The following is a 55573-nucleotide window of genomic DNA, read 5'->3' on the forward strand; positions in this document are numbered from 1 at the left end:
TATGGAGGATACAGGGTTCGAACCTGTGACCTCCTGCTTGTAAGGCAGATGCTCTCCCAGCTGAGCTAATCCTCCAAAGTGTGACCCGTACGGGATTTGAACCCATGTTACCGCCGTGAAAGGGCGGTGTCTTAACCACTTGACCAACGGGTCATATTTGATTTATCCTTAACACATTTATTTATAATACAGATTACTAAAGAAAAATGCAAGCTTTTTTTACAAAAAATCAAATTTATTTTTTTAACTCCTTTTTTAGTTTATTTATTCTTCTTACTGCACTAAATGAATATTTAATTTCATCCCCATTATTAAGCAAAATTACTCGGCTTTTAGAATTAATTTCTTTTATATTTACCGGGTTCACTAAATAAGACTGTGACGCTTTTATGAATCCGTCCAGTCTAGCTTCAATATTTTTTATATCCCCCGTAAATTCTGCAATTTCACCAGCAGAAACTATCTTTAAACGATGAGGAAAAAGAGTTGTAGAAAAGTAATAAATACTACTTTTGGGAATACGATAAAAACTACTACCGACCTGGTAAGTGAACATTCTTTCTTCCGTTGTCTCTAATTCCCTAATTTTTTGACTTGCTCTTCTCAAATCATTTGTAATTCTCTTTTGAAGACTTTCTTCAGAGTCCATCTTCATAATGTAGTCTAGTGCTCCAATTTGGCGTTCAAATGTTGTCACCGCCATTTCACTATGACTAGTTATAAATATTATTTGAGCAGCCAAATCACGCTGCTTTACCTCATCTGCTAAATCTATGCCATTGGATTTATCTCCCAATTCAATATCTAAAAAATATATACCTCTAGTAATATCATTATTTTGAATATGATTCATCATTTCAGTGTAAGAATTACTCGTAAATACAAGTTTATAAGTGTTCTGCTCATCGCTTTCGATAATTGATGCTGTTTTAATCAGTCTTTCTATATAAGTTGCTTGAGCTTTATCGTCTTCACATAGATAAATATTATTAATCTTCAATATTTTCCAATTCCACTTTAAAAACAAAATAATCTTCTTTTATCTCATACCTGATAAACATCTCAGGATACTTTTTACTTATTTTTTCAATATTTGATAAACCATATCCTCTATGATTATGTTTGCTTGTATAACCCCTTTTAGTAATTTTATTTAAATCAACTTTTCCTGAAATATGATTGGCTATCAAAAAACTTAATTCTTTTTTATCTTTATATAGAAAAACCTTTATCTGTGGTGAAGAATCATTCTGGCTAGCCTCAATTGCATTATCAAATACTATCCCAATAATTCTACTTAAATCAAAAATATTTATGTTATTTACCTTTTCTATTACTCTTACACATTCAAAAGTACAAGGTATATTTAAACTATCAGCTTTATTTATCTTATTGATCAAAATACTCTTTAGAACTGGATCATTTACTCTTGCTAAATCATGAAATTTCCATAAAGAATTAGTATTAAACTCATTTTGTGAGTACATATCTAACTTTGCTAGCAGTTCCTTACTATTTTCTTCACTAGCTGAAATTTTCAAACTATTAAGCATGTTTTTATAGTCATGCTCAAATCTTCTTAATTTCTCTTCGTTATACTCTAAGTTTTTAATATAGTTAGTTAAATACGCCTGTTTTTCTTTAAGCAGCTTAGCTTGTTGTATTTTATTTTGAAATATTAATAGATACAGCATAAACAAAAGCTGCCCAAATAATAAAATTCCCACAAATAAGATGTTCACTTTACCATCTACAGGATTAATATATAGCAAGCCAATTAAATGCAATGCAATTTCTGAATAGAGTATTGTTCCTAAAAGAGCTTGATTAGATTCGGAATTAAGCAAGTATTTTATATTTAGCTTCTTTAGTAAAAAGTAAAATATTACAAAATATAATAAAGTCAATGGAACATAAAATAAAATTAAATTTGGGATAAAATGTCCTATTATTCCCCATAATAAATCCAAGAAATAAGTAACTAAATCTGCTAATAAAATCGTACACAAACTATTACTATATCCCTCTTTTTTACCGTAAAAACATACTACTGCTCCTACCATAAAAAGCATACTTAATGCAGTACTTAAGTTAACTCTGATTAATCTAATTAAACACGTTAGTATAATTAATGCTGCATTAAAGAATATATTCTTTTTAGCGAAAAAATTTATATCATTGAACATAGAAAACAATATCAGTCTATAGATTATAGCTATTACAAACAATCCTGCATCAAATATATTGATCATTTTCATAATACTCCCACACATTAAGTATCCCTAGGCTACCATATTTTAAAAACAAGCAAAATAGACAGAAATACCTTCCCGTCTCTTTTATTCAATTATTCATCTTTTTAATTTCAATCTATAAATCCCAAACAAAATTAGTCCTGTAATCAAAGGAATAATTACGCCTGCATACATAGCTAAATCCCAATATTCACGGGTTACTATCAACCGTATTAAATTAAGTACAGTAATCAACCCCAAAATATAACTTCCATATTTAGATACATTTCTACTAATTTTATTATTTAAAATTAGCAATACTATCACCACTAACAGTGAAATAATTGAAATATAAACCATAATTTCATTTCCTCCAATCACTTGACTACAAATATCATAAACTCAATAGAAATTAATAAATGAGAACTTCAAATTCGTATACTTTTACTTCAAATCCATCAAAATAAAGCACAAAAAAAATGTAGTTACATTGTAATTTAGAGTTACAACATAACTACATTTTTATAAATTTTATTCCAAGCCACACTTCTTAAAGATATCATCGACATGTTTCAAGTGATAATGATAATCAAAAGCATCATCGATATCTTCTTGAGAAAGATAATCCATAATTTCACTATTTTCGACAAGTGGCTTAAATTGTTTTTGTTCGTTCCAAGATTTTGCCGTTAATTTTTGTACCATATCATAAGCTTTTTCACGTGAAAGGCCTGCTTCATCGATCAAATTCAAAAGCACTCTTTGTGAATAAATTAAGCCATAAGTCCGGTCCATATTCTTGAGCATTGTCTCTGGGAAAACATCTAAATTCTTCAAAATACGATTGAAGCGATTGAGCATATAGTCAATTGCAATGGTTGTATCTGGCAAAATCACCCGCTCTGCACTTGAATGAGAGATGTCACGTTCATGCCACAAAGCTACATTCTCATAGGCAGTTACTACATGACCACGTACCACACGAGCCATACCACATAAGTTCTCTGAACCAATTGGATTGCGCTTGTGCGGCATTGCAGAAGAACCTTTTTGACCAGCCCGGAAGTGTTCTTCAACTTCATGGATTTCACTACGTTGAAGCGAACGAATTTCAGTTGCCCAGTTTTCAATACTAGTCGCAATTAAGGCAAGCATCGCGATATATTCTGCATGTAGGTCTCTTGGTAACACTTGTGATGTGATTGGTTGTTGCGTTAAGCCCAGTTGCTTTAAAACACTAGTTTCAACTTCAGGGGGCACATTGGCAAAAGTTCCTACTGCACCGGAAATCTTACCAGACTCAACACCTTTAGCTGCATGTTCAAATCTTTCAATATCACGATTGATTTCAGCATACCAACGAGCTAGCTTAAGACCAAAAGTAGTTGGTTCAGCTTGAACACCATGAGTGCGACCCATCATAACCGTATTTTTGTATTTTAAAGCTTTTTCAGCAATGGTCTTTTTAAGTTCAGCCAAATCTTTTCTGATGATATCATCAGCCTGTTTAAGTAACACACCTTGCGCAGTATCAACCACGTCAGTCGAAGTTAAGCCAAAGTGTACCCACTTCTTTTCATCACCTAAACTTTCAGAAACTGTCCGCGTAAAAGCAACCACATCGTGGTGGGTAATTGCTTCAAGCTCGGCAACTCTCTCAGCAGTAAAAGAAGCATTTTTAGCGATTTTTTTAGCATCTTCGACTGGGACTTCACCTAATTCTGCCCAAGCATTGGTCGCAGCAATTTCAACCTGGAGCCAAGCTTCGTATCTATTCTCATCTGTCCAAACTTTGCCCATTTCTGGACGAGTATAGCGTTCTAACATAAATTTACATTTCCCATGGATTCTTTAATACAATAGTTTGTTCACGATCTGGACCTACGGAGACAGTTACCAATGGTAAACCAGTAACTTCTTCAATTCTCTTCAAGAACTTCTTGGCATTTTCAGGAAGATCTTCATAATTTCTGATATTAGTAATATCTTCTTCCCAAGCTGGTAGTTCTTCATAAACAGGTTCACATCTGTCTAATTCCTTTAAACTTGCTGGGTAGTAATCAATTTCTTTACTGTCAAGTTTATAAGCTGTCGCAATTTTCACTGTGTCAAAACCAGAAAAAATATCAAGTAAGTTCAAACTTAAACCCGTCATCCCTGAGACACGCTTAGCGTGACGAAGAGCAACTGAATCAAACCAACCAACTCTTCTTGGACGTCCCGTTACAGTACCATATTCATGAGCAGTTTCACGAATGCGATCACCAATTTCATCATTTAATTCTGTTGGAAATGGTCCTGCACCAACACGAGTAGTATAAGCTTTGCAGACACCGATAACAGTATTTAAACGATTAGCTCCTATACCAATACCCGAAGCGATTCCACCCGAGATAGTATTTGATGAGGTAACGAATGGGTATGTTCCTTCATCAATATCAAGCATTGTACCTTGAGCACCTTCAAAGAGAACCTTTTCTCCATCATCTAAAGCATCATTAACTAAAACTGAAGTATCAGTTACATACTTTTTCATCTTTTGACCATATTCATAATACTTGTCAAAAATATCTTCAAATTTAAGAGCAGGTTTGCCATAAACTTCAGTAAATAACTTATTTTTTACTTCTAAGTTAGCACGAAGCTTTTCTTCAAACGTATCTTTCTCTAATAAATCACAAACTCTAATACCAATTCTTGAAGCTTTATCCATATAAGTTGGTCCGATACCATTCTTAGTTGTCCCAATCTTATTAGCTACCTTAGATTCTTCCTGGTATTCATCTTGCTTGATATCATAAGGCATAATGACATGTGCACGGTTAGAAATTCTTAACTTACTAATATCAATATTATTCTTTTCAAGATTATCAAGTTCTTCAAACATAACTTCTGGATTGATAACAACACCATTACCAATTACAGCACCCTTACTTGCTGCAAAAATTCCAGATGGAATTAAGCGCATCTTGAAGTCTTTACCATCAATTTCAATTGTATGGCCTGCGTTGTTCCCACCATTAGAACGAACGGCCATTGTCGCATCCTTACTTAAGAAGTCTGTAATTTTGCCTTTACCTTCGTCGCCCCATTGGCTACCTACAACTGCAACTGCTGTCATTTAAGTTCACCTCATAAAAAATTATTCAATATCTTAAAACCGACATTTAGTTTAACAATAGTTTTTCTGATAGTCAATATTTTTCCGAACATTTTTAAATATCGTTTTTCATATTATTCTGATTTTAGCTTGACATTTCCCAAAAAGTCCGTATATTAGTAGCTGTCAATAAGAAATAGCGAGGTAAGATTTGTGAGTAACTATTTTAGTATGGAAGCCTTTGATTATGATGATATCCAATTAGTTCCTAATAAATGTATTATCAAGAGCCGTAAGGAAGCTGATACTAGTGTTAAGTTTGGAAACCGAACATTCAAGATACCAGTTGTTCCTGCCAATATGGACAGTGTTATCGATGACAAACTGGCTGTTTGGTTAGCAGAAAATGATTACTACTATGTAATGCATCGTTTTCAACCAGAAAAAAGAGCTGATTTTGTCAGAATGATGCATGAAAAAGGATTATTCGCATCAATTTCCGTTGGTATTAAGGACGAAGAATATGACTTCATCGATTCTTTAGTTAAAGAAAACTTAGTTCCCGAATACATCACAATCGATGTTGCCCATGGTCATTCTGACTATGTAATCAAGATGATCCGCTACATCAAAGATAAATTACCAGACTCCTTTGTTACTGCTGGTAATATCGCTACTCCTGAGGCCGTTCGTGAATTAGAAAATGCTGGCGCTGATGCAACTAAAGTCGGCGTCGGCCCAGGACGTGCATGTATCACTAAATTAAAAACCGGTTTTGGTACTGGTGGTTGGCAATTAGCCGCCTTAAGAATGTGTTCCAAGGCAGCAAGCAAACCTTTAATTGCAGATGGTGGTATCCGTCATAACGGTGATATTGCTAAATCCGTTCGTTTTGGCGCTTCCATGGTCATGATTGGCTCACTTCTTGCTGGTCACGAAGAATCACCTGGTCACGTAATTGATATTGATGGTAAGAGTTATAAGCAATATTGGGGATCAGCTTCTGAAGTTCAAAAAGGTGCTTACAAGAACGTTGAAGGTAAGCAAATGCTGGTACCATTCCGTGGCTCTATCAAAGATACCCTGCGTGAAATGCAAGAAGATTTACAATCTTCAATCTCCTATGCTGGTGGTCGCGACCTCAACTCAATTCGCTTAGTTGACTATGTCATCGTAAAATCTTCAATTTTAGATGGTGATAAATAATAATCGATGAAATAAAAAATCTCTAGAATTTCCTTTTAATTGGATCTTCTAGAGATTTTTTTGTCTGTATTTAAAATTATTTTTAATTTAACATTCTATCTGCATATGGCAGTTCTAATGATGGATCAGCATTCAAATGTTCATCACTAAACTTACCGGCATTATATAAATTATAAGCAGCAGCACCAATCATTGCAGCATTATCACCACAAAGTTTTAAATCTGGCAAAATCACTTTAGGCTTAACATCTGCTGGTAATTTTTCAATTTCTTCATTTAATCGTTCACGTAAACCATGGTTAGCTGCAACACCACCACCTAAAATGAACGTTTTCGGCTTATATTCCTTAATAGCTCGAATCGTCTTATATGATAGGACATCAACTACAGAAGCTTGAAAACTTGCAGCTAAATCATACTTATCTAATTTTTCATGAATTTGATCGGCATGGTGACAAGTATTAATAAATGCACTCTTTAATCCAGAAAATGAAAAATCGTAATCATCATCTTCCATCATAGCACGTGGAAAATGGAACGTGTCTTTCCCCTTATGAGCCCATTCATCAATAGTTTTTCCTGCTGGATAATTTACACCTAATACTCGACCAATTTTATCATATGCTTCGCCAGCTGCATCATCACGAGTATCACCAATAATTTCAAAATGAATTGGATCCTTCATTAAAACAATTTCAGTATGACCTCCAGAAACCTGAAGTGCCATTGCAGGATATTCAATTTCATCCTTTAATTGAGCCGCCATAATATGCCCCATAATATGATCAACGCCAATCAAAGGAATTCCAGTTGCCATGGAAGCCGCTTTAGCAGCACTGACACCGATTAAAAGTGCCCCAACAAGACCCGGACCATAAGTTACCGCAATAGCATCAATATCATCCCAAGTAGCATGTGCTTCAGCCAAAGCTTCTTTAGTAATTTGAGTGATTACTTCAATATGGTGACGACTAGCAACTTCTGGTACAACTCCTCCAAAACGTTGATGACTTTTAATTTGAGTCGCAACTATTAAGCTTTCAATTTCACGACCATTTTTAATTACGGCAGTTGAAGTTTCATCACATGAACTTTCAAAAGCTAAGATACGTACATCCTTTTTTGTCAATTTACTTCTTCCTGTTCTTCATCTGTTATTCTTTTTATCATACTTAAAGCATCAGCATGTTCAGAAATATAATAATTTTTTCTTATAAAATTAGGTGTAAAGCCGAACCTGCGATAAACACTCTGCGCTTGATAATTATCAGTTTTAACTTCTAATGTCATTTGAACCGCGCGATTCTTATACGCCAAATCGGTCAATATTTTTAATAAATAGGTTCCTATACCTAATCGTTGAAAAGTAGGCTTTACTGCAATATTTGTAATATGACCTTCTTGAGCTTGCATCCGCATCCCTGCAAATGCTACTAATCCAGCCCCATTATAAACTACTAAATAAATCGTATTCTGCTTACTTAATTCTGACTGAAAAGTCTTTGCATCCCAGGGTATCTTGCCATAATAGACTTCTTTTTCTAAGGCAAGTAAGTCACTAATATGAGCTTCATTAGCTTGCATTACCTTTAACACATAATTATTAACTGTAAAGGTAAAATCTTTAAAACTTAAATCTAACTCTACCGGATGCAAAAAATTATTAAACTTCTTCCACATAGTCACTATCCGGACCATACGCTTTACCTGTCTTCTTATGCCAATCTAATTCTGCCTGTGTACGACGTAAATACTTTGGCACCATTTTATCTGGATCAACTACGCTTGCATCAAGTGCTAATAAGCCAATATTTGCTGCATGTACTTGATTTACATCTCCTAAGGCTTGTGTATATTGAATATCGGGCCAAATTTCTTTAATTTGATCTTGATACTTACTCATATCACTACCAACAAAGATAATTTTTTTATTATCAGCGACTTTTTTTACTTTATTAAGCAAATCATCAATGTGATAGTGGCCATCTGCTACAATATTTTCTACCCCAATATCATTTTTTACATAGGCACCAGCAAAGAAATTATTATTTCTAGCATCGATTTCCGCAATAATTACACTGTCTTTATCTTCTACTCCTTCAGCTAAAGCAGCAAGAGTAGAAATACCCACCAATTCTTTATTTAAAATTGAAGAAAACATCTTGGCAGTAGTGATTCCAATTCTTAACCCAGTATATGATCCAGGTCCTTGCGCTACTGCAAAACGGTCAATATCATTTAAAGTTACATTATTCTCCTTTAAAATTTCACTAATTAAGGGATCTAAATGTTCACTATGATTACGTTGATCTACTTCATTCTTTTCTGCAATAATATTTTTATCATCACTTAAAGCAACACTTAAATGATTAGTTGCAGTTGTTATACTCAATATTTTCAAGTGAGTCTCCTCATTTATCAATTAAACCATTAATTTAAATTACTTTCTTATTTTAACACGCTGTAAAGCATTTAAAACTGCATAGCCAACGATTATTTGAATCCAAGGTACTATCAATTCTTTTAAAATTCTTTGGGTAAAAGCAGCTTTCAAGTTAACGCCATATAAAATATGTAACCAATAAGTATTCATAACAATATTTACAATTATAGTTACCAAAATAGTAGCTACTGCAATACGCCATAATTTAACGGGCTTTTGATATAAGAAAAAGCCATAAATTACTACTCCAACAATCGCCGATAAAGTAAAGCCTGGGAAAAATCCTCCCTGGAAACCAAAAAGAGCAGATGTTAACAAATCAGTTAACAGACCACCAATTCCTCCCCAAAAAGGACCAAAATAATATCCCAACATAATATTACCGATAAATCCAAGGCCAACATTTACCATTGCTGGTCCAAATGAAATTTTTTGTAAAATAATGTTTATTGCTACTAATAAGCCTAATAATACTAATTCTTTTAATGTTTTTTGTTTAGTATTCACCTTCAAAGTCATCCCTCCCAAAAAAGCATGACTTATTGGGTCATGCTTATTTCTTGCGCCAAACAATTTTGGCTAAAGCAGCTACATCATCACCATTTTTTATTTCATGATTAGTAGTTAGCTCTTCTATATCTATTTTTACTAAAGATTGTGCTTCTTGTCTATATTTTACTTCTTTTTTAAAAGTAATATTTAAAGAAAACGGTTCATGTGTGTTTAAAAAATCTCTAGGTAATACATCAATCATCCAGTCAAAATAACGACTATTAGTCAAATGATGATTCGTATCTAAGTCATAATATCTCACGCGATAAGGTTGACCGTTATCCCATTCTTTTAATGGTCGCGCTTTTTTAAATCGCGGCAGTTTATTTAATTCAGGATTATTAAATCGCTTCATTAACTCAGGATCGGGTACTGTCACTTTTCTAGTAGTGAGATTTAAAATAACCCATTGACTCTTAACTTCGATAATTTTATGACCACTTTCATCTTCAACCGCAAAATCACGATAAACAAAGAAGCGGTTATATCCACTCGCTTTAGTAGTGAAGTAAACTTTTTCTCGCGCTTTAGGCAAACGCTCAATAGTAAAGTTATAGTCCAATACTACCCAACCTAAATTATTCTTCATTAAGTCATTAATTCCAGCATGACCTTTAGACAGTTGTATATTAGAAACTTCCATCATGTATTCAATCAAAAATGGTAACTCTAACCGTCCCTGTTCATCACAATCACCGTAATCAATTACTTGTTCTTGTTTAAAAACTTCCATCTTTTATCCTTGATGATACTTATCATATAGTTCATTCTTAGAAACACTGTTTTCTTTAGCTACTTGCTTAATGGCATCCTTTTTTGATTTACCTTCATCCACTAGCTGAGAAACTTTATTAACTAATTCTTCCCAAGAAAGCTGCGCTTCTTCTGTTGTATTTGGTGATACTAATACCACAAATTCCCCACGAGGCTCATTGTCCGTAAAATATTCATTAATTTCACTAATACTTCCTCGAATATATTCTTCATGAATTTTAGTTAACTCTCTAGCCAAAGTAATCTGACGATCTGGTTCTAAAATAGTTGCTAAATTTTTTAAAGTCTTCTTTAAACGATGAGGAGCTTCATAAAAAATTGAAGTACCACGAAAAGCATTCATTTTTTCAAAATATGGAAGTTGTTCACTAGCTTTTCTAGGAACAAAGCCCCAATAAGTAAAAGGTTGCGCATCAAAACCTGAAGCAATTAACGCAGTCGCAAAAGCTGAAGGTCCTGGTAATGAAACAACTGGGATATCATTCTTGATACATTCTTGAACTAAAACGTAACCTGGATCAGAAATTACTGGCATACCTGCATCAGAGATTTCCGCAATTGTCTTTCCTTCTTTAAGTAATTTAATTAATTCTGGTGCTCGTTCTTTAGAATTATACTTATGAAAAGAAATCATCCGATTGTGAACACCAATCTTTTCTAATAGAATCCCACTAGTTCTCGTATCCTCTGCCGCAATATAGTCAGCTTCGGTCAAAATTCTTTTAGCTCTTAATGTAATATCTTCTAAATTACCAATTGGTGTTGGCACTAAATAAAGTGTACCAACATCATTATTTTTAAAACTACTTTGTCTACGCATCTTTTTTTCCTTTATGAGGTTTGGGAACTGGATTTACAAAGTTATCTAAGATATCTAAACAAAACATACAATCTTCGCCAGCTTCTCTATGTGACCCATAATATGGATTACAAATATGGAAGCCAGTATTATAAATGTCTTTTAATGACTTTAAACCAGATTGAGATTTTCCCTCTACTGGTGTTTTAGTCTTGTCCATCTTACTTAACTTGTCACGTAGCAGTTGATTTTCAACTTTTAATTCTGTATTTTCTTTTAAAACATCAAGCATATCATTTTCCAAACCAGCAACAGTTTGGGCCATTTCTTCTAAGCTTTGATGCAACTGCGATAACTGTGAAAAAGGATCCAATTTTAGCACCTCTACCATTCAAACTTCAACACTAAATAATCTAGGCAATTATGAAAATTAACATTATTTGCCCGCATTTTGTCACAATCCATCAATAATTGTAACAGTTGTGCATTTTTTTCAAAATCAATGTATTTATTTATATTATCTAACGCAAATTGTTTTAATTGATAAAAGACAAACTTTTGACTATTTGGTTTATTAGTTAAGCCTGCTAGCTTATGAGCTCGTACAATTGCTAAATCGTTATTTTCAAATAACTCTTGATACAGATACTTACACTCTTGTTCTAAATTACTGGTATCGCCTAAATCTTCAATTTCCTCTGTACTTAAACCGAATTCTAATAATTGACCTCGCCGACTACTTTCTTCTTCATCGTAAAAATTAATTATTTGAGTTCGAGAACGAACTGTTGGCAAAATTTGATTAGCATTATTTGTAATTAAAATCGTTACCACTGGGGCGACAGGTTCTTCCAATAAATTTAAAAGTGCATTATTAGCTGCTAAAGTTAACTTTTCTGCATTTTCAATAAAGAAAAAACGTCGTGTACCTTCTACAGGACTTTTAGATAACTCTTCTTTTAACGGACGGACCTGATCAATAGATAAAGTTTGCTTTCCTTCTAATTTTACCAAAAAAACATCAGGATGATTACCGGTAAGAATACGCTGGCATTGATTACAGGTTCCATCTGGTTTATTTTCACCAGTACAGTTAAATAAACATGCTAACCAATATGCTGTCGCCAGCCCTTTTTCTTGCATAGGATCAACAAAAAGATAAGAATGAGCAATTTTATCATTATTATATGCGTCTTTTAAAATGTTAGTTTGTTTTTTACCAATATTTTCTAAATTAATCATTAAAAGTGCTTAAATTCCTCAACCGGTAATACGAATACTGTTGCCCCACCAACTGTAACTTTAACTGGTTTTGAAAGCATAGAAGAACCATTGGAAGAAACATTCGGTGAGACAAATTGTTCACGAGTATGTGAACTTTCTTTGATAACATCCATCACTTCACTAACGCGATTATCCTCAACCCCAATAATAAAAGTGGTATTTCCAGCTTTTAAAAAGCCACCACTAGTCGCAAGTTTGGTAGCACGAATATCCTTTTCAATGAATTTTCTGGATAAAGTAGCTGCATCTTTATCTTGAACTACGGCAAGTATTAATTTCATAATTTCAAGTCCTTACTTAAATATTTCTGGTAACTGCCTTTTTATCATTTTAACACTTTGTGCTACTACTTCTGATAATGAGACACTTGCATCAATATTTTTTACTCTCTCAGGATACATCTTTTCAATTTCTTTGTATCCCTCATAAACCTTTTGATGAAATTCTAGTTTCTCTTGCTCTAAACGGTCCTCTTGGTCAGGTCTAAGCCTCTTAATTCTAGTTAAACCTTCTGCCGGATCAATATCTAAAAATAACGTTAAATCAGGCTCTAAATAGCTTGTTGCAAAATCATTTATTTTTTTAACTTCGTCAATGCCTAATCCACGCCCTTTTCCTTGGTAAGCAAGTGAGCTATCGACAAAACGATCTGAAAAAATAATTTTTCCTTCTTTCAAAGCTGGCTCCATAATCTCACTTATATGTTGACTTCGAGAAGCAGCATAAAGAAGCGCTTCAGTCTTGTCATCCATTTCTTTATTTATAGGATTAAGAATAATCTGTCTAATATTTTCAGAAATTTTAGAACCACCCGGTTCACGCGTAATAATGTATGGTTGTTTTAATTGTGAACCAATTTTTTTAATAACTTCGTGTAAAACAGTAGTTTTCCCTGCGCCATCTGGTCCCTCAAAAGTAATTAAATATCCTTTCATAATTTCCTCCCTACTCTGAATTTTACTTTAACTAACAAAAAAGGTCCATGATAACATGGACCACAACTTATTTTGTAATTACACTATATGGATTGTTAGATTTAGCATGGCGCCGTCTAGCTTCTTCATATAAAAAATTATATTTCGCATGTAAAATTTGATCTGCAATTCGATTTTCATTGGATAAATCTAAAGTAGTTGATGCAAAAGTTTTTTGAACTACTAGTTGATGTTGAAGATTTGAAATTACTTTTAATAATTTCTCGTCGCCTTCTTCTTTTACATGATGCTTTTTTCCAATCATAGACTTGTTCTCCCTTGAACAGCACGTTTCAATGTAATTGAGTTGGCATATTCAATATCACTACCAACTGCTAAACCAGCTGCTAACCGTGTTACTTTGATACCAGCTGGTTTAATCAATTTGCCAATATACATCGCAGTTGCTTCACCCTCAGAAGTTGAATTAAGTGCTAAAATTACTTCTTTAATATCATCATTTTTTTGAAGACGAGTAATCAAACTTTTGATATTTACTTCTTCTGGTCCCACGCCATCCATAGGTGACAATACACCATGTAAAACGTGATATAAACCGTTATATTCACCCATTTCTTCAAATGCCATGACATCTTTAGCCTGTTCAACTACCATAATTGTTGATTGATCACGATTAGGATCACGACAAATTACACACGGATCACTTTCAGTAATATTTCCGCAAATAGAACAATAATGAATATCTTCTTTAATTTGCAGTAAGGACTTAGAAAAGTCTTCTACATCAGCTTTAGGCATATCCAAAGTATAAAAAGCTAAACGAGTTGCAGTTTTTTCACCAATACCTGGTAATTTCATGTAACTTTCAATCAAACGTGCAATTGGTAATGGATATTGCATTGTTACATCAAGCCCTTAGTATATTTACCCATTGATGCTTGAGTTGCATCTTCAACTTCTTTAATCCCTTTATTAACTGCATCAATAACTAAATCTTGAAGCATATCTGGATCATCTGGATCAATAGCTTCAGCAGCGATTTTAATATCTTTTAACTTACGATCACCACTAAAAGTAGCTACAACCAAATCATCAACTGATTTACCCACAAATTCCTTAGTAGATAAATTAGCTTGTTCTTCAGCCATTTGTTTTTGCATTTTTTTAGCTTGCTTGATTAAATTTTGCATGTTTCCCATGTTACCCATGCCACCAAAATTAGGTCTTTTACCCATAATAATATCTCCTTTATTTTTACTTATAGTTTCTATTCTAATCTTTGATATGTGCTAAATCACCAAAAAGTTCTTGAGCTTTACCAATTATTTCTTTTTTATTTTCTTCGTTTACCTTAGAAGCATCAGATTCTTGTTGAGTTTCTTGACTCAATTTTTTAATCTTCTTAGCAAGTAATTCTTGTTTATGACTTTGTACAAAATCACTTCTTACTTGTTGCCAAGAATCAGCCGGTACTAAAACAATACCATAATTATGCTTAGTCATCTTAGCAATTTGAGCTTCTAATGTTTCCAAGAACTGATTATTAGTAGTAGCTTTTTCAAACCATAATTCATACTTACAGCTTAACACTACCTGATCAGCACTAGCTGCTACTGGCGTCAAAATATCAAGTAAAGCCTTTTGAGATACACTAAACGTAGATACAACGTCGCCCCAAGTATCTTTAATCACAGAAATATCAGCACTAGTAGCATTTTCCAAAACATGATAAACCTGACGTCGATTATTCTCTTTGGCTACATTATTTTTTATTTTAGCCTTAGGTGTTTTTGGTTTTTGACTACTCTTAGCAACAGATACTGGCTTTTGAGAAACAGTAGTCTGTTCAATTTTACCAGAAAAATTCTCGCTCGAAGCAACCGACTTAGATGAATTTATTACTAACTTAGCTATTTTCTCTTCAAGTAAAGCAAGTTTATTTTTTAAACTATCTATTTCAGCCTTATGTGGCGTAGTAACTTGCTGGTTAGACGATAACTGGTTTGGTGCAATTTCTTTAGTCATTTGCACTACAAATACATCAAGCGGAATCTCTTGCTGATTAGTGAAACGTAAATCATTAATTGCTTGGTTAGCTAACTTAACTAATCTCAAAAAATTATCACTAGGCAATTTTTTTAATTCTTCAACATAATTTTCAAGTAAAAATGTATTTTGCTTATTGCCCTTAATTGCAAGCATCGCTTGAACACTTAGTCGAATCAATTCATCTAAGATATTCTTACTACTAGCGCCATTGTTAAGTAGGTCTTTAACTTGAGATAAAGAACTTTCCGTGGCTTGTTGATTTAAGCTTAAAAATAACTTTTCTATTTTTTCTTGGTCAGCAAAACTAGTAATTTCTAAAGCATCTTTATACTTTACACTGTCTTGATCATATGACAAAATTTGATCCAAAATGCTTAAGCTATCCCGCATTCCGCCATCTGCAACCTGTGCAATCACCTTTAAAGCCTTGGAATCATAATTAATTTTTTCTTGATTTAAAATATATTCCATTCTGGCAATTAAGTCTTGTTGATCAATTCGCTTAAAATTATAACGTTGTGTTCTCGAAATAATTGTTGCTGGAACTTTTTGGAGTTCAGTAGTTGCCAAAATAAATACCACATGCTCAGGCGGCTCCTCTAATGTTTTAAGCAACGCATTAAAGGCTCCCATGGAAAGCATATGAACTTCGTCAATGATATAAACCTTATATTTTCCTTGAGTTGGTGCATATTTAACTTTATCGCGAATTTCTCGAATTTCATCAACTCCATTATTTGAAGCAGCGTCAATTTCAATAATATCGCTCATAGCACCCTTATCAGCAGCAAGACAATTTTCACACTCATTGCATGGTTCACCATCTTGCAAATTAGTACAATTAAGAGCCTTGGCAAAAATTTTAGCACATGAAGTCTTTCCAGTACCTCTTGGTCCGGCAAACAAGAAAGCATGCGAAATTTTACCTCGCTTGATGGCATTTTTTAATGTATCAGTTATCGCAGTCTGTCCAACCACTGAATCAAACGAACGTGGTCGCCATTTGCGATACAGCGCTTGATAAGCCATTTGTACTCCTTACTTTCTTTCTGAATAAAAAAGCTCCTAACTCTTTAAAAGAGTTAAGAGCATGTTAAATGTCTCAAAAAAAGGCACATGCCCAAACAACCTTAGTGCTGCTACCTTCCGGTCCTGACACAATTCAGCAGTTGAACATTGCCCATAAACTATAATAACGTATTTTTTTAAAATTTTCCACCATTAATTACGATTAGTTTCCTTTTGTTTTTTTCTAATCTGTCGAAAAAAATCTTTAAGCATTTGAGCAGCTTGAGGTTGATATAATCCACCAAAAACTTGGGGATGATGATTAAATTTTTCAACTTTAAACAAATCAACTACACTTCCCGCTGCACCCGCTTTAGGATCAAAGGCTCCATAGTAAATGTCTTTAATTCGTGAATTAATAATCGCACCTGCACACATAGGACAAGGTTCAAGCGTCACAAATAAACTACAATCAATCAAACGCCAGGATCCTAAATTTTGACAAGCTTGTCGAATAGCAATCATTTCAGCATGTTGAGTACTATCCTCATCAAGTTCTCTTCTATTATAACCCTCTCCAATTACTTCACCATTGGAATTTACCACGATAGCACCGATAGGGACTTCTCCTTGTTTTTCTGCTTTTTTAGCTTGCGAAAATGCAAGCTTCATAAACTTTTCTTTATCTTCTTTTGAAAGCAAGATCTCTCTCCCTTAATCTTTTATACTTCTTAAAATATAGTAACCCTTATCACGAGCTAAAATTTCACAATTTCCATACGTTTCTTCCATTAGCTTACGTGCGCTTGGTGCTCCTTGCTTTTTCTGAATTACGGCTAAAATACTTCCTCCAGTAACTAAATGATCAAACGCACCAGTCAAAATTTCATCTACTACCTTTTTACCAGCTCGAATTGGTGGATTAGTTAAAATTAAACCATATTTTTTATCTTTGGGAATATTTTCATAAACATTAGAAGAATAAATATTTACATTCTCAATCTGATTGAAGTCGGCATTTCTTTTAGCTAAATTTAATGCTCTTTCGTTCACATCAATCATATCTACTTCCTGATTTGGCCAAAATTTTGCAGCAAATAATCCAATAGGACCATAGCCCGTTCCTACATCTAAAATGTTATCATCTGGAAAACTTATTTTCTCCATCGTCTTAATTAATACTCCAGATCCATAATCAATTCTTAATTTTGAAAAAACTCCTGCATCTGTTGTAAATTTTAAATCTATTCCATCAACATGATAATCCACTAAACGTTCGTCATGCTTAGCATTTGGATCTACGGCAAAATACATTTGATTTTTTTCTTGGTTCATTTTTATTATCCTTTATTCTGCTAAATATAGTTTACTAATTTTTCTACAAGATTTCTTGATTGACATTTACTTATATTAATGTAAAATTTAAATTAAAATAATTTAATATTAGTTTAAGAGGGAGAGACATGAATACCTTAATTACTAGTCTATTATTTCCTTCCTTAAAATGGTTCTTGACCAATAGCGGAGGTATCCTAGGTATTAGCGCATTCCTAAGTTTAGGTTTATTAGCAATTACTATTTTTATATTATTTCACCTTCAAGATTATAAAAAATTTACTGCTATCACTTTTATTTTTTTGAGTTCTATTTCACTTAGTTTCTCATTATTTATGTGTCTAACCTTATATAAATATATGCTAGCATTAGTAATCTAATCTTGTACAACTTCCTTTCCGAATTATATAATTAAAAGAAGACCTTCAAATCAGAAAGGATTTAATTTATGGATATTTCAATTCCAATTTTTATTATTTTAATTGTAATCGGATTAATAGCTATAGGTATAGGTTTTAAGATTAAGGGTAAAGAAAAAGTTTTCGGTCGTCAACTTGATACGAGTAAACAAACCTGGGCAAGATTTTGGCTTACTTGTGGTTGGGTAATTTTAGCTTTATCAATACTTTATTTAGTATTTGGTATTATTTTACACCTATATCTTAAATTATATTAGACAGACTTACTACATGTTTTATTTAAAATAAAAAAAGAGCAGATGCATTTGCAATCTGCTCTTTTCTTTTAATGAACCGTTAATTACTTAACAGTTACAGTAGCACCAACTTCTTCAAGTTTAGCCTTGATATCGTTAGCTTCGTCTTCGGAAACAGCTTCCTTAACGTTCTTAGGTGCACCATCAACAAGATCCTTAGAATCCTTAAGGCCAAGACCAGTGATGTCACGTACAACCTTGATAACCTTAACTTTTTCTTGACCAACGTCAGTTAATTCAACATCAAATTCAGTCTTTTCAGCAGCACCTGCGCCTGCACCTGCAGCAGCAACTGGAGCAGCAGCTGAAACGCCAAATTCATCTTCGATAGCTTTTACTAAGTCGTTCAATTCAAGGATTGATGCGTCTTTTAAAGCTTCAATAATCTTATCAGTATCTAAAGCCATTATAAGTTTCCTCCAAAATAATATTTTTTAAATTTACGAAATTATTCGTCTTTAGAATCAGCAACAGCCTTAACAGCATATGCCACGTTGCGAACAGGTGCTTGCAATACAGAAAGAAGCATTGAAAGTAAACCTTCGCGACCTGGAATAGCAGCAAGTTTCTTGATTTCTTCTTGGCTGGCAACCTTACCTTCGAGCATACCACCCTTAATAGATAATGCTTCAACATTATCTTCGTATTTAGAAACAATACGAGCTGGTTCAGTAATATCATCTGCGTTATCAGTATAAACAACAGCAGTTGGACCTACGAAAGTATCTTCTAAACCTTCGATACCAGCCTTTTCAGCAGCACGTCTTAAGTAAGTATTCTTGATGACTTTCATCTTAACATCAGAATCACGTAATTCTTGACGTAAGTTAGTAACTTCTTCAACAGTTAAACCTAAGTAATCAACTATTAAAATAGCTTTAGCATTCTTAAGTTCTTCTGCAAAAGCGTCAACAAGTTTTTCTTTAGCAGCAATAGCAGCTTTACTCAATGAATTCACCTCCAAAAATACTTTAAGATAAATTCTATCAGCCGAAATTAAAACTCCATGCCAAAAAGACATGGAGTAGTTTAATACTCTTTGTTTTTCTGGCCTCGGCGGGATATTAAGGCATCTTGCCACCCGAGTCTTAGGTAGAATTTACTTCGACTAATACTTTACTAGGTATCAGAGTTAATGTCAACAATTAATCTAAAAAATATCTAAATTATTCTTTCTTTTTTAGCCATTGCTTAAATTTATGCCATTCAGTACCATTAGTTTTTGACTTCAATGCTTCGATTTCAGATTTTAATTCATTATTTTGAACCACCAGTTGCTTATTTTGCTCTGTTAGCTTATCTAATTTTTCCAAAATTAATTGTAAATTATCATTACTGCTAACTGCATATTTATTAGAATGTCTCATGACATGCGTAGTTAATGATGATGTCAATACACCAATAATTCCGATTCCAAGCAACATCATGATTAAAGCTACCGTTTTCCCCATAATACTATGGGGAACTAAAGTTTTATCAGCGATATCACCATATCCAACAGTTGAAGCTGTTGAAATTGCCCACCAAAAAGCATCATCAAGTGATACATGTTCAGTTAAAGATATAACTACAGATCCCAATAATAAAAATGTAATAGCAAAGTAAATAACATATAGTAATCCATGAGTATGGAAAGTTTTGCGCAGTCGTCCAACTACACCCGCTAATCTTACTAAACGTAATAATTTAATCGGTATTTGAAGATTAACACTAATTATTCTAGTCCAAGCAAATAAAATACTAATTGGAATAATAGAAAGTAATTCAAATATATTATTTTTAAAAAATTTTTGTTTATCTTTAGCCTGCGACAGCCTTACAAAATAATCAATAGCAAAAATACACAAAATTATATTATTAACCCAAAACCATTTACTAGTTGGATCATCCAAACGTACCAAAGCCGCATAATCCAATACAATTAAAATAATTGTAATAATTGCTAAACCAGCCATCCCCCATTTATATATACTTTTCTTAGACAGCTGTAGTTGTTTCATAACTTCACCTTCTCCTTTTTATGAACATGTAATAATTGTATCTTATACTTATATATCTATTCAAATTCATTATTAAGACAAAAAACCACCCTTCTTAATTGAAAGGTGGTTTTTATTAATTTTAAATAATAATTAGTCTAAGTTCAATGGATCCAAGTGGATACCAGGGCCAAAGGTTGCAGAAACAGCAACACTCTTAATGTATTGACCCTTAGCTGATGCAGGACGTGCACGAACAATAACGTCACGTAATGCATTAAAGTTTTCTGCTAACTTATCAGCTTCAAATGAAACCTTACCAATTGGTGCGTGAATCAAGCCTTGCTTGTCAACACGGTATTCTACTTGACCAGCCTTAACGTTTTGAACAGCTTTAGCAACGTCCATAGTTACAGTACCAGTCTTAGGGTTTGGCATTAAGCCCTTAGGTCCCAATACACGACCTAAACGACCAACTTTAGCCATCATCATTGGAGTAGCAACAACAACGTCAAAGTCTAAGTAACCATCTTGAATCTTAGCTACTAAATCATCGCTACCAACTTCATCAGCGCCTGCTTCTTTAGCAGCTTCTGCTTGTGGACCTTCAGCAAATACAACAACCTTTTGGGTCTTACCAGTACCGTTAGGTAAAACGATAGAACCACGAATTTGTTGATCAGCTTGTTTTGGATCTACAGATAAGTTGTAAGCAACTTCAATAGTTGCATCAAAGTTTGCGTATGAAGTTTCTTTAGCTAACTCCATAGCTTCGTTTACTGTATAAAATTTATTTGAATCAACTTTCTTAGCTGCTTCTAAATATTTCTTACCATGCTTTGCCATGTAAAAATTCCTCCTGAAAATGTGGTCAAACGAGTCTTCTCAAACTCTCCCACCTTGATTCGTTAATTTTGATTAACGATCCGACATTACTAGAAACGAAGATTAGTCTTCAACTTCGAAGCCCATGCTTCTAGCAGTACCTTCAATCATGCGCATAGCAGCTTCAACATCTGCAGCGTTTAGATCTTTCATCTTGGTTTCGGCAATTTCCTTAACTTGATCCTTAGTTACCTTAGCAACCTTCTTGGTGTTAGGTTCACCAGAACCCTTATCAACCTTAGCTGCCTTCTTCAAAAGAACAGCTGCTGGTGGGGTCTTAGTAATGAATTCGAATGAACGATCTTCATATACAGTAATAACTACAGGGATAATCATACCCTTTTGATCAGCAGTACGAGCGTTGAAGTCCTTAGTGAAACCAACGATGTTGATTCCAGCTTGACCCAATGCAGGACCAACTGGAGGTGCAGGAGTTGCTGCACCAGCAGGAATTTGCAGTTTAACTACGTTAATAACTTTCTTTGCCACGGTCAATACCTCCTTGATTCCGTGATGCGGTTATAATGGAGAAATTTCCTGTTTCCCCTCCCACAGTAATACAGATACTGTGTTATTCTATCATCATTTCTTTATCTTGACAATACTTTAGTTTAATCGTCTAACTTTTTAACTTGATCATACTCTAATTCTGCATTAGTTTGACGACCAAACATATCAATCACGGCAGTTAATTTTGCCTTTTCTGGATCAAGTTCAGTAATCTTACCTGTTAATCCGTTAAAGGCTCCCCCAGTAATAGTAACAGTTTCACCAATTTCATAGTCAACATCTGGCATTTGCTTAGCCGGTTGACCTTGCGCCTTCAAAATTCTTTCTACTTCATCATCATAAAGTGGAGAAGGCTTAGAACCACCACCGTGACTACCAATAAAACCAGTTACGTTTGGAGTGTTTCTGACAACAAACCAACTTTCGTCAGTCATTACCATTTCTACTAAAACGTAACCAGGAAAAACTTTTTCGTCCACTTCTTGCTTTTTACCACGAACAACTTCAGTTTTTTGCTCTTCTGGAATAACTACACGAAAAATGTAGTCTTGCATCCCCATAGATTGAGCACGTGAAAGCAAATCCTTTTTAACTTTATCTTCGTAGCCAGAGTAAGTGTGGACTACATACCATTGTTTCTTGCTGGTTTCAACCATGTTTTTGCTCCTTATTAAAACTAATGCAAACAAAAAAACCTCACATGGAGGTTTTCAATTAGCTGTATTATATCATAGATTTGGACTTATAAGAATAATTGTGTCATATAGCTGAACAATAAATCCAATAAACCCAGGTAAGCGGCAAAAAGAATTGAGCTACCTACAACCACACTAGTATCACGTCTATTTTGTTTCCAACTTGGCCATGATACTTTTTTCATTGTCTGGCCTACACTTTTGAAAAACTTAATCATGCCTCTTACCTCGTTTCCTTGTGGAGAGTTTGAGTTCCACAATGTTTACAAAACTTTTTTAGTTCAAGTCTTTGAGTCCGATTCTTGCTTGCAGTAATGGAATAATTACGTGATCCACATACTGTACAAGCAAGGGATGCTTTCTTTACTGCCATAAAATCACTCCTAAACTGCAACTATATTAGCAAAAATTACTTCTTAAAGCAATATCGAGTTATTTTATTAATCTTTCTCCGAGTAAACAATATTATCAACATGGATAAAGCGAGCGTTATTATTTTGGGCAGCATTTAATAATTGACCTACATAGGCAATGAACTCATTAGAAGCTTGAACTGCGCCAGGTACAACTTTGACATCATCGATATCATAATCTTCATCTTTAAATTCTTGCATCAATTTAGTCATGTACTTCTTCGGAGTAGCTGAATTTACCCCATCATTCTTAGTGTAGTTAGTACTTGTCTTAATAGACTTGCCATCTTTATCTATTTGATCATATGTTAAACTACTTACTTTACCATTTTTAATTACTAACACATAAGTTTGACGATAACCATTTTTATTAGGATTTTTTTCTGTCAACTTATAAGTACCATCATGGTATTTATCCGTATTTTTAATATGAATAGTTGAAGTCTTACCCTTTTGAGCGGCACTAAATAACTGAACAGCATAATTTTGTAATCTGTGAGCACCATCAACATCTTTTTTAACAGAATCAATCCATCGTGGATCATTAGCATTAGCAGCCCAATCTTTATTTAACTGCTTAGTCTCTTTAGTAATCAGAGTCTTACCGTTCTTATCCAGTTCCTTATAGGTAGTCTTAATTACTTTCCCACCTTTAACAATCATTGACATTTCAACACGGTAGCCATCTTCAACATCGTTTTCTAATAATCGATACTTACCATCTTTTAAATCTGCCCCAGCGACTTTTTTAGAGGTAGTCTTTTTAGTTGAACTTGAAGACTTTTCTACCTTACTGCTTTTTGCAGAAGATGAATCACTAGATTTGCTTGAACTATTTGAACATGCTGAAAGCATTACAGCTGATAATGCAACTGCACTTACACTATAAATAATTTTTCTTAATTTCATTTTTCATACCATTTCTAAAAAGTAATATATATACTTCTTTTACACCATTAATGTAATTTTAATGCACTAAATGAATAGGTGCAAGAGATGCTCTTTAGAAAAATTTAAACTAATTTTGACTAACTATAAATAAGAATCACTATACATTTATAGGCAACTAACAAAAAAAGTAAAAAAATGCAACTTTTTTGCCTCGTATGTCTATCCAAATTAGCTTATTTTAGGTATAATCATCTCTTGGATTATATTTTTCGATTATTTTTTCAGGGGGAAAAAGTATAAATGCAACATACTTGGATGATAAAGTACTTTGCGGAATTTATAGGAACCGCTATTTTAGTACTTTTGGGAAACGGTGCAGTAGCTAACGCAATGCTAAAAGGTACCGCTGGTAATAATCAAGATGATAAGGCTAATGGTGGTTGGCTCTTAATCGCTTGGGGATTCGGATTTGGGGTTATGATTCCTGCGTTTCTTTTTGGATCAATTTCAGGAAATCATTTAAACCCAGCCGTAACACTTGCCCAAGCAGCCGCTGGTGCCTTTCCTTGGTCACATGTGTTACCTTATATCATTGCTCAAATGCTTGGTGCAATGGTAGGGCAACTATTAGTAGTAGCTCTTTACTACCCATATATTAAGGAAACTGATGACGTAGATGCTATTTTTGGTAGTTTCTCAACATCTGATTATGCAAATAGTAAACTTAATGGTTTTATTACAGAATTTATTGATACTGCTATTTTGCTTTTCTGTGCAGTTGGACTTTACCGTGGAATGTTCTACCACCAATCAATCGATATTGCTAATATCGGAGTAGGGTTCTTAATTACTGCTCTTGTTATGTCAGGTGGTGGTCCAGCTGGTCCTGCTCTTAACCCAGCTCGTGACTTAGGACCTCGTTTAGTTTACACATTCTTACCATTACCACATAAAGGTTCATCTCACTGGGAATACGGTTGGGTACCTGTACTTGCTCCTATCTTAGGAGGAACTTGTGGTGCTTTACTTTACAAAGTGATTTTTGGAATTTAATATTACTATTTAAACTGCTAAGATTAGTCTTAGCAGTTTTTTTGTACAAAAATTAGAAAGAAGATTTTTATGAAAATTATAATTGCACCAGATTCCTTTAAAGGCTCATTATCCGCAAAGCAGGCAGCCTATTGCATCAAAAATGGACTTAAAGTTTCATTTCCAAACGCTACCTTTGAGTTAATCCCAATGGCTGATGGTGGAGAAGGAACAATGCAAGCATTAGTCGATGCGACAAATGGTGAAATATTTTCCAAAGAAGTTAAAAATCCACTTGGATTAACTACTCAAGCAAAATTTGGAATTTTAGGTGATCAAAAAACTGCAGTTATTGAAATGGCAGAAGCTAGTGGCCTCCAATATGTAGATTCTGCCACTGCTAATCCCCTGCTTACTAGTACCTATGGGACCGGTGAATTAATCAAAGCTGCACTAGATAAGCATGTAAAAAAGATTATCATTGGCCTTGGTGGCAGTGCTACAAATGACGGTGGTGCCGGTATGGCTCAAGCACTTGGAATCAAATTACTTGATTCTAATGGGAATGAATTAGAACCAGGTGGGGGAAATTTAAATAATCTAATGCAGATTGATATGCAAAATTTAGACCCTCGATTACAAAATATTGAAATTATTTTAGCTAGTGATGTAACTAACCCTTTAACTGGAGCTAACGGAGCATCAAAAATATTCGGTCCCCAAAAAGGCGCTACAACTCAAATGATTGAAGTTTTAGATAGTAATTTGCATCATTTTGCCAGTGTAGTTAAGCGTGACTTAGGTACAGACTTTGAAAACTATCCTGGTTCTGGAGCTGCTGGTGGGTTAGGTTTTGGCCTTCTTAGTTTCACCAAAGCAAGCTTACACGCTGGCGTGGAAGTCGTTTTATCACTCAATAAATTTAGAGATAAAGTTAAAGATGCTGATATTATCTTTACAGGTGAAGGTGCTACAGATTATCAAACCCAATTTGGTAAAACTCCATTTGGTGTCGCCAAAGCCGCAAAAGATATTGTTCCTAATGCACCCGTAATTATCTTGACAGGTAATATTGGTAAAAACGTAGATTCTCTCTATAAATCAGGTAAAATAGATGCAATTTTTTCTACGGAAAGTGGGGCAAAAGATTTAACTACAGCAATCAAAGACAGCCATCATGATCTTACCCAAACTGCAGAAAATATTGGCAGATTAATAAAAACTCTAAAATTCAATTAAAAAAGACAATCCAAAGGATTGTCTTTTTTGGTGGTCAAACTAATGCGTGACCACTGTTCGTAGAATTTTAGGAAATTACTATTACTTTTTAAGATTTTCGTTTATAAAGACTTCGATTTTATCATCAGAGTCTTTCAAAAATGGAAGCATAGCTTCTTCTGTCTTCATGGTATCATGACCATTGCTTTCCATGAAGTAGTCCCAAAGGGCATCTCTTACTGGAAGCTCTGAATCACTCCAATCAAAGACCTCATTCATGCGACGATCTAATAAATCTGTCTTAATAATTTCTGCCATCTTAAATACCTCCTAAATAACTTCTACAATTCTTATTATAGTCCCTTTTCTTAAAAGTGACACAATTTTAACTTGATTTCTAATCGATCGAATCTAAGAATTTTTTCTTACATCTATGTTTAGCCTGTTGAATTTGTTTTTTAGTAAAACCCATCTTATTCAATTTTTTCTGACTTATGTATCCAACATGATGTAAAAAAATCATAATTTCAACATGAGAAAGAGATTTTAAATACTTCTCCAAAATTTCACTATCAATGGGTATTTGCATTTCTACAGTCTGTTCTTCAACACCTCCAACACTCATCAATCCTTCATATGAAATTGCATGGCGATAAGGTTCACGTCGCTGTGCTAAATCATGGCGAAGTAATGAACAAGCATGATTGCTAAGGTATGTTTTAAAAAATGAGCCAAAATTCTTTCCTTTTTCAACATCAAACATACAACAGGCTTCATAACAAAGTACCAATGCATCTTGTTTCCAATCATCATTATCATAGTCTCGTAAATAATATTTATTTTTAATATTGTAAACAATTCCCATATAGCGTTCTAGCAACTTTACTAATGCATCACTATCTTTTTGTTTAACCAATAATATTAAATCTAAATCATTCACCTTAGTCCTCCTTAATAATTTAGCTTATGATCAACATCTATACAATACTTTAGCGAACATAACAAACAATTTAAGGAGAACATAAGTTTAAGCGCTCATCTACTTAAAAAAGACGCAAAAAAGTGGCACACTTTCTTAAAAATGTACCACTTATTTTTTAACTTAGAGGATAACGACTATTAAACATTTGATAAAGTAACACTCCCGTGGCTACACTAGCGTTTAAGGACTGAACATGCCCAATCATTGGGATAGTAAGCGTTTGATCCATTTGCTTTAAAAGTAACGGGGATATTCCTTTTCCTTCATTACCAATTACTAATACAGTCTTTCCCTTAGCATCCCATCTACGATAATCAGTTCCCTCCATCGCTGTACCAAAGAACCAATATCCACGTTTCTTTAATAACTTAGTAGTTTGTACTAAGTTATTCACTCTAGCTACAGGTACGTGATCAATTGCACCAGTTGAAGTTTTAGCAACTACAGAAGTCAAGCCACTTGCACGTCGTTTTGGAATAATAACGGCACTTACTCCCGTTGCATCACACGTTCTTAAAATAGAGCCTAAATTATGTGGATCTTCAATAGAATCCAGCATTAACAAAAAAGGTTCCTTGCCTTCAGCATCAAACTTATCTAGTAAGTTATCTAAGTCAGCGTATTCAAATGACGCAACAGCCAAAACTAGCCCTTGATGATTACCTTGATCGGTTAATTGATCAAGTTTATTTTTAGGGGCATTTTGAACAATTAAATGTTTTTTTCTAGCTAATTGATAAACTTGATTAGCAAAATCTTCTTGTATTCCTCTTTGTAAGAAAATTTTATTAATTTTATCAGCATCTTGCGTTTTTAAATAATCAATTCCTGCATGTCTACCAAAAACAAAATCTTCACTACTTGAACTCATATTCTGCATCCCCTCCATGTTCTACTTGATCAATACACCATTCACAAATCTCTGTTACCCGATCATGCTTTCCTAATAAGTCTAAGTAACCAATTAAAGCTTCAAAACCAGTAGACAGACGATACGTAGCTAACGAAGTATTTTTAGCATGGGTGTGACTTTTAGCATTACGCCCACGGTGAAAAATATCTAATTCATCTTCGCTAAGCATCCCCTCAGCTTCCATCTTAGTAATTAACCAAGCTTGGGCTTTAGCCGAAACATAATGAGTTGCATTTCGCTGCAACATTTGAGGCTTAACAATACCACCTTTAACTAGGTGACGGCGTATGTAAACTTCATATACACCATCTCCCAAATAAGCTAATGTTAAAGCTCCCATAGCATAAGGGTTACGATCTTTTTCAGTTAATACTTTAGGCTTAAGCACGATGCCACCTCGTTCCTTGAGGAGTATCTTCTAGAATAATACCCATTTTATTTAATTCATCCCGCAAGCGATCACTCGTTGCCCAATCTTTATTTTTACGAGCGTTATCACGTTCAGCAACCATTTGATCTATTTTTACATCATCACTATTAGTTTTTCTTTTGAAAGTTACACCAAAAATTAATAACCATTGTTTAAAAACACTTATAAATTCAGTTATAGCTTCTTTATCCACTTGTTGTTCATTTAAATGAGCATTAATCTTGGATACTAAATTATACATTACACTTAAAGTGTTTTGGACATTAAAGTCATCATCCATCGCATCAATAAAGTCACTTTGAGCCTTTTTTAAATTATTTCTTAATTCATCAGAAATTATACTTTCATTCTCATCTTCTAATCGTCTTTCACTGTTACGTAAAACATTTTTATAACGATCAAGTACTGTCTCTGCTTGTTTTAGACCATCTTCAGAATAATTTATTGGACGGCGATACTGGACGCTAGACATATAAAAACGCAAAACTTGTGGATCAATTTTCTTTAAAATATCATGAACCGTCACAAAATTATGCAATGACTTAGACATTTTTTCCTGCTTTTTACCTACAGTTACAAAGCCATTATGAAGCCAATAATTAACAAATTTTTTACCAGTTCTAGCCTCACTTTGAGCAATTTCATTTTCATGATGAGGAAATTCCAAATCTTGGCCTCCACCATGAATATCAATACTATCACCCAAGTATTTAGTACTCATTACAGAACATTCAATATGCCATCCTGGTCGTCCTTTACCCCAAGGAGAATCCCATGCAATTTCAGTTGGTTCCTTTTGAGATTTCCAAAGGGCAAAATCTATTGGATCTTCTTTTTTATCTTGTTCGGAAGAATTAATATGTTCAGAAGCACCTTCTTCTAATTCTGCAATATTTTGATCACTTAATTGACCATAATTCACAAATTTTCGAGCGCGATAATATACATCCCCATCGACTTCATAAGCATATCCTTTATCAATTAAATCTTGAACAAAAGCAATAATATCTTTAATTTCATGAGTAGCTCTTGGATGAAGGTTGGCTGGTTTAATATTTAAAGCTTGAGTATCTTCTAAATAAGCATTGATATATCTTTCCGCCAATTCTGGAACAGTTATATTTTCTTTCTTGGCTTCATTGATCATTTTATCGTCAACATCAGTAAAGTTAGAAACATAATTTACATCATAACCACGATATTCCAGATAACGTCTAATAGTGTCAAAAGCAATTACACTTCTAGCATTCCCAATATGAATATAGTTATAAACCGTTGGCCCACAGACATACATACTGACTTTTCCGGCGACTAATGGTTTAAATATTTCTTTTTTGCGCGTTAAAGTATTAAAAACTTTCACGGTTTACACTATCCTTTCTTAAAATCTACTCTCATTTTACCAGAAAGAAAAAGAAGCTGCGTTCTTTTGCAGCTTCTTATTTCTCTTTACAAATTAAAGACCATTTTCTGCCATTTGCTTCAAAGTAAGATCTAAGTGTTCAATCACTCTTTCTTTACCTAGAAGTTCCATAGCTTCACCAATACCAGGTCCAACCATAGAACGAGTACCAGCAATACGGATTGGCATAAATAATTTTCTACCTTTAACACCAGTGCTCTTACGCGTAGCTTGGATAGCATTCATAATTTGAACTGATGTAAAACGAGGGATCAAGTCTAATTGCTTCTTGAATTCTTCAATTACACCACGACCGTCATCTTTCTTAATTTCTTCAATTTCTTCTTCAGATAAATCTTTAGGATCTTCAAAGAAAATCTTAGCCATCTCAACAATTTGTTGAGTATAAGACATTTGTACAGAGTAAATGTTAACTAATTGACGAATCCATTCCATCTTTTCAGGTGAAACTTCTTTTTCAACCAATCCAGCTTCTTGCAAGTTATTCAAAGCTAAATCAAGTAATGTATCACGATCTGCCTTCTTAACATATTGGTTGTTAATCCATTCAAGTTTCTTTTGGTCAAAAGCAGCTGGGGATTTAGATAAACGTGCTGGATCAAATGACTTAATCAATTCACGTTGAGAGAAGATTTCATTTTCACCAACTGGTGACCACCCTAAGAGAGTAATAAAGTTAAACATTGCTTCTGGTAAATAGCCAAGTTCACGATATTGTTCAATAAATTGAAGAACTGACTCATCACGTTTGGAAAGCTTCTTACCAGTTTCTGAATTTATAATCAAAGTCATGTGGCCAAACTTAGGTGGTTCCCAACCTAAAGCTTCATAAACAACTAATTGCTTAGGTGTGTTAGCAACATGATCATCACCACGTAAAACATGAGTAATCTTCATCAAATAATCATCGATTACAACTGCAAAGTTGTAAGTTGGCATACCATCACGTTTTTGAATAACAAAATCGCCACCGATAGTATCAGACTCAAATGATACTTTACCCTTAACAATATCATCCCAAGCATAAGTTCTATTTTCAGGAATATGAATTCTAACAACTGGCTTTAAGCCTTTAGCTTCGGCTGCTTCTTGAGCTTGTTTAATTTCATCAGCAGTCATGCCTTCATATTCATAAGTATAGTGAGGAGCAATACCCATTGCACGTTGTTCTTCACGTTGGGCTTCAAGCTCTTCTTCTGTCTTGTAGGAGTAGTAAGCTTTACCTTCATCAATCAATTGTTTGATATATTTATTGTAAATATCTTTTCTTTCTGATTGACGGTATGGGCCATATTCGCCACCCTTATCAGGACCTTCATCCCAGTCGATACCTAACCAGTGAAGGTTTTCCATTTGAGATTTTGAACCACCTTCAACATTACGTTTTTGGTCAGTATCTTCAATACGAAGAACCATAGTACCTTTGTTATGACGTGCAAATAAGTAATTAAATAATGCAGTACGTGCATTACCAATGTGCAAGTGACCAGTAGGACTTGGAGCATAACGCACACGGATTTTTTGTTTAGCCAAAATAAAGCGCCTCTTTCATTCATTTATGTTTAAAATGCATCTCTTTAAGTTTAACTTTTCTAGTAAAAAAGTTCAATCTTTCATTAACCAAATACTAGCTTTAATGTTTGTGGCAAACTAGCAACCCCTATTACTTCAATATCACTGCGATTTTTTAAAGTAGAAGACAAGTTATGGAGAGGAATAAAAATGCGTTTAAAGCCAATTTTAGCTGCCTCATTCACACGAGCTTCAATTCTGTTTACGCGACGTATTTCGCCAGTCAAGCCAATTTCTCCCACAAAACAATCAGTCGAGAGAATTTCTTCATTTTTATAACTTGAAGCTACAGCCATTGCTATGGCTAAATCAATTGCCGGTTCATTTAGTTTAATCCCACCTGTTGCAGTTAAAAAAGCATCCTGATTTTGAAGCATCAAATTGCCTCTTTTTTCTAAAACAGCTAACAATAAAGCAACCCGATTATAATCAAGCCCTGAAGTTGTTCTTTTAGCATAACCAAAAGCTGTTGGTGTTACTAAGGCTTGAATATCAGCAAGAAGTGGTCTTGTACCCTCTAAAGAAACAACAATCGCAGAACCAGTCGAATTTGGTAGTCGCTCATCCAAAAAAATTGATGAAGGATTAGTAACTTCACTAAGACCCTCATTTCTCATTTCAAACATACCAATTTCATTTGCCGCCCCAAAACGATTTTTCACAGATCGTAAAATTCTATATGCATGATGACCATCACCTTCAAAATAAAGGACAGTATCAACCATATGTTCTAAAATTTTAGGACCAGCAATCGAACCTTCTTTAGTAACATGTCCAACAACAAAAACAGTAATTTGATCATTTTTAGCAATTTTCATCAACTCACTCGTTACTTCACGCACTTGAGCCGCTGATCCAACCATTGAATCAATACTTGGCTCATTCATAGTCTGAATTGAATCTATTACTAAGAATTCTGGTTTAAAATCATCAATTTGCTCACGAATATTTTCCATATTTGTCTCTGGGTAAAGTAAAATGCCACTATCACTCACTCCTAAACGGTCTGCTCGCATTTTTATTTGATTAGCTGACTCCTCACCAGAAACATATAAAACTGTATGTTCACGAGCAATAGTTCCCATTATTTGAAGCATCAAGGTAGATTTACCAATTCCTGGATCACCCCCGATTAAGACTAAGGACCCGGGAACAATACCTCCACCAAGAACACGATTTAATTCTTCATAGGGAGTAATAATTCGCTCTTCTTTTTCCGCTTTTATTTCATCTAATTTAATTGGCTTATTTATACCTGTATTAGTCATTAAACGACTCGCAGTCGCTTTAGAAGAAATCTTTTTTACAGTTTCTGTTTCTTTCTCTAATTGATTCCAAGCGCCACAATTAGGACATCTTCCTAAATATGATGCTGAAATATAGCCACAATTACGACATTTATAACGTGTCTTTGTCTTTGCCATTTATTTCATCCCTTATTCCAGATGATCCAAATCCTCCCATACGCTTACGAGGAATCGGATTATCATTATCTGCTTTTAAGTATGGCATAAAAATACCTTGACCTATCCTCTCACCCTTTTTAATTTTTAAAGGACGAACTCCATAATTAATAAATTGAAAATAAATTTCCCCTTCATTTTTTTCATTATCATAATAATCACTATCTATTACACCAATTCCATTTGGTAAAGTGACATTACGTTTATAAGTATTCGATGAACGATTAGCTAAAATTAACACCTCATCATCAGACATGTAACATTTAATTCCTGTTGGCACTAAAAAAGGTTTTAACACTCTTTCAGCTACTTGGTAATCATGTTCATTAAGCTCATGAAAATTTCTAATTAAACGAAAAATTCTTACAAAATTAAATTGCCAAATTGATGGTATTACAATATCTTCGGCTGCCTCAAAGTCATATCCAGCGCTTGCTGGAGTCTGTCTTTGAGGTAAGTGCAAGCCAGCATTCTCATATTTAGAAACAATTTCAAAACCACGTTTACGCATTTTAAATTCCTATCTTCTATAATTCAACTAATCTGTTTTTATAATTTTATTTTATATTACGCAAAAACTGTTCTTTTTTCAAAAAAGATTATTAGACGCTCGTTTATTAATGGTATAAACTTAATATGATGTATTATTTAAGGAGGCATTTTGCATGACTAAAGAAATCACTAACGAGACTATTGCAAGTTTTGAAGAAGATTTTAACTCAAATAGAGCTAACAAAATTGCTGGGCGTGCTGCTCAAGAAAACGGCATCTATAAAGCAAGTCAAAACTTACAAACAAAAGTTAACTTAGATCCTACTTTCTCTATTGAAATTGATACTGGTAAAGTTGCTAATCAAAAGCAATCTGGTCGCTGCTGGATGTTTAGTGCTTTAAACACTATGCGTCACTCAATTCAAAAAGAATTCAAAATTAAAGATTTTGAACTATCTCAAAATTACACTAACTTCTGGGATAAATTTGAAAAATCTAATTGGTTCTTTGAAAATGTAATTGCTACTGCAGATAAAGATCTTGGTGACCGTAAAGTCTCATTCCTATTTACTACTCCTCAACAAGATGGTGGTCAATGGGATATGCTTTGTGGCATTATTGAAAAATATGGTATTGTGCCAAAGAGCGTTTACCCAGAAACTGCTAATGCCACTAATTCAAGTGCTTTAAACGATACTTTAAATACTTTACTTCGTAAAGATGGTCTTGAATTACGTCGTATGATTCAAGACGGTAAAAGCGAAGAAGAAGTACAAACTCGTAAAGACGAAATGCTTCGAGAAGTTTACCGCGTATTAGCAATCTCTCTTGGTGTTCCACCTAAGAAGTTTGACTTTGAATACAGAGATGACGATAAGAACTTCCACAGAGATAGCAATTTAACCCCACAAGATTTCTTTAAAAAATATGTTGGATGGGACTTAAGTCAATACGTTTCAACTATCAACGCTCCAACTGAAGACAAACCTTTCCACAAGGTATTTTCAGTTGAATACTTAGGTAACGTTGAAGGTGGACGTCAAGTACGTCACTTAAACTTACCAATCGATGAAATGAAAGAATTAATCATCAAGCAATTAAAAGATGGTGAAGTTGTTTGGTTTGGTTCAAACGTTGTTAAGGATTCAGAACGTCAAGCTGGGTTACTTGATACTGAACTTTACAAGCGTGATGAATTATTTGATGTTGATTTCAATATGTCTAAAGCTGACGCTCTAAACTCTGGTGAAAGCTTAATGGATCACGCAATGATTATTACTGGTGTTGACTTAGTAGATGGCAAGCCAACTAAGTGGAAGATCGAAAACTCATGGGGTGAAAAACCTGGTTTCAAGGGATACTTCGTGATGAGCGATGCTTGGTTTGATAAGTTTGTTTACCAAGCTGTTATCAATAAGAAGAACATGCCTGAAGATTTAAGAAAAGCCTTTGAAGAAGGTGCTAAAGATCCAATCCAATTATTACCATGGGATCCAATGGGAGCTTTAGCTACTAAATTTTAATTAACTATATACACAAAAAAAGGACGCTACGTAATTTTTACGTAACGTTCTTTTTTTACCAAATATGAAGCAATCTCGTAGGATCAATTTTACTTAAATTAAATTGATGGACATGAGATTTTTTATTTTCTGGGAATTCCTTTACAAAATCAGCAACATTATAAAGTCCAGTTGAATAAGTCCAAACACCCTTTACTTTTCGAATTGGATCAAGCATTTCATTTCTAATTGGATAAGCAGAAATTAAAAAATGTTTATGGTGAAACTTGAAAACAAAATATGGCAACTTAAATTGCTCTACTGCCTCTTCAGGAGTTTTAGCAATCGTAATTACATTACGATATGATCCATATTGTCGAGTAAATTCATCGTTAAAAGAAAAATAGAAATTAGAGATATGAACATGTGGAAAATCTTCTGGTTTGACCTTGTCGGGTACACAGATAACATGCGAATATCTATCTAAATTTTTTTCTTTTTGACTTAATGCACGTTCCATTCCCGTTGGTAAAATTGAATACGCCCAATCAGGAACTTCAGGATGAGCTTCGTATTTTTCATACATCATTTTTATAACGGAAGGTTTAACCCAATCATAATTAATTCTAATTCGATTACGTCGTAGTAACCCTTCTAAAGTATTATGTTGCATTAAATCAACAACAAACAATTCATATCGATACTTATCAACCCAAGGCTTGAAATGTTCAATTGCCTCCGGTGTAATATGCGTACCATCAACAATTACCGTCTCACCATAAGACATTTTATGTTCAACTAGCTCATCTACCATTTTTTCAGTATCTTTAGATACATAACGAGGTATTATTTGATGAAGTTGATCAGTTTTTTTCTCATAAAATACAGTTAAATCCGCAAGTAATAAACGAATTGCATCACGAGAAATGGCGTAAGGTTGTAGATGGTGACGGGCAATAAAAGATGACTTACCCGATCCAGGTGCACCTCTTAATAGAAATATTTTACGCATCTTTTTCTCCAAACTAATTTTAAGTCTATATATACGTAAAAATTCTACCATAAAACTTAATAATTCACGAACTTTACAAAGAAGCAAAAATTATTTTAGAATTTCTTTTTTTATAATTTTTAGATTTTTATCAAATGTATAAACAATCGGTTGAGCATTTGGGACTTCAACTTTAATAATATCTTGGTCATTGATATTTTCAATTTTCTTAATTAATGCACGCAAACTAGAACCATGTGCAACAATCAATTGATCATGACCTGCCAATAATTGAGGTGCCACATTATCCCAAAAATATGGCATTAAGCGATTTTGTGTTTGGTGCAAGCTTTCAGCTTGAGGCATTAGATTCATATCACAATATTTATATCTTCTGTCCTGAACTGGTTGTACTAACTTAGGTGGCACACTATCAAAACTCCGCCGCCATTCTAGCACTTGCTCTTTGCCAAAAATTTTTCGAGAAATATCTTTATTAATTCCGCGCAAAGCACCATAATGCCGTTCATTTAATCGCCAAGTTTTAGTAATAGGCAAATATAGAAAACTACAAATATCTGCAATAATATTAGCTGTTATAATAGCCCTTGATAAAACAGATGTATGAATATGGGTTGGTGCAAAATTAGGGATTTTTGCTACTTGAACTCCGGCATATTTTGCTTGTTCAAGTCCCCGTTTACTTAAAGGAACATCATTCCAACCAGTATAAACATTGTCTGCATTTGCAGTACTCTCTCCATGTCTAATTAATACTAACTTGACCAAAATAACCCACCTATAGCTAATGCCAAATCAACAATATAATTCCCAAGACGGTAAAAATAATTCCTAAAATCAAAAAATAGGTTTCTCCACCAGTAGGATAATTTCTTTTCTGGGCTTTACTTAAATTTAACTTCTTTTCTGCAATTAATTTTTTATTACGTTTTCTTTGAAAAGCAGTATAAATATCCCACAAGCCAACCAATAGCACAATTAAACTAACCCAAATATTGATTTGCATTTTTATTTATCGTCCCTATGCACACTACTACCATTTACCCATTGATCTAGCTTACGCACACCATCTTTAAATGATTGCTTAGATTTGTGCCATATTTTTTTGCCATATTTTTTACCAAAAGATGTTTCATCTATTGTATCTTTAATTTTTGGCCACTGATTTTCTTTAAAACTTTCAATACCCGATTGTGCTGCTTCAGCTAATTCATCTGTTTTTTCATTAAGTTTTTGCTTAAATTTTTCAGTATCAAATTCCATATTTTTAATTCCTTTCAAGAAAATTTCTAAATAAAAGACCCGCTTCTATTTTACCAAATAGTTAACAGGTCTTCTTTATCATCTAGTATTTTTTCCAGAAGCTAAAATTTTTTCATTCATTCCTCTAACACATTCAGCTTGTAAAGTAACATGATTAATTCCTAGCTTTTTAAGTTCTTGTTCAATTCTTCCATATAAACTATCTAATTCTTTAGCATCCATCTTAGCATCAACATTAATATGAGCATCAAGCATTGTTACAGTATCAGAATATTGCCAGACATGAACATGGTGAACATTTTTTACTTCTGGAATAGAAATAATTGTTTCTCTCACTTCATCCAAATTAATACTTGGATTAGTTTCCATTAAAATGTTTGCAGCTTTAGTAGTAACTTCATAGGCTTCCTTTAATAAAAATAGTGAAGCTGCAATAGTTAGAATCGGATCAATCCAATATATTTTCCAAATTGAAATTACAATCGCCCCAATTACAACAGCCACACTTGTTAGAGCATCTGAAAGCATATTAAGAAACGTGGCTTTAGCATTTAAACTTGTCTTAGCTTCTTTCATCACCACTAACATTGAGATTAAATTAGCAGCTAATCCAATTAATGAAACAATAAGCATAATCTTTCCTTTAATTGGTTCAGGATGAGAAAAACGCTGAATTCCTTCAACCATTAAATACAAACTAATTACAATTAAAATTATTCCATTGGTAAAGGCTGCTAAAATTTCTGCTCGATCATAACCAAAAGTTTTATTAACATCTCGTTTTCTTTTAGAAATCAAATTAGCTATAAAAGCTAAAATAATTGATCCAACATCACTTAAATTATGAACAGCATCTGATAAAAGTGCTAAAGAGCCAGATACAGCTCCGCCTATAAACTCAGCAACAGTAATTACAATATTTAAAATTGTGACCCATAAATAACGGATAGATGACTTATCTTTCATAAAAATCCCCCATTTATATATCACTAACTATTATCTTAAATTTTTAACTTTCCCACAACTAAAAGGTTGAATTTGGTTACTTAGATATTTCTACATATCAATCAAATCTTTACTCTTAACGTTATAATCTACAATTTCAAATCGCCCATCATCATGTAAAATACCACGAGTTACACTACCGTTTTCTGGGAACGGAATATCGTGCATTCCATCAGACTTATCCCAATATTTGATTCCTAACGTCTTAATAAAATCTCCATGAGAAACGACTAAAACACGACCTAAGCCTTTTGTTTCTTCAGAAAGTTGCTTAATTGCTCTAGTCATTCTCTCATCTAATTCAGCGCTATTTTCAGCTAAATGCCGAGGATCAGCTTTTTTGGTAGCCTCTCTAAATTTATAAATTCCTAAAGTATTAATAATCTTATTTACATCGGTTTCGGGATCCATCCCACCAGCTAGTGAGACTTTTTCCCATGTTTGATCAATATCATCGCCTTCAAATGTACCAAAGAATACTTCTCTAAATGCTGGAAATTTTTTTATTTTTCCAATATTAGATACCTCATTCGCATTTGCTATTAAGTGAACTGTATCAATGGCCCGCTTTAAATCAGAACTATACATTTTATCAAAGTGAACTTGTGATAATTTATGAGCTGTTACTTTTAAATCATCAATTCCTTTAACAGTAAGTGGGGAATCTGCCCATCCTTGAACTTTATTAAGCTGGTTAAACATTGTTTCTCCGTGACGAACCAAATAAACTTCTGTAGCCATAAAAAACCTTCTTTCTTTATATTGTTTCACAAACTTGACAACATATTTATATAAATGTTAACAAAAAAGCAGCGTAATGCAAGCATTTTTTATGTACTACTATATTTTGTGTTTCACAATTTATTCCAATACAAGATATGTATTGAAAGCATTTTTTCAAAATTAGTAATTAAACTGCGGTAAAATATTAACTGAGAAATTTACAATTATAGAAAGGATAATTTGATGACAAAAGTAGCTGTTGTTTTTGCAGATGGCTGTGAAGAAGTAGAGGGTTTAAGTGTCGTTGACGTTCTACGACGGTTAAATATAGAATGTGACATGGTGGGCTTAGATAAAAAAGAAATCCATGGCGATCATAATATTTTAATCACTTGCGATAAAATTGTCGACGATAGTTTGCTTGACTACGATTTAGTTGCTTTTCCAGGTGGTAAAACTGGTGCAGAAAATTTACGCGATAATAAGAAATTAGCTGGCTTAATGATTAAACGCCACAAAGAAGGTAAATGGGATGCAGCAATGTGCGCTGCACCAATTGCTTTAAGTCGTTATGGAATTTTAAACGATACTAACTACACTTGCTATCCTGGTTTTGAAGACGTAATAAAGAAAGAATGTCCAACAGGTAACTTTAGCACCAGAATTACTGTAACTGATAATAAGCAAAAAGTAATTACTAGTAGAGCACCAGCAACAGCATGGGCATACGCTTATGCAATTGCTGAGGCATTAGGATATAACACTGACGAATTGAAAAAGGGAATGCTATATGATTATTTAGCAGAAAATATTAAAGAAAGTCTCTAAATAAAAAAGAGAAGTAAAATTTTAAGTTTCAAATAAAAATTCTACTTCTCTTTTTTTATATGCTCAAGCTCAGTTCAATAATCTAATAATTTCGCTATCTGATAACCATTACGCAAATAATGATTCATTCTTTCTGGCTCACGCCCTGTTAGTTTATGAAAATCTCTCGAGGTCCTATTTAATAATCCTTTACCACCTGCAGCATACAAGGATGCCATAACAGGATTTTTATAAATTTTAGCAAATTTTTCAACACTAACTGGTTTGTACCCAATATCAGTTTCAGTTGCATGGCTAATGATATAGGCAAGTTCAATCATATTATAATTATTTTCCATTGATAATAAATACGACTGTCCCTTATCACGCATTGTTTGTTGTACAGCTAAACAAGCAATTGCATGGGCGCTATCATTCAATGTTATAAAAGATAATGATTGATCACCAACAGGATAAATAATATTTTTCCGCTTTATTAGCTCGGGAATATAATCCACAATAGGATCTGCATACATAGTATTTTTGGTTATACTATATGGAACTCCTGATCCCGCCAATCTTCTTTCTGCATATGCATAAAATGGTGACATCAAGAATGGATTATTTTCTTGATCTGCAAAAAAACTAGCAAAAATAAATTTAGCATTTGCTTTTTCAGCCCCAGCAAGAATGCTTTCAAATTCTAAAATTCGATTTGATAAGGTTAAATCAATTGAGGGAATATATATTACAAGATCAATTTCCTTAAAGGCATCCTGGATTGAATGATGATTAGTGTAATCCACCTTTACTTTTTCAACTTCTAGATCATCATATTTATTTTTTTCAGTTAGAGAATCTAATCCCACTCTAATATTGACTTCATCAGTCATGGTTTTAAGCCAATGTGTTACTTTTTGAGCTAACTTACTGCTAGCACTAGTGATTAAATATTTCATGTTTTCCTCCAATGAGCATCTCTATTTTACAATAGTCCCCTTTACTTTTATATCTTTTTAACTTATTGTTAAATATTCCATACTAAAAAAGCATCCCCTGTGAGATGCTTTTTTAGTATACAAACGTAGTTTTACCAATTTTATTATAAATTATTTAATGGCTTATCTTGATCTATTTTCTTGAATTTTATTAAAAACAATTGCTACTACATACCAAATTAGCAACTTAATCACTACAATTAATAATTCCTGATTTATATAACTTCTTAATTGAATCCAATTTAAAATATTATTCATTGGAAATAGACCTGCTACAATTTTCAACCATAAAGGATATTGGTTTACAGGAATAATTACCCCTGACAAGATTATAATAGCTCCAATCAAAAAATTAGAAAGCCAATAAGGATTTTCCTTTCCTCTTCCTGCAATTGCCGAAATATACCCTAAAATAATTGCTATTAAGCCAAAAAATACTAAAGAAATTAATACTTTTGGTAACAAATTTAATTGATGTAAAAAAAACAAGCCAATTAACATTAGTAAGATAACTTCAACCAACATTACCCCAAAAGCAATTAATATTTTAGGAAGCCAATAATTCCTAAATTTAGGTTTAATTGAAATAACTTCATCACTTACACCTAAATCTTGATCCATTACAAAGCTACCAACAATTATTCCTATAATAGTTGCAATTCCAGTATCCATTAAGCTACCAAGCAAAATACGTGTATAAGCTTGGTTACCACTAAAAGCAATTAGCAATAACATAATCAGGGATACGATAGGTAAAATTAAATAAGTTACTAGAATAGTAGGAATACTATCAAAATTTCCAATTGATTTAAAAGTTACACGATAATTTTTCATTAGAAAATCTCCAGCCTATTCTCTTTAATTGCTCTTTGCACTATTACATTAGTCATTTTTAATGCACTTAAAATAAACAAGATAATAAGCAAGAAATAAAAAATAATCGTTATCGGTCTAACCGGTTGATGGTAGATAATTTGAATTGGTAAAGTCAAAGGACTTAACAACTGAAAAGGTTTTATATAAGGTAATAAAACTTGCGGAATAGTTAAAAATCCGGATAAAAGTAAGATCGGCAATAACAATAGCTCCTCATATTGCATTGCATGCTTTGATAAAACAAAAATCAAGCTTACTACATAACTAAGGACTGTCGCTGTAAACCATAAGATTACAATCCCGAGTAAAAGTTTCCAGCTTAAATAGTTTACCGGTATTCCTAAAACAACTGCTTCTAAAGCAGCTAAAGGAAATGCAACTAAACCATAAATAGCAGCTGGTGCTAAAGTAGCTAGCAAAGCTTCAAAAGGTGGTAAAGCCCCATTTAAAAGATGAGGTAAAGTACCTTGAAATCTTTGAAAGCCTAATGCTCCACCACTAGTAGTGCAAGAAGCCCACAAGCCGATAACTCCGGCTATTAACCATTCCTGCCCTGAATAAGTATGATGAACATAATGGGCTAAATATTCATACAGCATCATCATGGTAGTTTGAATTAATACTAAATTGACAAAATATGTATTTTTCACATATTCCTTTACTTGAAAACCAACTAAATGAAGAAATTTTTTCATACTTAATCTCTCCGTTTCAATTGATCTGCAACTTGCAAATAAGTTTTTTCCAGACTTGCATCTTGATCTACTTTTGCAAACTTCTTCAAGGCATTAATATCACCACTAAAATGAATTTCCCCTCCACCAATTAAGAAAATTCTATCGGCTAAATTCTCAATATCTGCCATATCATGACTAGTTAAAATAATTCCATGGCCTTGTTGTTTTAACTTTTTAACTAATGCTCGAATCTCATAAACTGCTTCTACATCTAATCCAGCCGTTGGCTCATCAAGCATTAATATTTTGGGATTATTAACTAAACCACGTGCAATATGTAACCTTTGGAGCATTCCTTTAGACAAAGTCCCGGCTTTTTTATTACCCACATCAGCTAATTCCACGACATCTAATGCTTTTTCTACATTCTGATTTAATTCTTTTTCTTTAACATCTAGTAATCTTCCAAAAAAACGTAAGTTTTCTCTGGCAGTCGCATTATTATAAAAACCACGATCACCACCAAAAACAACACCCATTTTTCTTCTTGCCTTACGTGGTTGTTTGAGAAGATCAATTCCCATCACTTCAATATTTCCGCTCGTTGGGACTAAATAATTAGATATAGATTTTAAAAGAGTTGTTTTCCCGGCCCCATTAGGTCCAATAAAAGAAATAACTTCGCCTTCATTTAAATCAAAACTGATATCTTTTACAGCGTGAAAAACTCTATCTTTATCCTTAAAGTTACGCTTAATATGATTAGCTTCTAATAATATACTTGTCATAATTTTCTCGTCCTAATAAATCTCTTTTCATTATTCTATATACTTCTTTGGATTGAGATAATTTATTTAGCTTATATAGATTACTAATCAAAAGTTTTTGACTTTCTTACATTACCAACTAAGCATTACTCCTTAATAGGATTTCCCACTTTAAAAGAATTTATAAACTTTTTAAAATTTAAAGACTTACAAACCCTTAGTAACTGAATGGTTCCAAGTAAGTGTTACTTCCTTAAAGTAATCTACCTTTTTTTCATTCATACCCTTTACTAATTTTTCTAAAGTCATAAATAGTCCTCCCTTTGCAATAATAATTAAAATATAATTATTTTTTTATTACGTTTATTAAAATGATACTTCATATTTTTATATTGTCAATATTTTTTATTATTTATTTTATATCTATAAATATTAATTTTGTCTTACTTAAATACTTTATGCATAAATAAAACTCCGAAATTCTTGTCCAACTGGAGAGATTCATATCCATAAAGCATTAATACAAGAAAAAAAGCATTAGCAAGATGCTAATGCTTTAAATCTATTAAACTCCATATAATCAAATTGCGACCATATGTGCCCAAAATATATCTCGTAAACGTTGATACAACAACATTTTTGTGAAAATATTAACGTTTTGAGAATTGTGAAGCTTTGCGGGCCTTCTTCAAACCTGGCTTCTTTCTTTCCTTCATTCTTGGATCACGAGTTAACATGCCAGCCTTCTTAAGTGGACCACGGAAATCTGGGTCAACTTCTAAAAGTGCACGTGCGATACCAAGACGGATTGCGCCAGCTTGGCCTGAGAAACCACCACCGTTAACATTTACTAAAACATCATATTGACCTTCAGTTTCAGTAATGTCTAATGGTTGTTTCATATCCTTAACCAAGTTAGGGTAAGGAATGTACTTAGTTACGTCTTCTTTATTAATGGTAATTTGACCATTACCTGGTACTAAACGAACGCGCGCAACAGAATCCTTGCGGCGACCAGTTCCAGCGTAAGCTGCTTGTTGTGCCATGTATATAAACCTCCTAGATTAATTCGTTAATGTCTAACTTTTCAGGCTTTTGTGCTTGATGTTCGTGGTCTTCACCAGCGTAAACGTGCAATTTCATGAATTCTTGGTGACCAAGAGTATTCTTTGGTAACATGCCCTTTACAGACTTTTCAACTAATCTTACTGGGTTGTTGGCTAATAATTCACCGGCAGGAGTAGCCTTCAAACCACCACGGTATTCTGAGTGGTGGTAGTAGATCTTGTCAGTTGCTTTTTTACCAGTTAACTTAAGTTTACCAGCATTAACAACGATGACATAATCACCAGTATCTACATTTGGTGTGTATTGAGGCTTATTCTTACCTCTTAAAATTGATGCTACAACAGCTGATAAACGACCAAGAGCCACATCAGTTGCATCAATAACATACCACTTACGTTTAATATCACTAGTTTTAGCTAATGGGGTAGTACGCAATTTAAATTCCTCCGTTTTCTTGTGTTTGACATACAATAAGTTTCCGGGGCCTATCGTGGACAAACATACGTATACTAATTTACGTCGTTTTGACCAAAAAGTCAATTATTTTTAAGATCTAATCGATATTTTGTTGGAACTTCATCATAAAATACATGATATAAGTATAGTCCACTAGCAGGCGCCGTTCCTCTAACTTCTTGACGATCCTTGGCAGCAATAACTCTTGGAAAATCATGAACGGGGCGTTTCCCATTACCAATTTCTAAAAGTGCTGCCACGAGGATTCGTACCATATTATACAGGAAACCATTCCCAATGAAATCAAAAATTATTTTTTTCTCACGTGGATCTTCTTGAATGTTTATATAATAAATAGTTCGTACTTTATCCTTAATTTGACCACCACTAGCTGCAAAGCTAGTAAAATCATGCTCTCCAATTAAATCCTGAGCCGCTTGACGCATTTTTTTAATATCTAAGGGATAAGGATAGTGACCTGTATAAAATCGTCTAAAAGGATCAACAAAATGATGTTGATCAACGATATAGCGATACCACTTTCCTTTGGTAGAATATTGAACATGAAAATTTGTATCAACAATCTCACTTTCAAAAAACACTGTATCCGTTGGCATCAAAGAATTAAGTGCTAACATCATATTCTTAGCAGGGATAGTTTTTCCTGGATAGTCAAAATGAATTACTTGTCCTTTGGCATGTACACCGGCATCAGTTCTTCCAGACCCATGGACTATTACCCGCTTGCCCTTTGTAATTTTTATTAAAGCTTCTTCAATTACACCTTGAACAGTTCTTTGATTAGGCTGAACTTGAAACCCGTGAAAGAGATGACCATCATAGGCCATAGTTAGTTTATATCTTGTCATTATCTCGTCCTAAATATTAATAATAATGCTGTTAAAGCGATGAAATATGCTAGGTTAAGCCAATCATACTTAGACCATTTTAAAGCTCTGTAATGCGTCCTAGGTGCATTTTCACGATAACCTCTAGATTCCATAGCTACAGATAAATCTAAAGCAATTGTCAATGAATTAATAAACAAGGGCACTAAAATTGGAATAATATTCTTAGCTCTTTTAATCAAACCCCCGCTATTAAAATCTACTCCACGGGCCCTTTGTGCATTCATGATTTTTACTGTTTCATCCATTAATGTTGGAACAAATCGCAAAGCTATTGCCATTACTAATGAAATTTGCTCTATTGGAACTTTAATATACTTCAAAGGTGTTAATAACCAAGTTAGAGCATCTGCAATTTGTAAAGATGTCGTTGTTAGCGTTAATACCGTTGAAAGCAAAATTATCATTACAAAACGTATAAATATATAGACTGAATTCTGAATACCATATTGTGTAATACTCAAAATTCCCCACTGCCAGTATATTTTTCCTCCACTAGTAAAAAATAACTGCAAAATTGAAGTAAATAAAATTAACCAAATTAATGCTTCGATTCCATCCCAATACACTTTCGGACGTAAGCCTGTTGCTAGAACAGCACCTAAAGTAAAAATAATTAAAATAGAATAAGTTAACCAATTATTGGCTAAAAAAATTAGAATAATATATATAAAAGTTCCAATAATCTTTCCACGTGGATCCATCCTATAAATTGTCGAATTTCCTGGAATGTATCTTCCTAAAATAATTTTACTCACGTGACTCCTCCTTTAAATTATCAATAATTTTATCGGCTAAATTATCGACAGTCAAAGGTAAAGTATCAAATTTAAAGTTGCCTGATTGTAAATTAAGACTAAAGTTAACAGCAGAAGGTACCCCCAAATGATGGTTTTTCAACCAGCGTTTATCCATAAAAATTTCTTCAGGAGAGCCATTACCTACAAGTTTACCTCCATCCATCACTAGCACTTTATTTGCAAATGTCGCTACATCATTCATTTCATGTGTAACTAAAATTACTGTATGTCCTTCTTTTTGATAATCTTTAAATAATTTGAACATATTTATTTTTCCTTTAGGATCAAGACCTGCAGCTGGCTCATCTAAGCATAAAATATCAGGCTCCGATGCTAAGACCCCTGCAATGGCAACACGCCGCATTTGTCCTCCTGATAAATCAAAGGGAGATTTAAAAAATAATTTTTCGCTAATATTAACTTTTTTAAGCCATTTTCTAGCTTGTATTTCTGCTTCTTTTTCAGAAAAGCCAAAATTTTTAGGACCAAACATTACATCCTTTAAAACAGTTTCTTCAAAAAGTTGACTTTCAGGAAATTGAAACACTAATCCAACTTTTTTTCTTAATTGTTTTAATCCTTTATTGGACGTTTTCGAATCAAGCGTAAAACCTGCAATTTCAACTTTTCCACTAGTAGGTTTCTGTAAACCATTTAAATGTTGCATTATTGTAGATTTTCCACTACCTGTATGTCCTACAAGAGCAGTAAAAGTTCCTTCTTCTATATCAAAAGTTACATCATTTAATCCTACTGTTTGCATAGGTGTACCTGAATTATAAATATAACTTACTTTTTCGAATTTAATTGCCATAAATATTTCACCAATTCTTCTTCATTATTTACTTTAGCAGGTATTTGTACTCCTTTTTGTTCTAGCTTATCTTTTAATTGATATACAAAAGGCTTTACAATTTGTGTCCTTTCTACCAAAGATTTATCATTAAAAATTTCACTTGGAGTATTTTTTTCTATAACTTTACCTTTGTCTAATACTATTACCTGATCCGCAAGCATAACCTCATCAACATCATGAGTTATAGAAATTACTGTTAATTCTTGCTCTTTTTGTAAATTGCGAATTATGGATAATATTTGTGTACGACCTTCTGGATCTAACATACTAGTAGCTTCATCCAAAATAATTATTTTAGGATTAATAGCTAATATTCCTGCAATAGCAACACGCTGTTTTTGTCCTCCTGACAACATTTGAGGTTCTTTTTTACGATATTCAACCATTCCAACTTCCGATAATACATGAGTAATAATTTCATGCATTTTTTTGCGTGGAACATTTCTATTTTCTAATCCGAACGCTATATCATCTTCAACAGTTGCACCTACAAACTGATTATCAGGATTTTGAAATACAACTCCTACATTATCCCGAATATTCCAAATATTTTCCGAATTCAAAGAAAAGCCATTAATCATTATAGTTGTATCATTAGCTTTATCCGGCATAATCAACCCATCTATAAGTTTAGCCAGAGTAGACTTACCACTACCATTATGTCCAATTAAAGCGGTCCATTTACCTTCAGAAATAGTAAGATCAATATTTTTTAAAGCTGGGCTATTTGTATCTGGATAAGAATATGAAACATTATTTAATTTGATAATATCATTACTCATTTTATATCTCCTGCATTTATTACATATGTTTCTATTGTAACAAATCCAAAAAAAGAGCAAAAAAAAATCATCCACGAAGAGGGATGAATTAACATCTAAGCTAGACTAGGCATAAGCCACCATCATCGCGCTTATTCTCGCTTTCGTGGAGATTTAATTTATAAAATATTAAATTGTTCAACAAACACTAAACTAATTCAATAATAACCATTGGTGCTGCATCACCCTTACGTGGGTTAGCAAGTTTGTACATTCTAGTGTAACCACCATTACGGTCTTCATAACGAGGTGCAATATCACTAAATAACTTTTGCAATGCTGACTTTACAACAACTGCATCGCCTTCTTCATGAATATCTGCAATTTCGTTACGAACAAAAGTAGCAGCTTTTCTTCTAGCGTTTAAATCGCCGCGCTTACCCAAGGTAATCATTTTTTCTACAGTCTTACGAACTTCTTTACCACGAGCTTCAGTAGTAACAATGCGTTCATTCATGATAAGTTGAGTAGTCATTTCTCTGAGCATTGCTTTTCTGTGTGCACTATCGCGACCTAATTTACGGTATGCCATGAGCTTTTTCCCTCCTTATTAATCCATCTTAATCTTCTTGACGAAATGAAAGACCAAGATCGGCAAGCTTATTCTTTATTTCTTCCAATGACTTACGTCCCAAGTTTCTTACACGCATCATATCTGCTTCAGACTTATCAGTTAATTCTTGAACAGTGTTGATACCTGCACGCTTTAGACAATTGTAGGAACGAACTGACAAATCTAATTCTTCGATTGTCATTTCAAGTTTCTTTTCGTTTTGGTCGTCTTCTTTTTCAACCATAACGTCATCTAACTTAGCATCCATATCAGTAGACATAAATACTTTAAAGTGTTCTACAAGAATCTTAGCAGCAAAACTAAGTGCATCATTAGGTGTAATTGAACCATTAGTCCAAATTTCTAAAGTTAATTTATCGAAATCATCTCTCTTACCAACACGAGCGCTCTCTACTTGATAGTTAACTTTCTTAATTGGAGAGAATAATGAATCGACTGGGATGACACCAATTGGCATGTCATCTGTCTTGTTTTCACTTGCGGGAACATAACCACGACCTTCTTTGATCGCAACGTTCATGTGCAAATGGCCACCCTCTGCAATACTACAGATGTATTGATCAGGATTTAAGACCTCAACATCAGAATCGACTTTCAAATCAGCTGCAGTAACTACAGCCGGACCTTTTACATCTATTTCAACAACTTTTTCCTCATCTGAGAGTGACTTTAATTCTAGTTTCTTCAAATTAAGGATAATTTTGGTGACGTCTTCTCTAACACCAGGAATCGTCGAAAATTCGTGTAATACGCCATCAATTTGAATGTAAGAAAGTGCCGTGCCTGGAATAGAAGTTAATAAAACACGACGGAGTGAGTTACCTAAAGTAGTCCCGAAACCGCGTTCCAGTGGTTCGACAACAAACTTACCGTATTCTTCTTCTTGGTCTACTACGGTAATATTTGGTTTTTCAAATTCAATCATTACTGGGCCCCTTTCAAAACGTAATGTCCTGCACGCAGGTATAAACTAGACACGACGACGTTTTGGTGGTCTGGAACCGTTGTGCGGAACTGGTGTAACATCACGAATAGCAGTGATTTCAAGACCAGTTGCTTGTAATGCTCTAATTGCAGCTTCACGACCTGCACCAGGGCCTTTAACAGAAACTTCAACATGCTTCATACCTTGATCCATAGCAGTCTTTGCTGCTGCTTCAGCAGCCATTTGAGCTGCGAATGGAGTAGACTTACGGCTACCCTTAAATCCTAAAGCACCAGCGGAAGACCATGCGACTGCGTTACCTTGAACATCAGTAATCATGACCAAGGTATTATTGAATGTAGAGTGAATGTGTGCAACACCGCTTTCGACATGCTTCTTTACACGGCGCTTGCGTGCTGTTTTCTTTGCAGCCATTAACTTAACCTCCTATTTAATAAAATTAATTATCTCTTCTTTGAGCCCTTACGAGTACGAGCGTTATTCTTCGTGTTTTGACCACGAACTGGTAAACCACGACGGTGACGCATACCACGGTAAGAACCAATTTCAACCAAACGCTTAATGTTTAAGCTAACTTCACGACGAAGATCACCTTCAACACGGTACTTATCTACTTCGCTACGAAGCTTTTCTTGGTCTTCTGGAGTTAAATCATTGGTACGAATATCTTCAGAGATACCAGCATCTTTACAAATCTTCTTAGCAGTTGGTTCACCAATACCGTAAATGTAAGTCAAAGCGACAACAATTCTTTTGCCTCTTGGTAAGTCAACACCAGCAATACGTGCCATTTATTGCACCTCCTATTTTAAAAATACTAACCTTGACGTTGTTTGTGCTTAGGGTTTGCAGAGCAAATCACCATAACACGACCATGTCTTTTGATAATCTTGCAATGTTCACACATTGGCTTAACAGATGGTCTAACTTTCATGTTTGCCTCCGTAATTACTTGATAAAACGATACGTAATCCTACCCTTAGTTAAATCATATGGAGACAATTCAACTGTTACACGATCTCCAGGTAAAATACGAATATAATGCATTCTAATTTTACCAGAAACATGAGCTAAAATTGTTGCTCCATTCTCTAATTCAACTTTGAACATAGCATTAGGTAAAGTATCTACTACTTTACCTTCAACTTCTATGACATCTTCTTTTGCCAAAACTGTTCCTCCATATTGACAAATAAGTCACACTTAAGAAATTATAGCACGGAAAGTGAAAAAAACAATTATCGAATTAATCTTTACTCAAAATTTTATCAATTTCAGCAAAAACTTCATCTGGTTGTTGTTCACCATCAACCGTAGCTAGAATACCTTTCTTTTCGTAAAATTCACGAAGAGGGGTATTCATCTTTTCGTTAACTTCTAAACGATTCTTAACAACTTCTGGCTTATCATCCTCACGTTGATAAAATTCATGACCACCACAGCGATCACAAACTCCCTCAACTTTTGTTGGATTAGAAATTTTGTTGTATGTTGCACCACAGTTCTTGCACATGTAACGTGCTGAAAGACGTTTGATCAAGACGTCTTCATCCACATCAATAGCAATAACGTTAGTTAAAGGTTTATTTAATCTCTTAGTGATATCTTCAAGAAGTTCAGCTTGAACTGTAGTTCTTGGAAAACCATCTAAAATAAATCCTTTTTCAGTATCTGGTTGTTGAAGTCTTTCTTCTACTAACTTAGCAGTTACTTCGTCCGGAACCAAATTACCTTTATCAATGTAACTCTTGGCTTCAAGACCTACAGGAGTCTTATTAGCCATAGCTTCTCTAAACATATCTCCAGTAGAAATATGTGCTAGATGATACTTATCAACAATTCTTTCAGAAGCTGTTCCTTTGCCTGCACCCGGCAGACCTAACAGAATTAAATTAATCATTTATAATCCTATCTAATAAAACCAACATATTCGCGCTTCATAAGCAACCCATCAACTTGACGAGCAAGCTCTAAGACAACACCAATAACAATTAAAAGACTGGTACCACCTAATCCAATCGAACTAGGCAATCCCCAAATATTTGTAGCTAACTGTGGAAGTAAAGCAACTAAACCTAAAAATACAGAACCTACAGTAGATAATCGAATTAATATTCTAGATACATACTGTTGCGTATCTTTACCTGGCCAAACACTTGGAATATATGCACCCTGCTTTTGTAAGTTTTCAGAAAGTTTCTCAGGATTTACTTGAACAAAGGCATAGAAGAAAGTAAATAAAACAATTAATAGAGTATAAATTAATGCTCCAGGTGTTGTTTGCAAACTAAAAATTTGGCTGCAAATCTTAAACCATTGTTCATCACCATGAGTTCTTTGAAAGGCCATTAAGATTGTTGCCGGAGTAACAATAAAGGAACTGGCAAAAATAACTGGAATAACTCCAGAAACATTAACCTTTAAAGGTAGGAAACTTTCGGAGCCACTTGTAACTGCTCTACGTGTATATTGAATTGGCACACGTAAATCAGCTTGTTGGAACCAGGTAACAAATTGCGTTACCACTAAAATGGCGATAATGACCGCAATGAAGAACAAAATTCCTTGCCAACGATCACTAGGGCTATTATTGATAATCATATCTTTAAACAACTGATAAATACCATTTGGTAGGCGAGCAATAATACCTGCAAAAATTATTACAGATACTCCATTACCAAGGCCTTTATCGGTAATTTCATCACCTAGCCAGGTAAGTAGCATTGTACCAGCTGTCATTATAATAGCAATTTCAATATATGTCTGGGGAGTTTGATTTTTAACCAAACCCATTTGAGTTAATACATTGAAACCTAATGTAATCCCGATACTCTGAACAAAAGCAACAGCTAATGCTAAGTAACGAGTTACCTGATTAGTCTTACGACGACCAACTTCCCCTTGCTTTCCCCATTCAACAAGTTTAGGAACAATATCCATTTGTAATAATTGAATAACGATTTGGGCCGTTATGTATGGTGAAACACCCAGAGAAAAAATTGAGTAGTTATCTAACCCACCACCACTAACAGTATCCAACATAGGAACAAGGCCAGTTTGTGCTACCTTTGTGATTGCTTTTGCATTTACACCTGGTACTGTAATATTAGCACCAATGCGATATAGCAAGAGGATAAAGAGTGTAAAAAAGATTTTACTTCTTATTTCCTTATCCTTGAAGGCGTTCTTCAAGGTTGAGAGCATTAAATCACCTCAACAGTTCCGCCAGCGGCTTCAACTGCCTTTTTAGCAGCTTCAGAAACTTTATTAACTTTCACAGTTAACTTAGTATTTAATTCACCGTTAGCTAACAACTTAACTCCTGCAAGTTCTTTTTTAACAAGACCAGCAGATTTCAAAGTTTCAATAGTTACTTCACTACCATCTTCAAATCTGTTTAAGTCTTCTAAATTAATAATAGCATATTCTTTACGGTTAACATTTTTAAAACCACGCTTAGGCATTCTTCTGAATAATGGCATTTGACCACCTTCAAAACCTAAACGAGTCTTACCACCAGTACGAGCTAATTGACCCTTTTGACCACGACCTGCAGTTTTACCGTAACCACTTGACGTACCACGGCCAACACGTTTTCTACTACGACGTGAACCAGTAGCTGGCTTCAATTCATTAAGCTTCATTAGTTCGGGCACCTCCTTGGATTCTTTATATATTACTTATTAACCTCTTCAACTGAGATTAGGTGTGCAATCTTCAGTAAAGCGCCACGAGTAGCAGCGTTGTCTGGAAGAACAACAGTACTGTTTACCTTACCAAGGCCAAGAGCCTTAACGATCTTTCTTTGCTTTGGTAGACGGTGTGCAACGCTTTTAATTAAGGTAACTTTTAAATCAGTCATTTATCTATCTCCTTAATCTTCTAAGCTCTTTGCAGATTCACGAAGCTTTAATACATCTTCACGAGTCTTTAACTTCTTCAAACCGTCCATAGTAGCACGGATTACATTGATAGGTGTGTTTGAACCAAGAGACTTAGAAGTTACATCTGCAATACCAGCTAAGTCCATGATGATACGAACGGCACCACCAGCTGCAACTCCGGAACCTGCTTCGGCTGGCTTCAACATGATGTTTCCTGAGCCATAGTGTCCAATGACTTCATGAGGAATAGTACTACCTACAACTGGTACCTTGATCATGTTCTTTTTACCAGCTTCAACTGCCTTACGGATAGCTTCTGGGACTTCTTGAGCTTTACCAGTACCAAAACCTACATGACCTTTTTTGTCGCCGACAATAACAACGGCAGCAAATCTCATGCGACGACCACCCTTAACAACTTTGGTGATTCGGTTGATTGCTACTAATTGATCTTCAATATCGTCTTTCTTACGATCTTTGCGAGAATCTCTACGAGAATCGTTGCGGTTTGCCATTAGTTAATTCTCCTTTCCTAGAATTCTAATCCGTTTTCACGAGCTGCATCAGCAAGAGCTTCGATACGACCATGGTAAAGGTAACCACTTCTATCGAATACTACAGCCTTAATATTCTTCTTTGCTGCTGCTTCTGCTAAAGCTTTACCAACTTGAGCTGCTTGTTCCATCTTAGAACCTTCAGCTGAGATAGCTTTATCATTTGTTGAGGCACTTGCAAGCGTTACACCCTCTACGTCATCAATTAATTGAGCGTAGATGTTTTTGTTTGAACGATAAACACTTAAGCGTGGGCGCTCAGCAGTACCAGAAATTTTACCACGAATACGTTTATGACGCTTTAAGCGTAATTTGTTTTTATCTGGTTTTGAAATCACAATTTCACCTCAAAAATTTTCTATTTATTATTTACCAGTTTTACCTTCTTTGCGACGTACTTGTTCGTCTTCGTAACGAATACCTTTACCCTTGTAAGGTTCTGGTGGACGAACATCACGAATTTCTGCCGCAAATTGACCTACAGCTTGTTTTGAAATACCTTCAATTTCAACTGAAGTTGCTGATGGGGTTTTAACAGTAATACCCTTAGGTGCTTCAAATACAACTGGATGTGAGTAACCAACGTTTAAAGTTAACTTGCTGCCTTGAGCAACTGCACGGTAACCAACACCGACTAAAGTTAACTTCTTAACGTAACCATTAGTTACACCTTCGATCATTGATGCAAGGTTTGCTCTTTCAGTACCATGAAGAGCTTTATCAGATTCACTGGAACGTGAAAAATGAATTTCACCATCGTTTTGTTCAAAGGTAATACGTGGATCAAAGTATCTAGTAAGTTCACCCTTAGGTCCCTTTACAGTGATATCATCACCATTTTTGGTAACAGTGACACCTTCAGGAACATTGATGACCTTTAAACCAATTCGGCTCATTAGTAGTTCTCCTTTCTGTCAAATATTACCAAACGTAGGCAATAACTTCGCCGCCGACGTTCTTTTCTCTAGCTTCTTTATCGGTAATTACACCAGCAGAAGTAGAAATGATGGCAATGCCAAGACCATTAAGAACCTTTGGCAAGTTTTCTGCACTAACATAATTTCTTAAACCAGGTTTTGAAATACGCTTTAAACCAGAAATAACACGTTCATTATTTGGACCGTATTTCAAGAAAACTTTAATCATACCTTGTTTATTGTCTTCTTCAACTTGGTAATCACGAATGAAGCCTTCTTGCTTTAAGATCTCACTAAGTGCTTTTTTCATTGATGATGCAGGAATTTCAACTGAATCATGTCTTGCCATGTTAGCATTTCTGATTCTAGTTAAGTAGTCTGCAATCGGATCTGTCATGACCATTTAATTTTGCCTCCTTTACCGTTAATTACCAACTTGCCTTTTTAAGACCAGGGATTTGACCCTTGTGTGCTAAGTCTTTTAAGCAAATACGGCATAACTTAAACTTGCGGTAAACAGAGTGTGGACGACCACATCTTTCGCAACGAGTGTATTCACGAGATGAGAACTTAGCAGGACGATGATTTCTGACGATTTGTGATGTTTTAGCCATTAATTGTCCTCCAAATTATTTAGCAAACGGCATACCAAAATCTGCAAGAAGTTCACGAGCTTCTTCATCAGTATTGGCAGTAGTTACAATAACAACGTCCAAACCTCTTACGCGGTTTACCTTGTCATAATCGATTTCTGGGAAAATCAATTGTTCCTTGATACCTAAAGTGTAGTTACCACGACCATCAAAAGATCTTGAACTTACACCACG

Annotated in this window: 76 protein-coding genes, 2 tRNA genes, 1 other RNA gene and 1 other annotated feature (1 of these 80 cut by a window edge); of the genes, 6 read left to right on the forward strand and 73 right to left on the reverse strand. The window is 34.1% G+C overall.

Annotated features, from left to right (window positions below; genetic code table 11):
- Window positions 1–2: 2 nt before the first annotated feature.
- From HDR40_RS04030 to HDR40_RS04060, 7 genes are all read right to left on the reverse strand, one after another.
- Window positions 3–75: transfer RNA gene (locus HDR40_RS04030), tRNA-Val, on the reverse strand.
- Window positions 76–81: 6 nt separating this feature from the next.
- A tRNA-Glu gene (locus HDR40_RS04035) sits at window positions 82–153 on the reverse strand.
- An 82-nt stretch (window positions 154–235) separates the two neighbouring features.
- Window positions 236–1000, reverse strand: coding sequence for a LytTR family DNA-binding domain-containing protein (locus HDR40_RS04040; protein ID WP_290626754.1), 765 nt, complete (start codon window positions 998–1000; stop codon window positions 236–238).
- Window positions 990–2252, reverse strand: a complete 1263-nt coding sequence (locus HDR40_RS04045; protein WP_290626755.1) for a GHKL domain-containing protein — start codon at window positions 2250–2252, stop codon at window positions 990–992. The genes HDR40_RS04040 and HDR40_RS04045 overlap by 11 nt, the downstream gene beginning before the upstream one ends.
- Window positions 2253–2351: 99 nt before the next feature.
- Entirely contained in the window at window positions 2352–2594 is a 243-nt protein-coding gene (locus tag HDR40_RS04050) for a hypothetical protein (protein ID WP_290626756.1), read from the reverse strand.
- Window positions 2595–2765: 171 nt separating this feature from the next.
- Entirely contained in the window at window positions 2766–4061 is a 1296-nt protein-coding gene (gene purB, locus HDR40_RS04055) for an adenylosuccinate lyase (RefSeq protein WP_290626757.1), read from the reverse strand.
- Between the two features lie 4 nt (window positions 4062–4065).
- Complete coding sequence (locus HDR40_RS04060) at window positions 4066–5355, reverse strand: adenylosuccinate synthase (protein WP_290626758.1); 1290 nt, start codon at window positions 5353–5355, stop codon at window positions 4066–4068.
- Window positions 5356–5547: 192 nt separating this feature from the next.
- Here HDR40_RS04060 and HDR40_RS04065 point away from each other — a divergent pair, with 192 nt between their 5' ends.
- Window positions 5548–6540 carry a GMP reductase gene (locus HDR40_RS04065; RefSeq protein WP_290626759.1) on the forward strand — a complete coding sequence of 331 codons (993 nt, stop codon included), beginning with the start codon at window positions 5548–5550 and terminating at the stop codon, window positions 6538–6540.
- 82 nt (window positions 6541–6622) lie between these two features.
- Here the strand turns inward: HDR40_RS04065 and tsaD are convergent, their stop codons facing one another.
- From tsaD to HDR40_RS04150, 17 genes are all read right to left on the reverse strand, one after another.
- Complete coding sequence (gene tsaD, locus HDR40_RS04070; protein ID WP_290626760.1) at window positions 6623–7669, reverse strand: tRNA (adenosine(37)-N6)-threonylcarbamoyltransferase complex transferase subunit TsaD; 1047 nt, start codon at window positions 7667–7669, stop codon at window positions 6623–6625.
- Window positions 7666–8220: a ribosomal protein S18-alanine N-acetyltransferase gene (gene rimI, locus HDR40_RS04075; protein ID WP_290626761.1), complete on the reverse strand. Its 555-nt coding sequence runs from the start codon at window positions 8218–8220 to the stop codon at window positions 7666–7668. The genes tsaD and rimI overlap by 4 nt, the downstream gene beginning before the upstream one ends.
- On the reverse strand, window positions 8204–8941 hold the full coding sequence (gene tsaB, locus HDR40_RS04080; protein WP_290626762.1) for a tRNA (adenosine(37)-N6)-threonylcarbamoyltransferase complex dimerization subunit type 1 TsaB: 738 nt from the start codon (window positions 8939–8941) through the stop codon (window positions 8204–8206). The genes rimI and tsaB overlap by 17 nt, the downstream gene beginning before the upstream one ends.
- Window positions 8942–8980: 39 nt before the next feature.
- On the reverse strand, window positions 8981–9502 hold the full coding sequence (locus HDR40_RS04085; RefSeq protein ID WP_290626763.1) for a folate family ECF transporter S component: 522 nt from the start codon (window positions 9500–9502) through the stop codon (window positions 8981–8983).
- 34 nt (window positions 9503–9536) lie between these two features.
- On the reverse strand, window positions 9537–10268 hold the full coding sequence (locus HDR40_RS04090) for an acyl-ACP thioesterase domain-containing protein (RefSeq protein WP_290626764.1): 732 nt from the start codon (window positions 10266–10268) through the stop codon (window positions 9537–9539).
- Between the two features lie 3 nt (window positions 10269–10271).
- A complete protein-coding gene (gene rsmI / locus HDR40_RS04095; protein WP_290626765.1) occupies window positions 10272–11129 on the reverse strand; it encodes a 16S rRNA (cytidine(1402)-2'-O)-methyltransferase in 858 nt (285 codons plus the stop codon).
- Complete coding sequence (gene yabA / locus HDR40_RS04100; RefSeq protein ID WP_290626766.1) at window positions 11122–11481, reverse strand: DNA replication initiation control protein YabA; 360 nt, start codon at window positions 11479–11481, stop codon at window positions 11122–11124. Before yabA ends, rsmI begins: the two co-directional genes overlap by 8 nt.
- A gap of 11 nt (window positions 11482–11492) precedes the next feature.
- A complete protein-coding gene (locus HDR40_RS04105; RefSeq protein ID WP_290626767.1) occupies window positions 11493–12350 on the reverse strand; it encodes a DNA polymerase III subunit delta in 858 nt (285 codons plus the stop codon).
- Window positions 12350–12673, reverse strand: coding sequence for a cyclic-di-AMP receptor (locus HDR40_RS04110; RefSeq protein ID WP_290626768.1), 324 nt, complete (start codon window positions 12671–12673; stop codon window positions 12350–12352). Before HDR40_RS04110 ends, HDR40_RS04105 begins: the two co-directional genes overlap by 1 nt.
- A gap of 12 nt (window positions 12674–12685) precedes the next feature.
- Window positions 12686–13327, reverse strand: a complete 642-nt coding sequence (gene tmk, locus HDR40_RS04115; protein WP_290626769.1) for a dTMP kinase — start codon at window positions 13325–13327, stop codon at window positions 12686–12688.
- 67 nt (window positions 13328–13394) lie between these two features.
- Window positions 13395–13631, reverse strand: a complete 237-nt coding sequence (locus HDR40_RS04120) for a YaaL family protein (RefSeq protein WP_290626770.1) — start codon at window positions 13629–13631, stop codon at window positions 13395–13397.
- Window positions 13628–14227, reverse strand: a complete 600-nt coding sequence (recR, locus tag HDR40_RS04125; RefSeq protein ID WP_290626771.1) for a recombination mediator RecR — start codon at window positions 14225–14227, stop codon at window positions 13628–13630. Before recR ends, HDR40_RS04120 begins: the two co-directional genes overlap by 4 nt.
- 2 nt (window positions 14228–14229) lie before the next feature.
- Window positions 14230–14562 carry a YbaB/EbfC family nucleoid-associated protein gene (locus HDR40_RS04130; RefSeq protein ID WP_290626772.1) on the reverse strand — a complete coding sequence of 111 codons (333 nt, stop codon included), beginning with the start codon at window positions 14560–14562 and terminating at the stop codon, window positions 14230–14232.
- A 37-nt stretch (window positions 14563–14599) separates the two neighbouring features.
- Window positions 14600–16405 (reverse strand): DNA polymerase III subunit gamma/tau, encoded by a 1806-nt coding sequence (dnaX, locus tag HDR40_RS04135; protein ID WP_290626773.1) that lies wholly within the window; start codon window positions 16403–16405, stop codon window positions 14600–14602.
- A gap of 64 nt (window positions 16406–16469) precedes the next feature.
- Window positions 16470–16567, reverse strand: an RNA gene (gene ffs / locus HDR40_RS04140) — signal recognition particle sRNA small type.
- Between the two features lie 30 nt (window positions 16568–16597).
- Window positions 16598–17086 carry a tRNA adenosine(34) deaminase TadA gene (tadA, locus tag HDR40_RS04145; protein ID WP_290626774.1) on the reverse strand — a complete coding sequence of 163 codons (489 nt, stop codon included), beginning with the start codon at window positions 17084–17086 and terminating at the stop codon, window positions 16598–16600.
- A gap of 12 nt (window positions 17087–17098) precedes the next feature.
- Window positions 17099–17719: a class I SAM-dependent methyltransferase gene (locus HDR40_RS04150; RefSeq protein ID WP_290626775.1), complete on the reverse strand. Its 621-nt coding sequence runs from the start codon at window positions 17717–17719 to the stop codon at window positions 17099–17101.
- Between the two features lie 448 nt (window positions 17720–18167).
- Between HDR40_RS04150 and HDR40_RS04155 the strand changes: the two genes are divergently transcribed.
- Entirely contained in the window at window positions 18168–18395 is a 228-nt protein-coding gene (locus tag HDR40_RS04155) for a hypothetical protein (protein ID WP_290626776.1), read from the forward strand.
- An 83-nt stretch (window positions 18396–18478) separates the two neighbouring features.
- Here the strand turns inward: HDR40_RS04155 and rplL are convergent, their stop codons facing one another.
- From rplL to HDR40_RS04200, 9 genes are all read right to left on the reverse strand, one after another.
- Window positions 18479–18841: a 50S ribosomal protein L7/L12 gene (rplL, locus tag HDR40_RS04160; RefSeq protein WP_290626777.1), complete on the reverse strand. Its 363-nt coding sequence runs from the start codon at window positions 18839–18841 to the stop codon at window positions 18479–18481.
- Between the two features lie 41 nt (window positions 18842–18882).
- Window positions 18883–19383, reverse strand: a complete 501-nt coding sequence (gene rplJ, locus HDR40_RS04165; protein WP_290626778.1) for a 50S ribosomal protein L10 — start codon at window positions 19381–19383, stop codon at window positions 18883–18885.
- 37 nt (window positions 19384–19420) lie between these two features.
- Window positions 19421–19545: a sequence feature (ribosomal protein L10 leader region), on the reverse strand.
- Between the two features lie 55 nt (window positions 19546–19600).
- Window positions 19601–20434, reverse strand: a complete 834-nt coding sequence (locus HDR40_RS04170; RefSeq protein ID WP_290626779.1) for a potassium channel family protein — start codon at window positions 20432–20434, stop codon at window positions 19601–19603.
- 132 nt (window positions 20435–20566) lie between these two features.
- Window positions 20567–21259 (reverse strand): 50S ribosomal protein L1, encoded by a 693-nt coding sequence (rplA, locus tag HDR40_RS04175; RefSeq protein ID WP_290626780.1) that lies wholly within the window; start codon window positions 21257–21259, stop codon window positions 20567–20569.
- A gap of 102 nt (window positions 21260–21361) precedes the next feature.
- Window positions 21362–21787 (reverse strand): 50S ribosomal protein L11, encoded by a 426-nt coding sequence (rplK, locus tag HDR40_RS04180; RefSeq protein WP_209687577.1) that lies wholly within the window; start codon window positions 21785–21787, stop codon window positions 21362–21364.
- Between the two features lie 122 nt (window positions 21788–21909).
- On the reverse strand, window positions 21910–22464 hold the full coding sequence (gene nusG, locus HDR40_RS04185) for a transcription termination/antitermination protein NusG (RefSeq protein WP_290626781.1): 555 nt from the start codon (window positions 22462–22464) through the stop codon (window positions 21910–21912).
- 86 nt (window positions 22465–22550) lie between these two features.
- Entirely contained in the window at window positions 22551–22721 is a 171-nt protein-coding gene (gene secE, locus HDR40_RS04190) for a preprotein translocase subunit SecE (RefSeq protein WP_290626782.1), read from the reverse strand.
- Window positions 22722–22726: 5 nt separating this feature from the next.
- Window positions 22727–22876, reverse strand: a complete 150-nt coding sequence (gene rpmG / locus HDR40_RS04195; protein ID WP_290626783.1) for a 50S ribosomal protein L33 — start codon at window positions 22874–22876, stop codon at window positions 22727–22729.
- Between the two features lie 67 nt (window positions 22877–22943).
- Window positions 22944–23825: an FMN-binding protein gene (locus HDR40_RS04200; RefSeq protein WP_290626784.1), complete on the reverse strand. Its 882-nt coding sequence runs from the start codon at window positions 23823–23825 to the stop codon at window positions 22944–22946.
- A 282-nt stretch (window positions 23826–24107) separates the two neighbouring features.
- Here HDR40_RS04200 and HDR40_RS04205 point away from each other — a divergent pair, with 282 nt between their 5' ends.
- Together HDR40_RS04205 and HDR40_RS04210 are read left to right on the forward strand one after the other, a co-directional pair.
- Window positions 24108–24860 carry an MIP/aquaporin family protein gene (locus HDR40_RS04205; RefSeq protein WP_290626785.1) on the forward strand — a complete coding sequence of 251 codons (753 nt, stop codon included), beginning with the start codon at window positions 24108–24110 and terminating at the stop codon, window positions 24858–24860.
- A 69-nt stretch (window positions 24861–24929) separates the two neighbouring features.
- Window positions 24930–26078, forward strand: a complete 1149-nt coding sequence (locus HDR40_RS04210) for a glycerate kinase (protein WP_290626786.1) — start codon at window positions 24930–24932, stop codon at window positions 26076–26078.
- A gap of 81 nt (window positions 26079–26159) precedes the next feature.
- On the opposite strand, the gene HDR40_RS04215 is transcribed toward HDR40_RS04210, so the two are convergent.
- From HDR40_RS04215 to HDR40_RS04250, 8 genes are all read right to left on the reverse strand, one after another.
- Entirely contained in the window at window positions 26160–26375 is a 216-nt protein-coding gene (locus tag HDR40_RS04215) for a hypothetical protein (RefSeq protein WP_290626787.1), read from the reverse strand.
- Window positions 26376–26454: 79 nt separating this feature from the next.
- The gene (locus tag HDR40_RS04220; protein ID WP_290626788.1) at window positions 26455–26997 is read right to left on the reverse strand and encodes a sigma-70 family RNA polymerase sigma factor; all 543 of its coding nucleotides are present in this window, start codon (window positions 26995–26997) and stop codon (window positions 26455–26457) included.
- 157 nt (window positions 26998–27154) lie between these two features.
- Entirely contained in the window at window positions 27155–27910 is a 756-nt protein-coding gene (gene rlmB / locus HDR40_RS04225) for a 23S rRNA (guanosine(2251)-2'-O)-methyltransferase RlmB (protein WP_290626789.1), read from the reverse strand.
- Complete coding sequence (locus HDR40_RS04230; RefSeq protein ID WP_290626790.1) at window positions 27897–28340, reverse strand: ribonuclease III domain-containing protein; 444 nt, start codon at window positions 28338–28340, stop codon at window positions 27897–27899. Before HDR40_RS04230 ends, rlmB begins: the two co-directional genes overlap by 14 nt.
- Complete coding sequence (cysS, locus tag HDR40_RS04235; protein WP_290626791.1) at window positions 28333–29745, reverse strand: cysteine--tRNA ligase; 1413 nt, start codon at window positions 29743–29745, stop codon at window positions 28333–28335. Before cysS ends, HDR40_RS04230 begins: the two co-directional genes overlap by 8 nt.
- A gap of 93 nt (window positions 29746–29838) precedes the next feature.
- Window positions 29839–31338, reverse strand: coding sequence for a glutamate--tRNA ligase (gene gltX, locus HDR40_RS04240; protein ID WP_290626793.1), 1500 nt, complete (start codon window positions 31336–31338; stop codon window positions 29839–29841).
- 83 nt (window positions 31339–31421) lie between these two features.
- On the reverse strand, window positions 31422–32801 hold the full coding sequence (radA, locus tag HDR40_RS04245; protein ID WP_290626795.1) for a DNA repair protein RadA: 1380 nt from the start codon (window positions 32799–32801) through the stop codon (window positions 31422–31424).
- A complete protein-coding gene (locus HDR40_RS04250; RefSeq protein ID WP_290626797.1) occupies window positions 32776–33351 on the reverse strand; it encodes a dUTP diphosphatase in 576 nt (191 codons plus the stop codon). The genes radA and HDR40_RS04250 overlap by 26 nt, the downstream gene beginning before the upstream one ends.
- Window positions 33352–33505: 154 nt before the next feature.
- On the opposite strand from HDR40_RS04250, the gene pepC reads away from it, so the two are divergent.
- Window positions 33506–34855: an aminopeptidase C gene (gene pepC / locus HDR40_RS04255; protein WP_290626799.1), complete on the forward strand. Its 1350-nt coding sequence runs from the start codon at window positions 33506–33508 to the stop codon at window positions 34853–34855.
- A 55-nt stretch (window positions 34856–34910) separates the two neighbouring features.
- Here the strand turns inward: pepC and HDR40_RS04260 are convergent, their stop codons facing one another.
- From HDR40_RS04260 to HDR40_RS04285, 6 genes are all read right to left on the reverse strand, one after another.
- Entirely contained in the window at window positions 34911–35846 is a 936-nt protein-coding gene (locus tag HDR40_RS04260; RefSeq protein WP_290626801.1) for an AAA family ATPase, read from the reverse strand.
- 90 nt (window positions 35847–35936) lie between these two features.
- Window positions 35937–36614: a 2,3-diphosphoglycerate-dependent phosphoglycerate mutase gene (locus HDR40_RS04265; RefSeq protein WP_290626803.1), complete on the reverse strand. Its 678-nt coding sequence runs from the start codon at window positions 36612–36614 to the stop codon at window positions 35937–35939.
- A gap of 16 nt (window positions 36615–36630) precedes the next feature.
- Complete coding sequence (locus HDR40_RS04270) at window positions 36631–36852, reverse strand: DUF308 domain-containing protein (protein WP_290626805.1); 222 nt, start codon at window positions 36850–36852, stop codon at window positions 36631–36633.
- 2 nt (window positions 36853–36854) lie between these two features.
- A complete protein-coding gene (locus HDR40_RS04275; RefSeq protein ID WP_290626807.1) occupies window positions 36855–37109 on the reverse strand; it encodes a hypothetical protein in 255 nt (84 codons plus the stop codon).
- Window positions 37110–37187: 78 nt separating this feature from the next.
- Window positions 37188–38075 (reverse strand): cation diffusion facilitator family transporter, encoded by an 888-nt coding sequence (locus tag HDR40_RS04280; RefSeq protein WP_290626809.1) that lies wholly within the window; start codon window positions 38073–38075, stop codon window positions 37188–37190.
- 90 nt (window positions 38076–38165) lie between these two features.
- Window positions 38166–38855, reverse strand: coding sequence for a histidine phosphatase family protein (locus HDR40_RS04285; RefSeq protein WP_290626811.1), 690 nt, complete (start codon window positions 38853–38855; stop codon window positions 38166–38168).
- Window positions 38856–39080: 225 nt separating this feature from the next.
- Here HDR40_RS04285 and HDR40_RS04290 point away from each other — a divergent pair, with 225 nt between their 5' ends.
- Window positions 39081–39665 (forward strand): DJ-1 family glyoxalase III, encoded by a 585-nt coding sequence (locus tag HDR40_RS04290; protein ID WP_290626813.1) that lies wholly within the window; start codon window positions 39081–39083, stop codon window positions 39663–39665.
- Between the two features lie 74 nt (window positions 39666–39739).
- Here HDR40_RS04290 and HDR40_RS04295 read toward each other — a convergent pair whose 3' ends face one another.
- The 26 genes from HDR40_RS04295 to rplE all read right to left on the reverse strand — a co-directional run.
- Window positions 39740–40603 (reverse strand): SDR family NAD(P)-dependent oxidoreductase, encoded by an 864-nt coding sequence (locus HDR40_RS04295; RefSeq protein WP_290626815.1) that lies wholly within the window; start codon window positions 40601–40603, stop codon window positions 39740–39742.
- 162 nt (window positions 40604–40765) lie between these two features.
- The gene (locus tag HDR40_RS04300; protein ID WP_290626817.1) at window positions 40766–41476 is read right to left on the reverse strand and encodes an ABC transporter permease; all 711 of its coding nucleotides are present in this window, start codon (window positions 41474–41476) and stop codon (window positions 40766–40768) included.
- On the reverse strand, window positions 41476–42213 hold the full coding sequence (locus HDR40_RS04305) for an ABC transporter permease (protein WP_290626819.1): 738 nt from the start codon (window positions 42211–42213) through the stop codon (window positions 41476–41478). The genes HDR40_RS04300 and HDR40_RS04305 overlap by 1 nt, the downstream gene beginning before the upstream one ends.
- Before the next feature lie 2 nt (window positions 42214–42215).
- Complete coding sequence (locus HDR40_RS04310) at window positions 42216–42983, reverse strand: ABC transporter ATP-binding protein (protein WP_290626821.1); 768 nt, start codon at window positions 42981–42983, stop codon at window positions 42216–42218.
- Window positions 42984–43612: 629 nt separating this feature from the next.
- The gene (rpsI, locus tag HDR40_RS04315) at window positions 43613–44008 is read right to left on the reverse strand and encodes a 30S ribosomal protein S9 (RefSeq protein WP_290626823.1); all 396 of its coding nucleotides are present in this window, start codon (window positions 44006–44008) and stop codon (window positions 43613–43615) included.
- Window positions 44009–44021: 13 nt separating this feature from the next.
- Window positions 44022–44465: a 50S ribosomal protein L13 gene (gene rplM / locus HDR40_RS04320; RefSeq protein ID WP_290626825.1), complete on the reverse strand. Its 444-nt coding sequence runs from the start codon at window positions 44463–44465 to the stop codon at window positions 44022–44024.
- A gap of 101 nt (window positions 44466–44566) precedes the next feature.
- Window positions 44567–45358: a tRNA pseudouridine(38-40) synthase TruA gene (gene truA, locus HDR40_RS04325; protein ID WP_290627075.1), complete on the reverse strand. Its 792-nt coding sequence runs from the start codon at window positions 45356–45358 to the stop codon at window positions 44567–44569.
- Entirely contained in the window at window positions 45355–46152 is a 798-nt protein-coding gene (locus HDR40_RS04330; RefSeq protein WP_290626827.1) for an energy-coupling factor transporter transmembrane component T, read from the reverse strand. Before HDR40_RS04330 ends, truA begins: the two co-directional genes overlap by 4 nt.
- On the reverse strand, window positions 46145–47008 hold the full coding sequence (locus tag HDR40_RS04335) for an energy-coupling factor transporter ATPase (protein ID WP_290626829.1): 864 nt from the start codon (window positions 47006–47008) through the stop codon (window positions 46145–46147). Before HDR40_RS04335 ends, HDR40_RS04330 begins: the two co-directional genes overlap by 8 nt.
- A complete protein-coding gene (locus HDR40_RS04340; protein ID WP_290626831.1) occupies window positions 46984–47832 on the reverse strand; it encodes an energy-coupling factor transporter ATPase in 849 nt (282 codons plus the stop codon). The genes HDR40_RS04335 and HDR40_RS04340 overlap by 25 nt, the downstream gene beginning before the upstream one ends.
- A gap of 187 nt (window positions 47833–48019) precedes the next feature.
- A complete protein-coding gene (gene rplQ / locus HDR40_RS04345; protein ID WP_290626833.1) occupies window positions 48020–48403 on the reverse strand; it encodes a 50S ribosomal protein L17 in 384 nt (127 codons plus the stop codon).
- Between the two features lie 28 nt (window positions 48404–48431).
- Window positions 48432–49370 (reverse strand): DNA-directed RNA polymerase subunit alpha, encoded by a 939-nt coding sequence (locus tag HDR40_RS04350; protein ID WP_290626835.1) that lies wholly within the window; start codon window positions 49368–49370, stop codon window positions 48432–48434.
- A gap of 45 nt (window positions 49371–49415) precedes the next feature.
- Window positions 49416–49805 (reverse strand): 30S ribosomal protein S11, encoded by a 390-nt coding sequence (gene rpsK / locus HDR40_RS04355; RefSeq protein ID WP_265483465.1) that lies wholly within the window; start codon window positions 49803–49805, stop codon window positions 49416–49418.
- Between the two features lie 29 nt (window positions 49806–49834).
- Entirely contained in the window at window positions 49835–50182 is a 348-nt protein-coding gene (gene rpsM / locus HDR40_RS04360) for a 30S ribosomal protein S13 (protein ID WP_209685880.1), read from the reverse strand.
- A 26-nt stretch (window positions 50183–50208) separates the two neighbouring features.
- On the reverse strand, window positions 50209–50325 hold the full coding sequence (gene rpmJ, locus HDR40_RS04365; RefSeq protein WP_003647815.1) for a 50S ribosomal protein L36: 117 nt from the start codon (window positions 50323–50325) through the stop codon (window positions 50209–50211).
- A gap of 14 nt (window positions 50326–50339) precedes the next feature.
- Window positions 50340–50561: a translation initiation factor IF-1 gene (gene infA, locus HDR40_RS04370; protein WP_003647816.1), complete on the reverse strand. Its 222-nt coding sequence runs from the start codon at window positions 50559–50561 to the stop codon at window positions 50340–50342.
- A 76-nt stretch (window positions 50562–50637) separates the two neighbouring features.
- Complete coding sequence (locus tag HDR40_RS04375) at window positions 50638–51291, reverse strand: adenylate kinase (protein WP_290626913.1); 654 nt, start codon at window positions 51289–51291, stop codon at window positions 50638–50640.
- Between the two features lie 8 nt (window positions 51292–51299).
- Entirely contained in the window at window positions 51300–52595 is a 1296-nt protein-coding gene (secY, locus tag HDR40_RS04380) for a preprotein translocase subunit SecY (protein ID WP_290626915.1), read from the reverse strand.
- Window positions 52595–53035 (reverse strand): 50S ribosomal protein L15, encoded by a 441-nt coding sequence (gene rplO / locus HDR40_RS04385; protein WP_290626917.1) that lies wholly within the window; start codon window positions 53033–53035, stop codon window positions 52595–52597. Before rplO ends, secY begins: the two co-directional genes overlap by 1 nt.
- Before the next feature lie 32 nt (window positions 53036–53067).
- Window positions 53068–53253 (reverse strand): 50S ribosomal protein L30, encoded by a 186-nt coding sequence (rpmD, locus tag HDR40_RS04390; RefSeq protein WP_290626919.1) that lies wholly within the window; start codon window positions 53251–53253, stop codon window positions 53068–53070.
- A gap of 12 nt (window positions 53254–53265) precedes the next feature.
- The gene (rpsE, locus tag HDR40_RS04395; RefSeq protein WP_290626921.1) at window positions 53266–53790 is read right to left on the reverse strand and encodes a 30S ribosomal protein S5; all 525 of its coding nucleotides are present in this window, start codon (window positions 53788–53790) and stop codon (window positions 53266–53268) included.
- Between the two features lie 17 nt (window positions 53791–53807).
- Window positions 53808–54167, reverse strand: coding sequence for a 50S ribosomal protein L18 (gene rplR, locus HDR40_RS04400; RefSeq protein ID WP_290626922.1), 360 nt, complete (start codon window positions 54165–54167; stop codon window positions 53808–53810).
- Between the two features lie 27 nt (window positions 54168–54194).
- Entirely contained in the window at window positions 54195–54725 is a 531-nt protein-coding gene (rplF, locus tag HDR40_RS04405; protein ID WP_290626924.1) for a 50S ribosomal protein L6, read from the reverse strand.
- 25 nt (window positions 54726–54750) lie between these two features.
- Window positions 54751–55149: a 30S ribosomal protein S8 gene (gene rpsH, locus HDR40_RS04410; protein ID WP_290626926.1), complete on the reverse strand. Its 399-nt coding sequence runs from the start codon at window positions 55147–55149 to the stop codon at window positions 54751–54753.
- A 25-nt stretch (window positions 55150–55174) separates the two neighbouring features.
- Window positions 55175–55360: a type Z 30S ribosomal protein S14 gene (locus tag HDR40_RS04415; protein WP_006729422.1), complete on the reverse strand. Its 186-nt coding sequence runs from the start codon at window positions 55358–55360 to the stop codon at window positions 55175–55177.
- 15 nt (window positions 55361–55375) lie between these two features.
- Window positions 55376–55573, reverse strand: the 3' end of a protein-coding gene (rplE, locus tag HDR40_RS04420; protein ID WP_290626944.1) for a 50S ribosomal protein L5. It continues 345 nt past the right edge of the window; the window shows 198 of its 543 coding nt (coding positions 346–543); its start codon lies off the right edge, out of view — the gene reads right to left on this strand; it ends in the stop codon at window positions 55376–55378.

The sequence above is a fragment of the Lactobacillus sp. genome (assembly GCF_014803895.1).

Excerpts from the sequence above, each read along its gene's own strand:
- HDR40_RS04200 (WP_290626784.1), bottom strand. The coding sequence starts at position 23,825 with ATGAAATTAAGAAAAATTATTTATAGTGTAAGTGCAGTTGCATTATCA.
- HDR40_RS04295 (WP_290626815.1), bottom strand. The coding sequence starts at position 40,603 with ATGAAATATTTAATCACTAGTGCTAGCAGTAAGTTAGCTCAAAAAGTA.
- HDR40_RS04375 (WP_290626913.1), bottom strand. The coding sequence starts at position 51,291 with ATGATTAATTTAATTCTGTTAGGTCTGCCGGGTGCAGGCAAAGGAACA.
- rpmG (WP_290626783.1), bottom strand. The coding sequence starts at position 22,876 with ATGGCAGTAAAGAAAGCATCCCTTGCTTGTACAGTATGTGGATCACGT.
- dnaX (WP_290626773.1), bottom strand. The coding sequence starts at position 16,405 with ATGGCTTATCAAGCGCTGTATCGCAAATGGCGACCACGTTCGTTTGAT.
- HDR40_RS04310 (WP_290626821.1), bottom strand. The coding sequence starts at position 42,983 with ATGACAAGTATATTATTAGAAGCTAATCATATTAAGCGTAACTTTAAG.
- HDR40_RS04270 (WP_290626805.1), bottom strand. The coding sequence starts at position 36,852 with ATGCAAATCAATATTTGGGTTAGTTTAATTGTGCTATTGGTTGGCTTG.
- HDR40_RS04285 (WP_290626811.1), bottom strand. The coding sequence starts at position 38,855 with ATGGCTACAGAAGTTTATTTGGTTCGTCACGGAGAAACAATGTTTAAC.
- HDR40_RS04155 (WP_290626776.1), top strand. The coding sequence starts at position 18,168 with ATGGATATTTCAATTCCAATTTTTATTATTTTAATTGTAATCGGATTA.
- rpsM (WP_209685880.1), bottom strand. The coding sequence starts at position 50,182 with ATGGCACGTATTGCTGGTGTTGACTTACCAAGAGGCAAAAGAATTGTT.
- rpsE (WP_290626921.1), bottom strand. The coding sequence starts at position 53,790 with ATGGCAAACCGCAACGATTCTCGTAGAGATTCTCGCAAAGATCGTAAG.
- HDR40_RS04415 (WP_006729422.1), bottom strand. The coding sequence starts at position 55,360 with ATGGCTAAAACATCACAAATCGTCAGAAATCATCGTCCTGCTAAGTTC.
- radA (WP_290626795.1), bottom strand. The coding sequence starts at position 32,801 with ATGGCAAAGACAAAGACACGTTATAAATGTCGTAATTGTGGCTATATT.
- HDR40_RS04260 (WP_290626801.1), bottom strand. The coding sequence starts at position 35,846 with ATGCGTAAAATATTTCTATTAAGAGGTGCACCTGGATCGGGTAAGTCA.
- HDR40_RS04105 (WP_290626767.1), bottom strand. The coding sequence starts at position 12,350 with ATGATTAATTTAGAAAATATTGGTAAAAAACAAACTAACATTTTAAAA.
- HDR40_RS04250 (WP_290626797.1), bottom strand. The coding sequence starts at position 33,351 with ATGCGTAAACGTGGTTTTGAAATTGTTTCTAAATATGAGAATGCTGGC.
- rpsK (WP_265483465.1), bottom strand. The coding sequence starts at position 49,805 with ATGGCTGCAAAGAAAACAGCACGCAAGCGCCGTGTAAAGAAGCATGTC.
- pepC (WP_290626799.1), top strand. The coding sequence starts at position 33,506 with ATGACTAAAGAAATCACTAACGAGACTATTGCAAGTTTTGAAGAAGAT.
- nusG (WP_290626781.1), bottom strand. The coding sequence starts at position 22,464 with ATGGTTGAAACCAGCAAGAAACAATGGTATGTAGTCCACACTTACTCT.
- HDR40_RS04110 (WP_290626768.1), bottom strand. The coding sequence starts at position 12,673 with ATGAAATTAATACTTGCCGTAGTTCAAGATAAAGATGCAGCTACTTTA.
- secE (WP_290626782.1), bottom strand. The coding sequence starts at position 22,721 with ATGATTAAGTTTTTCAAAAGTGTAGGCCAGACAATGAAAAAAGTATCA.
- rpmD (WP_290626919.1), bottom strand. The coding sequence starts at position 53,253 with ATGACTGATTTAAAAGTTACCTTAATTAAAAGCGTTGCACACCGTCTA.
- HDR40_RS04305 (WP_290626819.1), bottom strand. The coding sequence starts at position 42,213 with ATGAAAAAATTTCTTCATTTAGTTGGTTTTCAAGTAAAGGAATATGTG.
- rsmI (WP_290626765.1), bottom strand. The coding sequence starts at position 11,129 with ATGCGTAGACAAAGTAGTTTTAAAAATAATGATGTTGGTACACTTTAT.
- rpsI (WP_290626823.1), bottom strand. The coding sequence starts at position 44,008 with ATGGCACAACAAGCAGCTTACGCTGGAACTGGTCGCCGCAAGGATTCT.
- HDR40_RS04060 (WP_290626758.1), bottom strand. The coding sequence starts at position 5,355 with ATGACAGCAGTTGCAGTTGTAGGTAGCCAATGGGGCGACGAAGGTAAA.
- purB (WP_290626757.1), bottom strand. The coding sequence starts at position 4,061 with ATGTTAGAACGCTATACTCGTCCAGAAATGGGCAAAGTTTGGACAGAT.
- rplF (WP_290626924.1), bottom strand. The coding sequence starts at position 54,725 with ATGAGCCGAATTGGTTTAAAGGTCATCAATGTTCCTGAAGGTGTCACT.
- HDR40_RS04335 (WP_290626829.1), bottom strand. The coding sequence starts at position 47,008 with ATGGCAATTAAATTCGAAAAAGTAAGTTATATTTATAATTCAGGTACA.
- HDR40_RS04090 (WP_290626764.1), bottom strand. The coding sequence starts at position 10,268 with ATGGAAGTTTTTAAACAAGAACAAGTAATTGATTACGGTGATTGTGAT.
- recR (WP_290626771.1), bottom strand. The coding sequence starts at position 14,227 with ATGCAATATCCATTACCAATTGCACGTTTGATTGAAAGTTACATGAAA.
- rplA (WP_290626780.1), bottom strand. The coding sequence starts at position 21,259 with ATGGCAAAGCATGGTAAGAAATATTTAGAAGCAGCTAAGAAAGTTGAT.
- secY (WP_290626915.1), bottom strand. The coding sequence starts at position 52,595 with ATGCTCTCAACCTTGAAGAACGCCTTCAAGGATAAGGAAATAAGAAGT.
- HDR40_RS04050 (WP_290626756.1), bottom strand. The coding sequence starts at position 2,594 with ATGGTTTATATTTCAATTATTTCACTGTTAGTGGTGATAGTATTGCTA.
- HDR40_RS04150 (WP_290626775.1), bottom strand. The coding sequence starts at position 17,719 with ATGAACCAAGAAAAAAATCAAATGTATTTTGCCGTAGATCCAAATGCT.
- HDR40_RS04300 (WP_290626817.1), bottom strand. The coding sequence starts at position 41,476 with ATGAAAAATTATCGTGTAACTTTTAAATCAATTGGAAATTTTGATAGT.
- HDR40_RS04130 (WP_290626772.1), bottom strand. The coding sequence starts at position 14,562 with ATGGGTAAAAGACCTAATTTTGGTGGCATGGGTAACATGGGAAACATG.
- HDR40_RS04085 (WP_290626763.1), bottom strand. The coding sequence starts at position 9,502 with ATGACTTTGAAGGTGAATACTAAACAAAAAACATTAAAAGAATTAGTA.
- HDR40_RS04340 (WP_290626831.1), bottom strand. The coding sequence starts at position 47,832 with ATGAGTAATGATATTATCAAATTAAATAATGTTTCATATTCTTATCCA.
- rplL (WP_290626777.1), bottom strand. The coding sequence starts at position 18,841 with ATGGCTTTAGATACTGATAAGATTATTGAAGCTTTAAAAGACGCATCA.
- HDR40_RS04290 (WP_290626813.1), top strand. The coding sequence starts at position 39,081 with ATGACAAAAGTAGCTGTTGTTTTTGCAGATGGCTGTGAAGAAGTAGAG.
- rpmJ (WP_003647815.1), bottom strand. The coding sequence starts at position 50,325 with ATGAAAGTTAGACCATCTGTTAAGCCAATGTGTGAACATTGCAAGATT.
- HDR40_RS04215 (WP_290626787.1), bottom strand. The coding sequence starts at position 26,375 with ATGGCAGAAATTATTAAGACAGATTTATTAGATCGTCGCATGAATGAG.
- HDR40_RS04205 (WP_290626785.1), top strand. The coding sequence starts at position 24,108 with ATGCAACATACTTGGATGATAAAGTACTTTGCGGAATTTATAGGAACC.
- rplO (WP_290626917.1), bottom strand. The coding sequence starts at position 53,035 with ATGAAGCTTAATGAATTGAAGCCAGCTACTGGTTCACGTCGTAGTAGA.
- rplQ (WP_290626833.1), bottom strand. The coding sequence starts at position 48,403 with ATGGCATACCGTAAATTAGGTCGCGATAGTGCACACAGAAAAGCAATG.
- HDR40_RS04280 (WP_290626809.1), bottom strand. The coding sequence starts at position 38,075 with ATGAAAGATAAGTCATCTATCCGTTATTTATGGGTCACAATTTTAAAT.
- HDR40_RS04120 (WP_290626770.1), bottom strand. The coding sequence starts at position 13,631 with ATGATTGGAAAAAAGCATCATGTAAAAGAAGAAGGCGACGAGAAATTA.
- rpsH (WP_290626926.1), bottom strand. The coding sequence starts at position 55,149 with ATGGTCATGACAGATCCGATTGCAGACTACTTAACTAGAATCAGAAAT.
- HDR40_RS04275 (WP_290626807.1), bottom strand. The coding sequence starts at position 37,109 with ATGGAATTTGATACTGAAAAATTTAAGCAAAAACTTAATGAAAAAACA.
- HDR40_RS04170 (WP_290626779.1), bottom strand. The coding sequence starts at position 20,434 with ATGAAACAACTACAGCTGTCTAAGAAAAGTATATATAAATGGGGGATG.
- HDR40_RS04350 (WP_290626835.1), bottom strand. The coding sequence starts at position 49,370 with ATGATTGAATTTGAAAAACCAAATATTACCGTAGTAGACCAAGAAGAA.
- tmk (WP_290626769.1), bottom strand. The coding sequence starts at position 13,327 with ATGAAAGGATATTTAATTACTTTTGAGGGACCAGATGGCGCAGGGAAA.
- HDR40_RS04210 (WP_290626786.1), top strand. The coding sequence starts at position 24,930 with ATGAAAATTATAATTGCACCAGATTCCTTTAAAGGCTCATTATCCGCA.
- rlmB (WP_290626789.1), bottom strand. The coding sequence starts at position 27,910 with ATGAGTTCAAGTAGTGAAGATTTTGTTTTTGGTAGACATGCAGGAATT.
- HDR40_RS04045 (WP_290626755.1), bottom strand. The coding sequence starts at position 2,252 with ATGATCAATATATTTGATGCAGGATTGTTTGTAATAGCTATAATCTAT.
- rimI (WP_290626761.1), bottom strand. The coding sequence starts at position 8,220 with ATGTGGAAGAAGTTTAATAATTTTTTGCATCCGGTAGAGTTAGATTTA.